At 35.6% G+C, this 54725-nt stretch carries 43 protein-coding genes and 1 pseudogene; 33 read left to right on the forward strand and 11 right to left on the reverse strand.

Going from position 1 to position 54725, the window contains the following annotated elements:
- The 21 genes from CCAND38_RS07350 to CCAND38_RS07450 form a co-directional block, all read left to right on the forward strand.
- Nucleotides 1-987 (forward strand): FtsW/RodA/SpoVE family cell cycle protein (locus tag CCAND38_RS07350; RefSeq protein WP_042344611.1); only part of this gene is annotated, 987 nt, incomplete at its 5' end.
- Nucleotides 988-1103: 116 nt separating this feature from the next.
- Entirely contained in the window at nucleotides 1104-1535 is a 432-nt protein-coding gene (locus CCAND38_RS07355) for a hypothetical protein (protein ID WP_042344613.1), read from the forward strand.
- Between the two features lie 12 nt (nucleotides 1536-1547).
- On the forward strand, nucleotides 1548-2774 hold the full coding sequence (locus tag CCAND38_RS07360; protein ID WP_042344614.1) for a hypothetical protein: 1227 nt from the start codon (nucleotides 1548-1550) through the stop codon (nucleotides 2772-2774).
- Between the two features lie 322 nt (nucleotides 2775-3096).
- Nucleotides 3097-3921 (forward strand): RHS repeat protein, encoded by an 825-nt coding sequence (locus CCAND38_RS07365; protein WP_042344616.1) that lies wholly within the window; start codon nucleotides 3097-3099, stop codon nucleotides 3919-3921.
- A 158-nt stretch (nucleotides 3922-4079) separates the two neighbouring features.
- Complete coding sequence (locus tag CCAND38_RS07370) at nucleotides 4080-4856, forward strand: hypothetical protein (protein WP_042344618.1); 777 nt, start codon at nucleotides 4080-4082, stop codon at nucleotides 4854-4856.
- Between the two features lie 88 nt (nucleotides 4857-4944).
- Nucleotides 4945-5895 carry a hypothetical protein gene (locus CCAND38_RS07375; protein WP_156129783.1) on the forward strand — a complete coding sequence of 317 codons (951 nt, stop codon included), beginning with the start codon at nucleotides 4945-4947 and terminating at the stop codon, nucleotides 5893-5895.
- 75 nt (nucleotides 5896-5970) lie between these two features.
- On the forward strand, nucleotides 5971-6393 hold the full coding sequence (locus CCAND38_RS07380; protein ID WP_042344622.1) for an SMI1/KNR4 family protein: 423 nt from the start codon (nucleotides 5971-5973) through the stop codon (nucleotides 6391-6393).
- Nucleotides 6394-6478: 85 nt separating this feature from the next.
- Nucleotides 6479-6937, forward strand: a complete 459-nt coding sequence (locus CCAND38_RS07385; protein ID WP_042344624.1) for a hypothetical protein — start codon at nucleotides 6479-6481, stop codon at nucleotides 6935-6937.
- Nucleotides 6938-6996: 59 nt separating this feature from the next.
- A complete protein-coding gene (locus tag CCAND38_RS07390; protein ID WP_042344625.1) occupies nucleotides 6997-7464 on the forward strand; it encodes a hypothetical protein in 468 nt (155 codons plus the stop codon).
- Between the two features lie 29 nt (nucleotides 7465-7493).
- Nucleotides 7494-7796, forward strand: coding sequence for a YwmA family protein (locus CCAND38_RS07395; protein WP_197066341.1), 303 nt, complete (start codon nucleotides 7494-7496; stop codon nucleotides 7794-7796).
- Entirely contained in the window at nucleotides 7781-7936 is a 156-nt protein-coding gene (locus CCAND38_RS11980; RefSeq protein WP_197066342.1) for a hypothetical protein, read from the forward strand. The genes CCAND38_RS07395 and CCAND38_RS11980 overlap by 16 nt, the downstream gene beginning before the upstream one ends.
- A 186-nt stretch (nucleotides 7937-8122) precedes the next feature.
- Nucleotides 8123-8653: a hypothetical protein gene (locus CCAND38_RS07405; RefSeq protein ID WP_231550012.1), complete on the forward strand. Its 531-nt coding sequence runs from the start codon at nucleotides 8123-8125 to the stop codon at nucleotides 8651-8653.
- A gap of 41 nt (nucleotides 8654-8694) precedes the next feature.
- A complete protein-coding gene (locus CCAND38_RS07410; protein WP_042344627.1) occupies nucleotides 8695-9306 on the forward strand; it encodes a hypothetical protein in 612 nt (203 codons plus the stop codon).
- 129 nt (nucleotides 9307-9435) lie between these two features.
- Nucleotides 9436-10233: a hypothetical protein gene (locus CCAND38_RS07415; RefSeq protein ID WP_082023448.1), complete on the forward strand. Its 798-nt coding sequence runs from the start codon at nucleotides 9436-9438 to the stop codon at nucleotides 10231-10233.
- Between the two features lie 52 nt (nucleotides 10234-10285).
- The gene (locus CCAND38_RS07420) at nucleotides 10286-11089 is read left to right on the forward strand and encodes a hypothetical protein (RefSeq protein ID WP_042344629.1); all 804 of its coding nucleotides are present in this window, start codon (nucleotides 10286-10288) and stop codon (nucleotides 11087-11089) included.
- A gap of 110 nt (nucleotides 11090-11199) precedes the next feature.
- Complete coding sequence (locus CCAND38_RS07425) at nucleotides 11200-14160, forward strand: leucine--tRNA ligase (protein WP_042344631.1); 2961 nt, start codon at nucleotides 11200-11202, stop codon at nucleotides 14158-14160.
- 35 nt (nucleotides 14161-14195) lie between these two features.
- Nucleotides 14196-15410, forward strand: coding sequence for a hypothetical protein (locus CCAND38_RS07430; protein ID WP_042344632.1), 1215 nt, complete (start codon nucleotides 14196-14198; stop codon nucleotides 15408-15410).
- Between the two features lie 384 nt (nucleotides 15411-15794).
- Nucleotides 15795-18710, forward strand: coding sequence for a restriction endonuclease (locus CCAND38_RS07435; RefSeq protein WP_042344658.1), 2916 nt, complete (start codon nucleotides 15795-15797; stop codon nucleotides 18708-18710).
- A 42-nt stretch (nucleotides 18711-18752) separates the two neighbouring features.
- Nucleotides 18753-19751 carry a virulence RhuM family protein gene (locus CCAND38_RS07440; RefSeq protein WP_042344633.1) on the forward strand — a complete coding sequence of 333 codons (999 nt, stop codon included), beginning with the start codon at nucleotides 18753-18755 and terminating at the stop codon, nucleotides 19749-19751.
- A 35-nt stretch (nucleotides 19752-19786) separates the two neighbouring features.
- Nucleotides 19787-20089 (forward strand): hypothetical protein, encoded by a 303-nt coding sequence (locus CCAND38_RS07445; RefSeq protein WP_042344634.1) that lies wholly within the window; start codon nucleotides 19787-19789, stop codon nucleotides 20087-20089.
- Nucleotides 20079-21968: a site-specific DNA-methyltransferase gene (locus CCAND38_RS07450; protein WP_042344635.1), complete on the forward strand. Its 1890-nt coding sequence runs from the start codon at nucleotides 20079-20081 to the stop codon at nucleotides 21966-21968. The genes CCAND38_RS07445 and CCAND38_RS07450 overlap by 11 nt, the downstream gene beginning before the upstream one ends.
- 68 nt (nucleotides 21969-22036) lie before the next feature.
- On the opposite strand, the gene CCAND38_RS07455 is transcribed toward CCAND38_RS07450, so the two are convergent.
- The 5 genes from CCAND38_RS07455 to CCAND38_RS07475 form a co-directional block, all read right to left on the reverse strand.
- Entirely contained in the window at nucleotides 22037-23017 is a 981-nt protein-coding gene (locus tag CCAND38_RS07455) for a UDP-glucuronic acid decarboxylase family protein (protein WP_042344636.1), read from the reverse strand.
- Nucleotides 23018-23458: 441 nt separating this feature from the next.
- Nucleotides 23459-24154, reverse strand: a complete 696-nt coding sequence (locus CCAND38_RS07460; protein ID WP_042344638.1) for a uroporphyrinogen-III synthase — start codon at nucleotides 24152-24154, stop codon at nucleotides 23459-23461.
- A gap of 128 nt (nucleotides 24155-24282) precedes the next feature.
- Entirely contained in the window at nucleotides 24283-25416 is a 1134-nt protein-coding gene (folK, locus tag CCAND38_RS07465) for a 2-amino-4-hydroxy-6-hydroxymethyldihydropteridine diphosphokinase (protein WP_042344640.1), read from the reverse strand.
- A gap of 180 nt (nucleotides 25417-25596) precedes the next feature.
- Nucleotides 25597-26277 carry a YiaD family glycine zipper/OmpA-like lipoprotein gene (locus CCAND38_RS07470; RefSeq protein WP_042005741.1) on the reverse strand — a complete coding sequence of 227 codons (681 nt, stop codon included), beginning with the start codon at nucleotides 26275-26277 and terminating at the stop codon, nucleotides 25597-25599.
- Between the two features lie 30 nt (nucleotides 26278-26307).
- Nucleotides 26308-26781, reverse strand: coding sequence for a lipocalin family protein (locus tag CCAND38_RS07475; protein WP_042344641.1), 474 nt, complete (start codon nucleotides 26779-26781; stop codon nucleotides 26308-26310).
- Nucleotides 26782-26971: 190 nt separating this feature from the next.
- Between CCAND38_RS07475 and CCAND38_RS07480 the strand changes: the two genes are divergently transcribed.
- Entirely contained in the window at nucleotides 26972-28456 is a 1485-nt protein-coding gene (locus CCAND38_RS07480; protein ID WP_042344642.1) for a cellulose synthase family protein, read from the forward strand.
- A gap of 106 nt (nucleotides 28457-28562) precedes the next feature.
- Here CCAND38_RS07480 and CCAND38_RS07485 read toward each other — a convergent pair whose 3' ends face one another.
- Together CCAND38_RS07485 and CCAND38_RS07490 are read right to left on the reverse strand one after the other, a co-directional pair.
- Entirely contained in the window at nucleotides 28563-29249 is a 687-nt protein-coding gene (locus CCAND38_RS07485; RefSeq protein WP_042344643.1) for a transporter, read from the reverse strand.
- 155 nt (nucleotides 29250-29404) lie between these two features.
- A complete protein-coding gene (locus CCAND38_RS07490; RefSeq protein ID WP_042344645.1) occupies nucleotides 29405-29776 on the reverse strand; it encodes a hypothetical protein in 372 nt (123 codons plus the stop codon).
- Nucleotides 29777-30157: 381 nt separating this feature from the next.
- On the opposite strand from CCAND38_RS07490, the gene CCAND38_RS07495 reads away from it, so the two are divergent.
- The 9 genes and pseudogenes from CCAND38_RS07495 (at nucleotide 30158) to CCAND38_RS07535 (ending at nucleotide 44842) form a co-directional block, all read left to right on the forward strand.
- Nucleotides 30158-32842: a TonB-dependent receptor gene (locus tag CCAND38_RS07495; RefSeq protein WP_042344646.1), complete on the forward strand. Its 2685-nt coding sequence runs from the start codon at nucleotides 30158-30160 to the stop codon at nucleotides 32840-32842.
- 107 nt (nucleotides 32843-32949) lie between these two features.
- On the forward strand, nucleotides 32950-34125 hold the full coding sequence (locus CCAND38_RS07500) for a beta-helix domain-containing protein (protein ID WP_042344647.1): 1176 nt from the start codon (nucleotides 32950-32952) through the stop codon (nucleotides 34123-34125).
- Between the two features lie 360 nt (nucleotides 34126-34485).
- Nucleotides 34486-37743 carry a type I restriction-modification system endonuclease gene (gene hsdR, locus CCAND38_RS07505; protein ID WP_042344648.1) on the forward strand — a complete coding sequence of 1086 codons (3258 nt, stop codon included), beginning with the start codon at nucleotides 34486-34488 and terminating at the stop codon, nucleotides 37741-37743.
- Between the two features lie 99 nt (nucleotides 37744-37842).
- Nucleotides 37843-41007, forward strand: a complete 3165-nt coding sequence (locus tag CCAND38_RS07510; RefSeq protein WP_042344650.1) for a P-loop NTPase fold protein — start codon at nucleotides 37843-37845, stop codon at nucleotides 41005-41007.
- A gap of 75 nt (nucleotides 41008-41082) precedes the next feature.
- The gene (locus tag CCAND38_RS07515) at nucleotides 41083-42498 is read left to right on the forward strand and encodes a class I SAM-dependent DNA methyltransferase (protein ID WP_042344651.1); all 1416 of its coding nucleotides are present in this window, start codon (nucleotides 41083-41085) and stop codon (nucleotides 42496-42498) included.
- Nucleotides 42499-42504: 6 nt separating this feature from the next.
- The gene (locus tag CCAND38_RS07520) at nucleotides 42505-43014 is read left to right on the forward strand and encodes a DUF1016 N-terminal domain-containing protein (RefSeq protein ID WP_231550013.1); all 510 of its coding nucleotides are present in this window, start codon (nucleotides 42505-42507) and stop codon (nucleotides 43012-43014) included.
- A 92-nt stretch (nucleotides 43015-43106) separates the two neighbouring features.
- A pseudogene (gene rhuM / locus CCAND38_RS07525) lies at nucleotides 43107-43790 on the forward strand (RhuM family protein); the annotation flags it as partial.
- A 144-nt stretch (nucleotides 43791-43934) separates the two neighbouring features.
- A complete protein-coding gene (locus CCAND38_RS07530) occupies nucleotides 43935-44144 on the forward strand; it encodes a hypothetical protein (protein WP_042005447.1) in 210 nt (69 codons plus the stop codon).
- 266 nt (nucleotides 44145-44410) lie between these two features.
- On the forward strand, nucleotides 44411-44842 hold the full coding sequence (locus CCAND38_RS07535) for a hypothetical protein (RefSeq protein ID WP_042005449.1): 432 nt from the start codon (nucleotides 44411-44413) through the stop codon (nucleotides 44840-44842).
- Nucleotides 44843-44910: 68 nt separating this feature from the next.
- Here CCAND38_RS07535 and CCAND38_RS07540 read toward each other — a convergent pair whose 3' ends face one another.
- Both CCAND38_RS07540 and CCAND38_RS07545 read right to left on the reverse strand, forming a co-directional pair.
- On the reverse strand, nucleotides 44911-46224 hold the full coding sequence (locus tag CCAND38_RS07540) for a serine hydrolase domain-containing protein (RefSeq protein ID WP_052458188.1): 1314 nt from the start codon (nucleotides 46222-46224) through the stop codon (nucleotides 44911-44913).
- 161 nt (nucleotides 46225-46385) lie between these two features.
- A complete protein-coding gene (locus tag CCAND38_RS07545) occupies nucleotides 46386-48557 on the reverse strand; it encodes a TonB-dependent receptor (protein WP_052458189.1) in 2172 nt (723 codons plus the stop codon).
- A gap of 369 nt (nucleotides 48558-48926) precedes the next feature.
- Here CCAND38_RS07545 and CCAND38_RS07550 point away from each other — a divergent pair, with 369 nt between their 5' ends.
- Together CCAND38_RS07550 and CCAND38_RS07555 are read left to right on the forward strand one after the other, a co-directional pair.
- Nucleotides 48927-49421, forward strand: a complete 495-nt coding sequence (locus CCAND38_RS07550) for an RNA polymerase sigma factor (RefSeq protein ID WP_042344653.1) — start codon at nucleotides 48927-48929, stop codon at nucleotides 49419-49421.
- 24 nt (nucleotides 49422-49445) lie between these two features.
- Nucleotides 49446-50240 carry a hypothetical protein gene (locus tag CCAND38_RS07555; RefSeq protein ID WP_042344655.1) on the forward strand — a complete coding sequence of 265 codons (795 nt, stop codon included), beginning with the start codon at nucleotides 49446-49448 and terminating at the stop codon, nucleotides 50238-50240.
- A 24-nt stretch (nucleotides 50241-50264) separates the two neighbouring features.
- Here CCAND38_RS07555 and CCAND38_RS07560 read toward each other — a convergent pair whose 3' ends face one another.
- Together CCAND38_RS07560 and CCAND38_RS07565 are read right to left on the reverse strand one after the other, a co-directional pair.
- Nucleotides 50265-51695, reverse strand: coding sequence for an arylsulfatase (locus CCAND38_RS07560; protein ID WP_042344662.1), 1431 nt, complete (start codon nucleotides 51693-51695; stop codon nucleotides 50265-50267).
- Nucleotides 51696-51929: 234 nt separating this feature from the next.
- Nucleotides 51930-54524, reverse strand: a complete 2595-nt coding sequence (locus tag CCAND38_RS07565) for a DNA gyrase/topoisomerase IV subunit A (RefSeq protein WP_042344656.1) — start codon at nucleotides 54522-54524, stop codon at nucleotides 51930-51932.
- Between the last annotated feature and the right edge of the window lie 201 nt (nucleotides 54525-54725).

Consider the following 54725-nt stretch of genomic DNA (forward strand, 5'->3'; position numbering starts at 1 on the left):
CCAGCCATATTTTTGGTTTTTGCGGCTGTGAAAGGAACAGTCATTGCGGGAGCTAATGCGAGTCGTTGGATTGAGGTTCCATTCGTGGGAGTATCGTTTCAGCCTTCAACCTTTGCTTTCGTTATGATTATGATTTATGTGGCTTCATATTTGGCAGAAAATTTCGAGAAAAAACCTACATTTTCAGATAGTTTTTGGCCCTTATGGATGCCTGTTGGTGTTACTATAATACTCATTGTTCCATCAAATCTTTCCACTTCGCTGTTGGTTGCTTTTTCTGTGATTATACTTACTTTCATCGGGAAACTTCCTATGCGAAATATTTTAAATTTTCTATCAATTTGTGCCGTAGGTGTTGTTATGTTTTACATAACAGCAAAAGCTTTTCCAGAACTGCTTCCGAGCCGAGCCTCCACATGGATCAGTCGTATTGACTCATTTACCGATAGCAATGAAAATAGTAGTGGAAGATTTCAAATTGAACGAGCCAAAATGGCAATTGCTAAAGGAGGTTTTTTAGGCGAAGGAGCAGGAAAGAGTACCATGAAAAACTTTTTACCACAGAGTTCATCCGATTTTATTTATGCAATCATTACGGAAGAATATGGCTCTTTCGGAGCTTTGATAGTGTTGTTGCTCTATATGTTACTACTATTCCGAATTATGGTGATTTCCATGAACGCACGGACGGTTTTTGGTCAGTTGTTAGTTTTGGGGATGGGATTACCCATTATTTTTCAGGCGTTTATTAATATGGGTGTTGCCGTTGAAATATTCCCTGTTACGGGGCAAAATCTTCCTCTTATCAGTAGCGGGGGTACTTCAATTTGGATGACTTGTCTTGCCTTAGGGTTAATTCTTTCCGTGAGTACATCAAAACGCAATAAGGAAGACAATCTTGAAAAAGATAAAAACATTGAAGATGTAGAAGAAGAATTAGCTGAGGGCATCATCAAAGGAATTCATAAAGGAAATGCTGAAAAGTAGTTTTTTTAGGATACAAATAAAAATTTTTTTCTCCATTTGTCTTCCAAACCTCTATGGATAGAGTAATGTTTTATTAAAAAATTACAAGATTAAATAACAAACAAAACCAATTGATAATGAAAAAAATAGCAAAAATCGTAACATTTTTACTCTCTTTACAAGGGTTTTCACAAACCATCATTTCGCAAACGTATTACGAAGGCACTATCGGAACGGACTTGAAAGTAGGGCTTTACCTCGCCATTAAAGAAACCGGATGTCCAAACACCTATGCCGAAGCCTATTACAAATACGAAAAATCCAACGAACGCATTTTGTTAGAGCCTTTTATGGACCACAAAGAAGAAAGATTTACTTTCGTAGAATTCGGAAATACAGGCATTTTGTTGCTCCATCGCAAAGGCGAAACCTTGGAAGGACTTTGGATAGCCCCTGACGGAAAAAAACAACTCCAAGTAACGCTTAAAGCCCTACCGCAATCTCAAAAAAGTTACGAGCGTATGGAAGAGCATTTGGAACAACTCAATTACGAAGCACACGATTGTTAATCAACTGAATTTATGAAAAATATATTATTTCTATTGCTGTTATTACTTTGTTCTTGCGATTTTTCTTCAAAGAAAAAACAAGAAAACAAAGAGGGCGTTTCAAATGATGAAATGTATGAAAATGAGGCATCTAACAATGATTCAATAACAGAGGTAACGTATATCAAATCATTTTTTAATGAAGATTTACCCCTTGAAATTCATCAAATAAGCGAAAAGGAATTTCATACCGCTCAATCCAAAGCTCCAAAAAGCGATTCAATCCCTAAAATTACAAACTTTGCTCAGGCAGAAAAACATTTGAAAGACATTGTAACATTTAGAAAAGATAGGGATTGGACACACTTTCCGCAGGAAATCCGTTTTCGTAACGGAACCAAGCTCGACACCATTTATGATTTGTTGAACGAAATTGGTTTTGCCGCTTATTTTCCTACCGAAGACATCTTGCTTTTCGAGGGAGGGCATAGCTCTGATGTAAGTTTTAATCTCTCCAATGGCAAACAAACTGAGGAGGTCGGCAACCCTGATTATGTAATAGCTTCACCCAATAATAAAGTTCGACTCAATGGTTTCTACGGAGGGCAAGAATGCGTATTTTATTTTATTCAGCACTACAAAGATGGTCAGTGGCAAAAAACCATTAACTTGGACCATATTTTTGAAAAAATTACGACCAAAATGCTTTGTAATCTCAGTGCTTTTTGGGCAGATGACACTACCTTGTATCTTGCACATCCCAATTATGATGAGCAAGGAACAATGGAATTTATCCATTACAAAATCATTCTAAAACCTACCGTTTCTGATGTAACGTGGTCTGATTTTCCGACCGTTTCTTTTCCTAAAAAAGAACAAACCAACGCCGATAATTACGATTTGTTACCCGCATTAAGTGCTAATCAAGCCCGATTATTACTTTCAGGATTGTTCCCTGATGCGGAAAATTTTAAACGCGTTTATAGCGTACCTTTCTCGGACGATTTTACTTCGGTAGCCGTGGCTTTTCAGCAGGGAGAACATGAATTTTCAACGATACTTTTTAATTTGGATAAAAATAATCAAATTATTGATTATCTTTTGATTGCTTATGATGAAATTGCCGAAAGTGCTGTATTTACGGAATCCGTTTTAAATAAAGATTCTATTGTTGTGAGAAAAGAATTTTACGAAAATGTGATAACTTTTACCTATGAAATCAGTCCGAAAGGGGAGTTTGTTTTGAAAAAAATAGAATAAATGATACGCAAAAAACGTATGATCATATGAAAGAGCATTAAAATAACTCAATTATGAAACATATAGCTAATCCTCTTTAAATTGTCGTTCTTTTCAAGAGTGAGTTTATGACCTTGGAGACGAAGCGTTAAAAAAATCAATGAATGGAGCGTGGAAAATATCCATTGTTTGAGCGAAGCGAGTTTGGAGATTTTCAGTGAAATTCATCTGATTTTTAGCGAAGTATCCAAAGTCTTGAATTTTTGGTTCTTTTGTTTCAAGACAAAAGAACAGAAAAAAAGACAAATTATATAGAGTTAGCTATACAATAAAACACCTCACAATGAAAAAAATAATCACATTCGCACTAATTTTCCTAAACGGAATGCTCTTGGCACAGCAATACAGACCGCTCTCCGAACAGAAAAACGGACTGATACTCTCAAAATTAGATTGGCAAAACGACCTACAATCCGAAAACCTCAAAGGAAAAATAAAATCAATCGAAACTTATTTTTACAACGAAGGTTCGCTTTCTCCGCAGGGTAAAGAATTTATGAAGCAGGAAAAACGATTTTTTGAATTGTTTCACTACAACCCACACGGAAACCTCACTGAACACCATCCCCCACACGATTCTATTCCCGTCGTTTGGAAGTATAACCCAAACCATCAGCCGATTGCGGTGAGCAGTCGTTGGGCAAATATTCAATATTTTTATGAAAACGGACTACTTGTGGGAGCTGTTTTAAAGACAGAAAATACCGTTACCGAAAGTAAAATTACCCTTAACGAAAAGGGAAACGTCATAAAACAAACGCTTTCCCGAAAAAAAATATCAGTAGGAGAGCATAATTTGGAATATGATGAAAACGGTTATCTTTCTAAATTTCAGGAAGTAAGTCCGCTCGGAATTTTGGATATTCTCTATACTAACGATTCACTCGGAAGGGTTTTAAAGGAAACGATACTTGAAAACGATGCTGTTGTAAAAACAAAAACGATGCAATACAACCCCAATGGCGATTTGATACAAGAAATAGACGGAGCATATACCAAAACATTTTCGTATGAGTATGATAATCAAGGTAATTGGATGCTTCGATATGAATACATCAACAACAAACGAACGGGCATCACCGAAAGAGTCATTACCTATTATGAATAACGCCTTTTTGGAAACCTTCAACGGAAGCGGTTACATTGTTAAACGGGAGCGTACCTGTTACTAAATAGGTGCGCTCCCGTTAATCAATAGATACGTATCGGTTAAGGCAATTGGGCGGAAGCATTAAAACAACATCAACTTTTTAATATAAAAAAACAATGAACAAAAAACTAAAAATTCAGCATTTACTGAAATTATTTGTCGCTTTGGCGATGTATTCTTGTAGTAACGGACAAACGCCAACTGCGTACCACATCGGAAAAATTCCTCAATTGGAACGATTTGAAACGCTGACTAAAAACGAAATCCGTTTGGATTCTTTGAAAGACAAGCACCAAAAAGAAGAACTACAAATGATGCTTGACGGCAAGGCCTTTATAGCGGAAGCACCCCAAGAGTTTGTTCAAAAAATGATTGAAAAACATAAAATTACCGCTCTCCGATATAAAGACAACCGCAGCAGATATTTTGTCAAAACTTTGGCAAAGGGCAAGGAGTATCCCTTTTTAAGCACGGAAGAGGAGCCTTTCACTACCGATTGTACGTGCGTGTTGGATAATGATACCATCAAAATACGAATGGGAATTTGGGTTTTCGGAGGTTTTCAGTTTAATATCAATCTGAGTAAGAACGATTTCCAAACCCTTTATTGGGAAGATACACACGAGCGAAACACTTATAAACAAACTCTTTCCGATACGCTAACGGACAATATCACTCTTGAAATGCAACAGCAAAAACTCATTTTGGCAAAAAGACCTACTTTTACCCTCGGAGAGGAATTGTTGGGGCATCTTACCTTCAAAACGAATGAATTTTATCAACAGACAGAAGAAATTGATGCGGAAAACAGCCAAGATATGCTAAAAGTCGCTAAGGCGGGAGAGCTTTATTTCCGTTGCCAAGTACGGCAAAAAACAGAGGACGACAAATAATGGTATTGTTGGGGCTTATCGGAATCAGTTACAAACAAATGGACGATGTGGTTGCAGGAAATTAGTAAAAAGTTAAAAAAATACAATGATGAATATTATAAAAGAAATAGAGATAAACAATTACCCTAAGGATAACACCCCCGTTATCAATGTGTTTGATAATGGTACGAGTTTTTTGTTGTTTGAAGAATTTCCTATGGATGAAGAGGAAAATTATTTTTCGGAAGAGGAAAGTGACAATTTTGAGCAGATTTTATCCGAACTTATTGGCGTTAAAGTTGCTCAAGAAGACAGAGGGTGTTTTGTTTTAATGACCAATGACCTGCAAAAAATACAACAGGTAAAAGATTATTTAGAGGGGAAAAAGGTTGTTAAGAACAAAGTACGGAAGAATATGAGAGCAAGAGAAATAAACACAATTATTCAAGAGCAAACCGAAGCGTTTTTTAAACAAGAAGGGTTTAAATATGTAAAAAAAGATATGGCGTATGTAAAAAAGACCGATGCTTATCGCATTGAATACGGTTTTACTTATCTTGAATATCACCCTGAATATATGTATGATATTGTACTTTTTGTACAGCTTACAGAAGTAGAAAAAATATTCGGTAAAATAGATGGATTTGGGATTTTAGGACATACCTTCGTTTTTCCATTATCTTATTTTTTAAATATAGAATATTGGATAAATAATAATCCTATATGGCGTATCAGAGCAGAAGAAGACATTCCAGCTTTTAGCGAGGCACTCATAGATGCTTATAAACAATATGTAAAAGATTTTATCCCCTTTATTACCCAATCCCAAAATATGCTCAATTTTTTATTAGAGCAGATAGCTACAGGGGCAAGGTATGCTAACAATGAAAATGTTTTTATAAGGGTTTTAATTTTAATGAAACTTTTAAATTATCCAATAGAAGAGATACAAAAAAGATTAGCAGAATTTAAGTCTAAATTGATTAAGTATGATGAAGATTTAAAAAAAATATATTATAAACAAATGGACAATGTGGTTGCGGGAAATTGGTATGAATGACAGTATTTTTAAAGACAACGCATACTCCCCATACGATATGGTGCATTGGCAAGGGTAAATTAAAATAAAAACATTATGGAATTTTCACAAACAGAACAAAAGCTCACCTTGGCGGATATGGATGATTTTGAAAGAAAAATCGGGCTAAAACTTCCGCAAGATTTTAAAGAACACTATCTAAAATTCAACGGAGGCTATCCTTCTTTTGAATATGTAAAAGGGCTGAGAAATATTTTTACGATAAATGGTTTTGATTCAATTAAATATGGAGCACTCCCCATAGAAAAACTGATAGACGACTTTCAAGAAAGTGGCGTGGATTTTAATAATAAAATTCCTTTTGCAAATGATAATGGCGATAATATCTTCTTAATTTCATTAGATGATTCAGATTATGGTAAGATTTATATCATTGAAGCTGAATTTTTGGAAAATAAAAATTATATTTTAGTTTCCGAATCTTTTACAGATTTTCTAAATTCTTTTTTTAATGAGTGATTTTTTTTGCATAATATCATCAAGAAAAAGTTTATAACTTTGACATCGCCGACAACATCGGTTCAAAAATAAATTAGCTATAAAAATGGAAAAATTCACCGTGAAAGAATTAGAAAATAAGTTTGAAAACTTTATTTTCAACATAGATGATTACTTGGAAAGTATTCAGAATAAAGCAAAATCGCAAGATTTAGACTTTGATTTGAGTATCAAAAGTGTAGATTTGATAGAAAAATATATCGTAAATAACGATATTACTATCGAAAACGATGATTATAACGATTTGTCGGCATATTTAGGAGAAGTTGTCAGAAAAAAAATTAAAAATGCACAATGGAAATGCAACTTAGACAAAGAAAATAATTCTATTTATTATGGTTTTCCTGTGATAGAAGGACACTCAACGGAAGGGATATTGCTGTCTCCTTTTCATCTGATAAAAGCATTTATTTTATGCAAGAAAGAAAGACTATTATTGGGAGCTATTGAAAACCAAATAAATCCTGAATTGATAGATTGGTCTGATTTCCCAACCGAAAAATAGATTAACCGAATACTTCACAGTTTATTATCTAAATATAAAATAGTCAGTCAGTTATAAAGATGAGACAAAGATTAAATAAAAAAATAGAGCAAGAAAAATTACAACAATTTATTTTTGAAATAGATGATATTCTTGAAAAGTTTATAGATGAATTAAATCAAGAGGGATATGATTTGGATTATACTCTTGAAAGCCTTTCTACTTTAGAGAAGTTTATTCTTAATAAAGACATAACCAACCAAGATGAGCATATAAACATCAGGACAAATTGTTGGATATATTTGGGAGAGACTTTTAGGCATATTGCCCAAAAAGGAATTTGGGAAGTAAGTATGAATGATGATAACACAATGAACTATGGCTTATATGTAATTGCACATTACAATGAAGAAGAAACGGAGTTTGTTCCTATAAGGTATATCAAAGCGTTTATAATCAAAAAAGAACAAGGTTTTTTAAATTCTGTTATTAAAAATCATATCAATCCTGATGTTATTGATTTAGACAATTTCCCAACCGAAAAATAGCTTAACCCAATATGTAAAAAGGAAATATTATGAGCTATACACAAGATAATTTCCAAGATTGGATTTTTTATATTGATGATAAAATGGACGATTTTACCCAAAATTTCGCCCAACAACATCATCTTACATTGGATTATAGTATCCAATCTTTGGATGATTTGGAACAATGGATATTTACCAACTTTGAGAATAATACGCTGTTGATAGAAAATGCAAAGCTATTAGATTTATTAACGATATATATCGGAGAAACATTTAGAAAACATATCGGCGGAAAATGGGTTATGGATACCGAAAATAAAAAAACGCTTACTATATGTTGCCTGTTTTAACAGATAAAAAATATAAAGTAGAAAAATATGTTGCTCCTTCAACATTTGCTACCGCTTGTATTTCCAGAAAAAAAGGAAATTATATCAGCACGATTTTAAAAAATAATATGGCAGATATGGGAATTACAATTGAGGAGTGATTTTTTAATGAGTAAATATTTTTTTAGAACAATGAAACCAAGTCAATATCAAATTAATTTATTTAAAAAATTGTCCCCAATACTTGGGACGCAGCCAAAAGTAGAGCTTTATGGTGACGAAACAGGGAATTTTTCTATAAGGATACTCTCTTGTCCTGACCCTGTCGATAAAAAAGTACTATTTTTGTGCTCTTCTTTGGCTGGCTGGGCTTGGTGATTCTGTTCGGTAAAATGGGCTTGGAGCTGTCTGCCGAACGCGTATTATTGGGCGTTATCGCTCTGATGATTGGCGTGGGGTGGGCTTGGCTGAGCCTAAAAGGAAGAATGCCCTTCCAAGAGGGCGAAACTCTGTCCAGTCCGCCGCCCCCTGCAAGAAATCTTATAGAAAAACTGATGCGAGGGCTGTTTTTGCTGGTCGGAATCGTGGTTTATGTGGCTGTGGCAATGATGCCCGATGCGATGGCATCTTCTTTTTTGCGTATCTTTTCTTTTGAACGCGTAGGCGATACGCTGGGAATGTTGGCTTTATTGGGAATGCTTTTGGTGGCTGGCGTGTTTTATCTGATTGCCGCCATAAAAAACAAACTCCTGCCCCATAAAAAATCCCTAGAAGAAAGCCCTTATGCCCATTGGTATCTAATGGCTATGTTCAACTGGGTGATGTTTTTCGTGATTATTGCCCTTGCGATGCTTGGGATTGAGATAACTATGAAATAGCGACATCAACAATTTTTAAACCATAAAAAAACGAAACAACAATGAACACACCCCCTAACACACCGACCCCAAACAAACGCAAGGGAATCTTGCAGTTGCTTTTAGCAATGCTAGCTATGTTTGTGTTTTTTTTCACTTGGCTGGGCTTGGTGATTCTGTTCGCCAAAATGGACTTGGAGCTGTCTGCCGAACGCCTGTTTTTGGGCGTTATCGCTTTGGCAATTGGCGGAGCGTGGGTTTGGCTGAGCCTAAAAGGAAGAATGCCCCTCCAAGAGGGCGAAACCTTGCTCAGTCCGCCGCCCCCTGCAAGAAATCCCATAGAAAAACTAATGCGAGGGCTGTTTTTTCTGGTCGGAATCGCGGTTTATGTGGCTGTGGCAATGCTACCCGATGCAATAGTGTCTTCTTTTTTGCGTATCTTTTCTTTTGGACGCGTAGGCGATACACTGGGAATGTTGGCTTTATTGGGAATGCTTTTGGTGGCTGGCGTGGTTTATCGGATTTCTGCCATAAAAAACAAACTTTCGCCCCATAAAAAATCCGAAGAATACAACCCTTATGCTCATTGGTATGTAACGACTATGCTCAACTGGGTGCTATTTTTCGTGGTCATTGTCCTTGGAATGTATATGATTGAGAGATTGGTGAAATAGCGATAAAATAGCCGTATCGGTCATTTTAATTCAAAAATTCATACCTTTACCCAAAAATTAGGCTAAAAAACGCTAAAAAAGCCCCAATTAAAACCATTAATACGAATGTAATTACAAATAGATAAAAATATGAGAATCATTAAAAGTTTAATCCCATTATTTATAGTTGCCCTTATGATGTATAGTTGCTCATCTCCCAAGCTCGGAAAAGACCGTTTGGATTTGGAAAAATTCGACTTGAATTTCGATGTTGATGCTTTTTATGCCGATGAAATTAAGAAAGGCAAAGAAAATATGAAAGAATTGGAGAAACTCGAGCAAAAAAGAGAAAAGGAAGGGTTTTCTGAAAAGGTAAGAAAAGAATTGGTCAAAAAGGCTTGGAAACTTCTCAATTTTAAGAGTATTCGAAAAGATACGATTTTTAACGCCCAATTTTACGAGGACGAACGAAGTCCGATAGCGTATCGATATGATATGTGGGGCTGGAATTCTGCTGACAGTTTGGCGAATTATCATAAGATGCACTTTCATAAAATAAATATGGCAACAAGCCTTGAAGGTGATTTTATGGCGTTAGTCGCCCAAAGCCAAGGCGAAGGTACGGAAGATTTTGAAGCCTTACTCCGTTATTTGGAGCAAAAACACGGTAAGGTAACGGTAAAAGAAAAAAACTTCTTCCGAAATTTTCCTATTTATTATTGGGAGTTGGATGACCGCCTATTGGCAATGATTTCTAAACAACAAAAACAGGCAAATCTAATACTGAAATTAAGTAAAGAAGCTACTGAAAACAATCCAACGACAGATACCATTAGATTTAATACAACCCATTTGTTTATACTCAATAACCAATACAAACACGATAGTATCATTAGTAATTTTCGCTCTGGCGATTGGATAGATTTTAATGCAGTTCTCAAAAAGTGATTTTCTGTATTTTAATAATGTAATTGTTTGATTTTTAAATATTTATAAAAGTATGAAAGCCATTAAAAGTTTAATCCCATTATTTACAGTTGCCCTTATGTTGCATAGTTGTTCGTCTCCCAAGCTCGGAAAAAATCGATTGGATTTGGAAAAATTCGATCTAAATTTTGATGTAGCCGCTTTTTATACCGATGAAATCGAAAAAGCTCAAAAAAATATGAAAGAATCCGATAAAATTTTGGAAAAAAGAAACAAAGAAAATCTTTCCGAAAAGGAAAGAGAAAAATTGACTGAGAAAATTTGGGAACTTTTGCGTTTTCACGTCATTCAAATAGACACCGTTTTTAAAGGTGAATTTACGAAAGAAAAAACTCCGATGGCGTATCGATACGATATGCGAAGTTGGAGTACTCGTGATAGTTTAGCCTATTTTCAGAAAATGCACTTTTGCAAAATCAATATGGCAACGAATCTTAAAGGCGATTTTATGGCGTTGGTTACTGAAAGCGAAAGCAAAGGTACCGACGATTTTAAAGCCTTACTTGATTATTTAGAACAAAAACACGGTAAACCAATGGTAAAAGAAAACAGTTTTTACAACGGTTCATTTACCTATCATTGGGAGCTGGACGACCGTCTGTTGGCAATTTTCTCTCGTTACGATAACAAAGAAAGCACCCTAAAATTGGGCATCGAAGTTACCGAAGATGGCGTAAAAGCAGACACTACCAAACAGCCTACCCACGTAACGCGTTTGTTTATACTCAAAAATCAATACAAGCAAGATAGTATTTTAAGGCGTTTTACTCGTGGCGATTGGATTTCTTTTAACGACATACTTAGCGATGACAGATAAATTTTCTGGAGATACGTTTGTTAAACATAAAAATATTACTTTTGCATTTTAATCAGATTATTAACCATTTAATAAAATTCCCTTTCTTTTGAAGAGGGTTGCGGAGAGAAATGAACTATAACCATAAAGACATCGAAGCCAAATGGCAAAAATATTGGTCAGAAAACCAAACTTTTAAGACAGAAAACCATTCAGAAAAACCGAAATTTTATGTATTAGATATGTTCCCGTATCCATCGGGAGCGGGGTTGCACGTAGGGCATCCGCTTGGGTATATAGCATCAGATATTTTCGCACGATACAAACGCCACAAAGGCTTTAATGTGTTGCATCCGCAAGGGTACGATTCGTTTGGGTTACCTGCCGAGCAATACGCTATACAAACAGGGCAACACCCCGAAAAAACCACTCGTGAAAACATCGCTCGTTATCGCGAACAGCTTGATAAAATTGGCTTTTCGTTCGATTGGAGTAGAGAAGTAAGGACTTCAAATGCTGATTATTACAAATGGACACAATGGATTTTTATTCAATTGTTTCATTCGTGGTATAACAACACTACCAATAAAGCGGAAGATATCCAAACACTTGTCCAGCATTTTGAGAAATCCGGAACGGAAAACCTAAATGTGGCTCAGACCGAAGAGCTTCATTTTACCGCTGAGCAATGGAAAAATTACAGCGAAGAAGAAAAACAAAACATTTTACTGAATTATCGTTTGGCGTTTCGTGCCGAAACTACCGTTAATTGGTGTCCGGCTTTGGGAACGGTTTTGGCGAACGATGAGGTGGTAAATGGCGTTTCGGAACGAGGCGGATATCCTGTTTTTCAAAAGAAAATGACGCAATGGAGTATGCGTATTACCGCTTATTCCGAGCGATTGTTGCAAGGCTTAGAAACGGTGGATTGGAGTGAATCTGTAAAAGAAAGCCAACGCAATTGGATAGGAAAATCAAAAGGGGCGTCAATCAAGTTTAAAGTTCTAAGTTCAAAGTCCCAAGACGTTGAACCTGAAACTTCAAACGTTGAACATATTACCGTTTTTACAACAAGACCCGACACCATTTTCGGCGTAACTTATCTTACTTTGGCTCCTGAACACGAATTGGTTTTACAAATCACAACCGAAGCACAAAAACAAGCCGTTTTGGATTATATCGAAGCAACTTCTAAGCGTTCGGAAAGAGATAGAATGGCGGATACCAAAACTATTTCGGGAGTGTTTACGGGAGCGTATGCCGAGCATCCGGTTACTAAACGACCTGTTCCTATTTGGATAGGCGACTATGTGTTAGCAGGTTACGGAACGGGAGCTGTAATGGCGGTTCCTGCGGGAGATGAACGTGATTATGCCTTTGCAAAACATTTTGCGGGTGCGGAAGGAATGCCTGAAATCATCAATATTTTTGATAAAGATATTTCGCAAGGGGCTTACACGGAAAAAGGTGGTTTCAAATTGCAAAATTCGGATTTTCTTAACGGAATGGATTACGAAGAAGCTACCGAAAAAATTATCTCCGAATTAGAAAAATTAGGTGTAGGAAAATCAAAGGTAAATTATCGTCAGCGTGATGCTATTTTCTCGCGTCAGCGGTATTGGGGTGAACCTGTGCCTGTTTATTATAAAAACGGAATGCCCTATACTTTGCCACTTTCTGCCTTGCCGTTGGAACTTCCTGAAGTAGAAAAATACCTCCCAACCGAAGATGGCGACCCTCCATTAGGGAACGCAAAAGAATATGCTTGGCATGAGGCTGAACAAAAAATAGTAAGTGCCGATTTGATTGATAATCAATCGGTTTTCCCTTTGGAACTTTCCACGATGCCGGGTTGGGCGGGGTCGTCTTGGTATTGGCTTCGTTATATGGACGCACACAACGAAAAGGAATTTGCCTCGCAAGAGAGCCTAAATTATTGGCAAAATGTAGATTTGTACATCGGTGGAAGCGAACACGCCACAGGGCATTTGTTGTATTCTCGTTTTTGGAATAAATTCCTCAAAGACAGAGGGTTTATACAAGCCGAAGAGCCCTTCCAAAAAATGATAAATCAAGGAATGATTTTAGGGACGAGTGCCTTTGTATACCGATTGGAAGGTACAAATACTTTCGTTTCCAAAGGGCAAATTGGCGACAAAAAAGTACAACAAATTCACGCCGATGTTTCACTTGTAAATGCTTCATCGGAATTGGATATTGAAGGGTTTAAACAATGGCGACCTGATTTTGCGGATGCGGAATTTATTTTGGAGAATGGAATCCCCCTAACCCCCGAAGGGGGAACTAAGGGCGGAAATGCTACAAATAGTTCGCCATCAACAGGCTCAAAAGCTCCCTCTCCTTCGGAGAGGGCGGGGGGAGAGGCTTATATCGTTGGTCACGAGGTCGAAAAAATGTCAAAATCCAAATACAATGTAGTGAATCCTGATGATATTTGTGAGCAATACGGAGCCGATACATTGCGTTTGTATGAAATGTTTTTAGGTCCGTTGGAACAGGCAAAACCTTGGAATACCGCAGGAATTACGGGAGTTTCAGGCTTCTTGAAAAAATTCTACAATCTTTATTTTGATGGCGATGCGGTTTTTATTTCTGACCAAGAACCGACCAAAGAAGAATACAAAATCTTGCATACGCTCATCAAAAAAGTGGAGTACGACATTGAGAATTTCTCGTTCAATACTTCGGTGTCGGCATTTATGATTGCGGTAAACGAATTGCAAAAAATCAAATGCAACAAACGAGCGATTTTAGAACCAATGGCAGTGCTGATTTCGCCGTATGCACCGCACATTGCCGAAGAACTTTGGGAAGTTTTAGGTCATAATGAAAGCATTAGCCGAGTGCCGTTCCCTACTTTTGAAGAAAAATATTTGGTGGAAAGCACCAAAGAATATCCGGTGTCGTTCAACGGAAAAGTGCGTTTCAAAATCGAATTGCCTTTGGATATGCCCAACGAAGAAGTGGAAAAAATCATCTTGGCAGACGAACGCACCCAAGCCCAACTTGGTGGCAACCCTCCGAAGAAAATCATCGTGGTGAAAGGGAAAATCGTGAATGTGGTGGTGTAGTTACAAAAATTAAATATATCAATCAATCAACCGTTATGGAAATAAAAAAAAGAAGATTAGACAAAGTAAATATTCCCGAAGAAGATTTAGGGATAAGTGTTGCAGAATTAATGCAACTTCTAAATACAGATATTAAAGAAGAATTGTTAAAAGAGCTAGAAATTGAGGATATAAAAGATGATTTTATTCCCATTAAAGGAGCAAAAACACTTTTTAATTCTCAATTAGCTATACAAAATAAGTTTGTAAAACTAGATTTGTTAAGTGGTTTACATGATATATCTGTTTATGACGGAAAGGAATTTAGTGTGAATTTTAAAAATATCGCTAACCTTTCCGATTTACCCAATGTAAGTAGCAAAAGTATTGTTGCATATCCTATATACTCTGCTCAGAGAGATTTTTTTAGTAATCTTTTTAATATGGAAAAATATGCTAAGACACTTATAGAGAATGGTAACAAAAACATAATTGAAAAGAATTTTGAACTTTTAAGACAAGAGTGCGATATTCGTAAAAAGTATAGAATTCTATACAACAAATCGGATAAAAAATATTATTTGAGAGCTATTATATCAAAAGATCGTTACTATGATTACAATAATTCTGTTGTTGTGGTACTAGGTCTTCTCACTCTGTATCGTGAAATGAAAAATAGTAATTCAAATTATTCTTTAATGCGATGTGAATATAATGAGTCTTATATAAGAATGTTTTTTGATACGTCAAAGACAAAAAATATAGATGAATCTGTTTTTGTGAAAAATATTGTTGAAATATCAAATGATGAATTAAAAAGAGAATCGTTTAAATTTCACGCAAGATGCACAATTAATTATTCTCGTGAAGAAAATAGTGGGGAGATTTTTATTTCTTCTAAAGATATAAAATCTAAAGTATTTTCAATTAATCATAGCCAAAGTCCGAAGAATGCAATACCTGTGTTGGCTCAAATAAATAACTTGGGAGGGATTCATAGGCAGTTTTATGATGATGTTCTAACGATAAATAAAATTCAAAATACGGAGCAAATAAAGTTTTTGGTTAGAAGGAAAATAGAGAATGCTAGGAATGAGGATGTAAAAAAATATCAGTCAGAGATTTTAAATGAATTGATAAAAACGACTACTAAAAATATAGTTGACTTATTGGAGTTATTTAATAAAATTCAAATTTTAACAAGTCAAGATATTGAAGCAGGTGAATACTTAAGATATGTATTTTATGAAGCCTTAATTGATAGAAAGTGATAAACTTTTTATTTGATCTACAGCCTTTATATTACAAAGTAGCTAAAATCATCGACGATATGAACGAGGTAGTCAAAGCCCGAGGCAAGAAAAAATAATTTCATATAATCAACCGTTCATTTGACCTGTTTTTGCCTTTTGAGAGGCAGAAAAGTTTTAAACCACACAGAAATATAGAATAAAATCTATGTATCTATGTGGTTTAGCTATAAATAGTACCCAAAATAATATTTAACGTGTTTAACTTTTTCCGCTCATAATTTTCTTCTTTACATCATAATTTTGCAAATACATCTTTTCCGTTGTAAATTTGTCGAGGTTGAAAAGATAAGCACTTTGTCAAAGTTCGAAACCTTGACAAAGTATAAAAAATATGATAGTGAAATGAAACTAAAACAATTTCAATACGAAACGCAATCTTATCAGGAAGATTGTATCCGTAATATTGTGCAGATTTTTGAAAATTTGCACGAGCAAGATTCTTTTGAAAAAACACTTACCGAACACAAAAACAAAAATCAATACTCTTTTTCTGTACAAAATGCCAAAAACATCGATATACTGATGGAAACAGGTACAGGAAAAACCTTTACTTTCATCAAAACGATTTTTGAACTGAATCGAAATTTTGGTTACCAAAAATTCATTATTCTCATTCCCACGGTGCCCATTCGCGAGGGAACGAAAACCAATTTGGAAGATACCAAAGCCTATTTCAAAGGGTTGTATGCCAATGAAAAGGAAAAAGAAATAGAAGTGTTTACTTACGAGGGCGGAAACATTTCGGCGGTCAATAATTTTATTCATTCACAACATTTGTCGGTGTTGATAATGACGCCAAGTTCCTTTTCGAGCAAGGATAATATTTTGAACAGACCTTTGGAACGCGAAATCAATAATTTATTCACTTACCAAAACCCAATCCAAACGCCCAAAACCTATTTGGAGTGTCTCAAACAGCTCAATCCGATTGTGATAATGGACGAACCCCACCGATTTGACGGCGATGCATTTAAAAAGTATTTCGAAGGGTTTAATAATTATTACTTGCGTTTTGGGGCGACTTTTCCACGAAAAAAAGACAGCGTACAGCTCTCCAATGTGGCGTATATGTTGGATAGTATTTCGTCTTTTCGCCAAAATTTGGTAAAGAAAATCGTGGTCTATACCCAAGATATTGTAGAGCGTATAGATACACTTGTGGGGATTGAAAAAAAAGGTTCCAAAAACATCGCTTTGATTGACACACTTAGCAATGGAACCATTGTGCGAAGAGAAGTAGGCGTGGGCGGAACATTTAATGAGGTAACTATCAAGAAAATCAACAAAGACAATATCGTATTGGAAAATGATACTATTGAAAAAGTAGATTATTCCCTTACAGATGAGTCGCTCCGTGCGATGATTTCAAAAACTATCGAGATTCATTTTCAAAAAGAACAGATGCTTTTTGAGCAGGGTATCAAAGCCCTGTCCTTGTTTTTTATCGAAAGTGATACCCGCTTGTTTCGTGGCGATAATCCGAAAATTAAAATCATTTTTGAAGAAGAATTTAAAAAGAAATATGACGAGGTTATCGCTACCCTTGATGCCAATTCAGCCTACTATCACTATCTGAAAAACAGCTTTGATACGGACGGAAATTTGCAAGTGCATAAAGGGTATTTTTCGGGCGACAAAGGAAATACCGACCAAAAAGTAAAAGCAGGGGTAGATGAAATCTTGCGAGACAAGAAAAAACTTTTGTCCTTTGAGAGCCCTACGCGTTTTATTTTCTCCATTTGGGCGTTACAAGAGGGGTGGGACAATCCCAATGTATTTACCATTTGCAAACTCTCTAACCAAGGAAGCGAAATCTCTAAACTGCAACAGATAGGACGTGGGTTGCGTATCTGTGTGGACCAAAATCTGCAACGAAAAACTTTTAAAAATCTCAATAACAATCAAGAGGAATTTTGGAAAATTAACAATTTAGATGTTGTCGTATCGAGCAAAGAACAAGGATTTGTAGAAGGTATTCAAAAAGAAATTTTAAGTAATTCGTTTCTTGTTTCTGAAAATTTTACCGAAAAAGAAATCATTCATATTTTAAAAGAAAAAACCACTTTTGATGATGATACTATTGATTTTTTGATCAATGATGTTTTGCGAGGCGAAAAATTGATTGTGCGTAAAGCGATTATTGATGGAGAACGCATCTTCGAAAAAGCCGATAATTTTGTTACGCTACTCAAAGAGCAAAATCTTCCTGCCGAGCAAGAAAAAGCCCTGTTACATGTGTTTGTCTCACCTAAGGAGCTGAATACTTTTATAGATAATGGCAACAATAAATCAGGAGATAAGAAAAAAATATTCATCAAGCAAAACCATTTGCAGGAGTTCAAAACCCTTTGGAATACCATCAGCCAAAATGCCTTTTATGTATTGGATACATTGGACGAAAAAAGACAACAGCAACTCATTGAAAATATCAAGACCGATATAGAAAATTTGCAAATCCATCAAGTCTTGTTACAAACCAAAAGAGAAATTCTCAATGTAGATAAAATAGACCGAAAAGATGCCATTACTACCGAAGTAGTGGGAGTGCAACAGCGTAAAAATCAAGTGGATATTTTGAGAATGGTACAATGGATAGCCAATAAAACCAAAACGCCACTTGCCTTTGTAGTACAGATTTTTAATGCGTTGAACGAGGTGTTTAAAACCCAAACCATAGCCAATAATCCTGCACAAGTGCAAAAGGAAATCGTAAAAATCATAGAAGACAATCTCATCAATACTATAAAAGCCCATATCCGATACGACGGCATCAGCGGGAAAGCCCTTGCCAATGTATTTCAAACGGAAAATGACAAAACCTATCTCAAAGAAGGGAGTGTAGGCAAATTCCAAAAGGATATTGATACAGATTTTGCCCTCAAAGAAAAATGGATTTTTGAGGAAGTCATCGAGTACGATAGCGATTTTGAATTGGAAGTGATAGAAAAAGACCCCAATATTTCGGAAATAGCCATTTTTGGGAAGTTGCCAAAACTCAAAATCAAAACTCCTTTGGGCGAGTACAACCCTGATTTTTGCTACGCCATTAAAGGCGAGCAAGGCAATAAAGTGTTTTTGGTGGTAGAAGCAAAAGGCTATGAAACCTCTGGCGATATTTCTAAAAAGGAAAAAGCTAAAATCGATTTTGCTAAAAAATATTTTGAGAAACTCAATGAATATTACAAAAAACAAAATATAAAAATCTCCTTTAAAGAACGAATAAAAGGACAGCAATTATCGGCGTTAGTAAAAGGGTAAGTTTTGGCACTTTGTCAAAGTCTGAAAAATAGTAAAAAGAAAATGGAAAATCAAAATAAACAAATCATCATCTACCAAACCACCGAAGATAACCAACTGAAAGTCCGTTTGGAAGACGAGAATATTTGGCTCACACAACAACAATTAGTAGAGCTTTACCAAACAAGTAAATCGAATGTAAGTGAGCATATTAGCCATATCTTTGAGGAGGGAGAATTGCAGGAAAATTCAGTTGTTCGGAAATTCCGAACAACTGCCACCGATGGCAAAACCTACAATGTAACACATTACAACCTTGATATGATTATCTCCTTGGGTTATCGCATCAAATCGCACATTGCTACCAAATTCCGTATTTGGGCTACAGAGCGTCTCAAAGAATACATCGTAAAAGGCTTTACCCTCAATGACGAACGCCTGAAAAACCTCGGCGGTGGCAACCATTGGAAAGAACTTTTAGATAGAATCCGCGATATTCGTTCGTCCGAAAAAGTAATGTATCGGCAAGTACTGGACTTGTACGCCACTGCTACCGATTACGACCCCAAGAGCAAAGTGAGTCAAGATTTTTTCAAAATCGTGCAGAACAAACTCCACTACGCTGCACACGGCAATACGGCAAGCGAGGTGATTTATTATCGTGTAGATAGCGACAAACCCTTTGCTGGGCTAACGAATTTCAAAGGCTCACAACCCACACAAGCCGAAGCAATGATTGCTAAAAATTACCTCAAAGAGCAAGAACTCAAAGTACTCAACAATTTGGTAGCGGCGTATTTTGATTTGGCAGAGCTCAACGCCATCGAAGAGCGAGAAATGAAAATGGCAGATTATGCACGAGAGCTAGACAATATCCTCTCCTCCACAGGGCGAAAAGTACTGACCGATGCAGGAAAAATCTCCACCGAAAAAGCCAAAGAAAAAGCCCTCACCGAATACCGAAAATACAACGCCAAAACCTTATCAAGCGTAGAGGAAAGCTATCTAGAAACCCTCCATCAATTGGAAAAACAAGCCAAAAAAGAAAGCAGGAAGAAATGAACGACAAACAAACATAAACCAATACCCCTTTGAAAATGGAAAAGAATAAAATTATACAATACAAATCATTATTTGATGAAGTTGTACATTTCATTGAAAATGAAGTCAAAGAAAAAATAGAAGTGTGGTATGCTCGTGAGCTACAATCGGTGTTAGGATATGCACGATGGGAAAATTTTTTGGTTGCTATACACAGAGCAATAGACTCGTGCAAAACACAGAATATCAATGTGGATGACCATTTTCGTGACCTCACGAAAATGGTCTCTTTGGGAAGTGGCTCACAGAAGAATAATCATTTTTGTTCAAAACAAAAAACAAATCAAAATGAACGATAAACAAAGATTCATACAACAGGGATTTTCTGTATTAGACACAGAAAACAAGGAAAATAAATTGATAGATTTTATAAAAGAACACTATCCACAGGTACTGAAAGACGGCGAACTCAATCTTGCCGAACTCAAAAGCGTTTTAGGCTTACCCATTGATGAAAAAGTAAACGGCTATGGACTGAACTTTGTAGGGCGTGGCGTGGCTCGTGCCAAATACGCACAAGAAACCCAAAAAGAATTATTGCTGAACCGAACACTAAGCAAGGACATTGACACTACCCAAAATATGGTACTCAAAGGCGATAATCTCGACAGCCTAAAACTGCTAAAACCCCATTATAGCGGTAAGATAAAGTGCATCTATATAGACCCGCCCTACAACACCAGTAGCGATGAGTTTGTATATCCTGATAAGTTTGACCGCGAAGAAGCCGAAGTATTGGGCATAGCCGATAACCTCTCCGAAGAGGATTTTGACCGAATGGAATTTTCTTTCAAAACCAAAAAAAGCCACAACGGATGGCTTGCCTTTATGTACCCACGCCTTCTATTGGCAAGGGATTTACTCGCAAAAGACGGCGTTATATTTATCTCTATTGATGATAACGAACAAGCCAACCTCAAACTCCTTTGTGATGAAATCTTTGGAGAAGAAAATTTTGTGGCGGATTTTATTCGTAAAACAAAGTCCACAACAAATGACGCAAAAACTGGCGTAAATTATCAACACGAATTTTTACTATGTTATGCTAAAAATATCGAAAAAATAGACCGTCTGAAGGGAGGTCTTAAAGATACTACAAAATATACCAATCCAGACAATGACCCTAATGGCAGGTGGGCTGTTACTGACCCATCAGCCAAGTCTGGGAACTTTCAAAATGGTTATTTCCCAGTAATTAACCCTTATACAGGTAAGGAAGATTATCCACCAAAAGGAATGTTTTGGAGGTTTTCTAAAAACACGATTCAAAAACACATAGATGAAGGACGTATCTGTTTTAAAAAAGAACATAAACCCGATGAAAGAGGATTTATCTATAAAAGATATTTAAAGGACCTTAAAACTTTGGATAGTACATTGGATAGTTTGAACTTTACAGATAACAAGTATATGAACCAAGTAGCCACCAAAGAATTAAAAGAAATGGAATTGGTAGAGTATTTTTCTTATCCAAAGGGAGTTAAATTTGTATACGATATTATAAGTTCTTGTACCCAAGACAATGATATCATTCTTGATTTTTTCGCAGGTTCAGGCACCACGGGACACGCCGTAATGGCACTTAATGCCGAAGATGGGGGCAATCGCAAGTTTATCCTTTGTCAGATAGACGAGCCTATCGCCGAGGGTAAGCCTGCCTATCAGTTTTGTATAGACAACGACCTACCGCCTGTAATATCCAGCATCACCATCGAGCGTTTGAGGAGAGTATCCTCCCTAAATCCCTCCGAAGGAGGGACTTCTAATAAAGGAAAAGCTCCCTCTCTTTCGGAGAGGGTGGGGGGAGAGGAATTGGGCGAGGACTACGGTTTTAAAGTCTTTGACCATACCAACGCCCCAAAACTCACCCAAGACAAAAACGGACAAATTGTGTTGCCCACCCTACACAACGATGCCCTTTCGCGTATCTATACAATGATTTTCAAAGTAGGTTTAGACGAGCCAAGCCAAGTGCCACAGGAGGTTTTAAAGGATTGTATATACAAAATCGGTCATTATTATTACATTACCAACAGTCAACGCTTTAGTGAAGATTATTTTGCTAACGTCATTAAAGATATTTCCAAAAATAACGGTAAAATCTTTGTAGATGGGTGGACGACAAGTCTCAACGCTACGCTACAATACTACAAAGAAGAAATACAAATTGTATTTTAGTGTAGAGATGAGACACGTCTCTTTTTTACCAACGCCAGAAGGGTTGAATTTTTTATGATTAGTGGAGGTTATAAATAATCTTCAAAATTTCGATGTTCCTTTTTAAGAAGTTCTTCTTTAGGTAATGATTTGAAGTAGTTATACGTCCGTAGCATCCCTTCTTTTCGGCTTATACGAGGTTCCCATCCCAGAATTTCCCGTGCTTTGCTAATATCGGGTTGTCGTTGTAGAGGATCATTTTCTGGTAGAGGTAGATAAGTGATTTTCTGTTGAGTTTGAGTAATTTCTAAAATTTCCTGAGCGAATTGATTGATAGAAATTTCTTCTGGATTGCCGATGTTTATAGGATAAATATAGTCGCTCATCAGTAATCGAAAAATACCTTCAATTTGGTCACTTACGTAACAGAAAGAACGTGTTTGCTCTCCATTTCCAAAGATGGTAAGATTTTCTCCTCGAAGCACTTGTCCGATAAAGGCAGGTATTACGCGTCCATCATTCAGTCGCATACGTTCCCCATACGTGTTGAAAATCCGCGCGATACGTGTTTCCAATCCGTAAGAACGATGGTATGCCATAGTGATGGATTCCATGAAACGTTTGGCTTCGTCATATACTCCACGAGGCCCAATAGTGCTTACATTTCCGTAGTATTCCTCCGATTGCGGATGCACCAAGGGGTCTCCATAAACTTCAGAGGTCGAAGCTATTAGGATACGAGCTTTTTTATTTTTGGCCAATTCCAATAAATTGTATGTGCCGATAGAACCTACTTTGAGCGTGTGTATAGGTATTTTGAGATAATCAATTGGACTTGCAGGAGAGGCAAAATGTAGGATATAATCTAAATTTCCCGGAACGTGTACAAATTTGGTTACGTCGTGATGTTGAAATTCGAAGTTAGGGTCAGGTAACAGATGCTCTATGTTTTTGATGTCTCCGGTGATTAAATTATCCATAGCGATGACATAAAAACCCTCTGTAAGGAAACGTTCGCATAGATGCGAACCTAAAAAACCTGCTCCGCCCGTGATAAGTACTTTTTTCATTGCTTTATTTTTTCACGAAGGCAAAGATACGGAAAACAAATTATTTTAAATTCACTACACATATAAACTTTCAGCAAACAAAAGAAGGAATGGCGAATCAAAATTCTCAACATGAAAAACTTGTAAGTCATATTCTCAAATTATATTTCTTCAATGAAATATTCTAAAAAATAATCAAAAAAAGGTAATTTGAGACGTTTTTATGAGAATATTTTATTCATTCAATTGTAAAAAATGTTAATTTTACTATAAAATTTGCTATGATATGTGGATTGATAAAAAATAACACTACCTTTGCAACGAAAAATTAAAGTTAATTTAGAATCTCCTTGTAAGAAATTCTTTCTGGAAAAATCTAAAGAGATGATTACAGAAATTTAGATGTTTGAATATGAAAAAATAAACGAAAGATTTCAAACAGGAGATTTTTTTTAAAGTCGTTTAAATAGCTTTGCCATCATTAACTTCTCTATAATCTTTCTCAAAATATACAGTACACGCATCTATAACACAATCAATCGTAGGCTTCTTGGCAACAACTACGTTTTTTGTGTATTTCGATGCCTCATTAGCTGTGGTTGTCCCAATACAAAAGCAAATTTGATCCGAAATGAGGTTTTTCTGCATATAACTTATCACACCTGAGGGACTAAAGAATAGAATAGCTTTGATAGGAATTTCAATTTCACGAGAACAAAAATTTGTGCGATATACTTCGTATTCTTTATGTGTTATATTGTTGTTTTTTAATATATTAGGTAGTACATCTCTACGCAGATTTCCACAGAAAAATGTGATGTTATCTTCAGTGTGATTTTGCAGTATATAGTCTCCTAATTCCGTTGCATATTCTCTATAACAAAGTACTTTCCAACCATTTCTTGTCAATAAATCAGCTGTTTTTTCACCTACACAGATTGTTGTAATTTGCTTCAGAGAGTCAATGTTTCTGTTTCTGAGTATACTCTTCACGGCGTTTTGACTTGTAAAAAGCAAAAGATTTCCTATTCTGTCCAATTGAATATCAATATATTCAGTAGTAATAAAATCCCATTCTACCAACTGATACCCCTTGTTTAATAATCTATTTTGTTGGTCAAGATTTAATTTTTTTGTTGATAAAATAGGTGTAAGCATATAATAATCAGAGTTTTATGTTGTGACTTGAAACGAAAATCACACCGTTCAAAATAGTAATGTAATTTTACCTCCAATTCAATATTTTATCGTCAGAAGGAGTTGCTAAAAGCTGAGGTTTTACGTTTCTATTTTGAAAAATTGCTTATTTTTTGAATTATATAATCGTAATCTTCCTTATTTTTGACAAAATCCAAGCACGTAATGTCAATAATAAGTGTATTTTCCATATTACTTTGTTGAATAAACGATAAATACTCTTCCTGAATACGTTTTAGATAGTCCGCAGATATGTTTTTCTCATAAGATCGTCCTCTTTTTGCGATATTTTCAATCAATCTGTCTGTATTTTGGTATAAATATACGTATAAATCGGGTTTTATAATTTGATTATGCAGTATGTAAAACAATTTTCTGTATAGAATAAATTCATCTTCGGTTAGGGTGACTTTTGAGAAAATTAAAGATTTAAAAATATCGTAGTCAGATACCACAAATTGCTTGAATAGATCCAACTGCATCAATTGTTCAGAAACGGCCTGATACCTTTCCGTAAGAAAGGACATTTCAAGAGTGAACCCATAACGTTTTGGGTTTTCATAAAACTTTGGTAAAAACGGATTGTCGGAAAAGCGTTCTAAAATGAGTTTTGCGTTGAAATCTTCTGCAATTTTGGTTGCTAAGGTTGTCTTTCCTGCTCCAATGTTTCCTTCAATGGCAATATAATTGTAGTTCGCAAAAGGCGAATTGAATCTTGGAGAGATAAGTTTTTCAGTTATTTTTTGGATATCCGAAGTGTCGGATGTCTCATCTTTTAGCGTTGCGATGCTCTTCTGAATTACAGGATGTTTTTTTTCTGAAGCAATTTCTGCTAACGGAAACAAAACAAATTTACGATTTGGAAGCTGTGGGTGTGGAATAGTCAATTCGTTCGTATTCAATGTGATGTCATCGAAAAGTAATATATCCAGATCGATGCATCGCGATTGATACCCCTTTTTTAAGCTCGACCGAACTCTTCCGAGCTGTCTCTCAATATTCAAAAGTTCTGTCAAAACCTCGGTAGGTGTCAACCAAGTTTTTAACAATAAGCATACATTGAAAAACGCTTCACCTTCAAAACCCCATGAAGGCGTTTCATAAATTGATGAAATATTCCTTACGCTTCCTATTTTTTCATTTATAGCGTTTACAGCATCTTGCAGAAATCTTTTCCTGTCGCCAATATTACTTCCTAATGATATGTAAACCTCGTGCATCATACGAGGGCAAAGTTACGAAATTTGACCGTAACATAAATTTAAACGAGGATGTTTTTTATTCGGTTGGAACTGTACTTGTAAATCTCTTCTCTTGATTGTATGTAAGGTTGTAAAAAAGAAACTGTTCGAAAATTTTCGAACAGTTTCCCTCTTTAATTTTACGTTTAAAAATATTTAGAATTATTGTCCTGCTTCTTTTTGAGCTTGTTCCTTCATTTTTTCGTTTGGAACAATTACCACATTCACACGTCTGTTTTTAGCACGACCTTCAGCAGTAGAGTTGTCATGTGTCGGTTGTTCTTCTCCAAACCATTTTGTAGTGAAACGATCTGATTTTAAACCTTGTTTAATGAAGTAATCTGTCACAGATTTTGCTCTTCTTTCGGATAATTTCATGTTATAAGTATCACTTCCTGAGCTATCTGTGTGTCCGATAATAATTACATTAGTCTCAACATACTCTTTAAGTACATCGACTAACTTGTTCAATGTTTCTTGTGAAGCCACATTCACATCCGATTTGTTAGTATCGAAATAAACACCACTGTTTTCATCAAACGTTACGATGATTCCATCATCAACACGTTTTACTTCAGCTCCAGGAATTTCTTCTTCAATCTTTTTAGCTTGTTTATCCATCTGGTTTCCGATAACAGCTCCTGCTGCACCACCAACCACCGTTCCGATAACGGCTCCGATTTCACTGCTACCTCCTTTGACATTATTTCCTAAGATAGCTCCCAATAAAGCTCCTCCGGCTGCTCCTACTACTGCTGCACGTTGTGTTTTGTTCGAGTTATTGTAGGCATCACACCCCATTAACATAGTTGCAGAAAGCAACACGATTCCTATTTTTTTCATCTGTTTAAAAGTCTATTTTAAGTTTTTTAGCTATTTTACAAAGTTCATCGAAATAACAAAAGGCTTACCATCAACGCGTAAGGTTTGTTCCCAAGTCATTTTATCGTCAGAAAGATATGCCAAGTGCATACGAATCCCCTGATTCGTTTCCGACTGATATTTTTCATTGGTTGGTTTCAGTAAAAAATCGTAATAGCCTGATGACTTATCAATTTCTTGTATTGTGAAAACGAAGTTACGTTGTCCCGTTGAACAATCTCCATTCTCAATCGAATATGTTCCACGATTGTTGTTCGGAACGAATTTCCATTTACTTCCCTCGAAACATTCTTTGGAAGTGTCGTTCAACAAAGTGATGTCATATTTTCCTGTTTGGTTGTAGGTTACGGATTCCAATATCCACTCCCCTTTAATTGTTTTATTTGCGACTCTTGATTCCTTGGGTTTGTTCCCTCCACAAGCAACCAAAAGCATGGCAAACAATAGAAATGTAAATTTCTTCATCTTCTTTTTAGTGTTATATTATTACTGCAAAAGTAAGCATTGTTTTTTAGTTCGTGGAATAATTAACGAAAAATTAACTGATTACGAAATTAATTTCTCATTTTCCTCCAAAAAAAATATGGAAAAAAACGGAGCATAAGACAAAATACATATCTTTGCAAAATATTTCTTATTAACATTTGAGTACCCTATGGAGTTGATTATCAATTACACCCTTGTTGCGATTTACGCAGTGGCATTAATACTGATTTTTTTGTATAGCCTCTCAATGCTTAATCTGTTATTCAACTATCTGAAACACAGAAAACAAAATGATGAGTCTCCCAAATTCAATCTGCTCGATCCTAAGGAAATACCGTATGTAACGATTCAGTTACCTCTGTACAATGAAAAATATGTAGTAAAACGGTTGTTGGAAAATATCGCCCAATTGGAGTACCCAAAAAATAAATTGGAAATACAGGTGCTGGATGATTCTACGGATGAGTCTGTGATTGAAACAGCTACTATTGTGGAAGACCTTCAAAAAACAGGGTTAGATATTCAGCATATTCGCCGAGCCAATCGCCAAGGCTTTAAAGCAGGAGCTTTGAAAGAAGGAACGGCTATAGCGAAAGGAGATTTCATTGCTATTTTTGATGCGGATTTTATGCCACAGCCCGATTGGCTAAAAAAAACAGTCATTTACTTCAAGGATCCTGAAATAGGCGTAGTTCAAACTCGTTGGGGGCATCTAAACCGAAACTACTCCATCCTAACTAGGATTCAAGCCTTGGCCTTAGATGTTCATTTTACATTGGAACAAGTAGGTCGAAGCTCAAAAGGACATTTCATAAACTTCAACGGAACGGCGGGTATTTGGAGGAAGGAATGTATTTATGATGCGGGAAATTGGGAAGGCGACACCCTAACCGAAGACTTAGACCTCAGCTATCGCGCACAACTTAAAAATTGGAAATTCAAATATTTAGAAGATGTTGAAACTCCTGCTGAGTTGCCTGTGGTTATTTCAGCAGCTCGTTCGCAACAGTTCCGTTGGAACAAAGGAGGAGCTGAAAATTTCAGAAAATCGATGATGCGAGTGCTGTCTTCAAAAAATATTGGTTGGAAAACCAAATTCCATGGAGTGATGCATTTGCTTAATAGCTCAATGTTTCTGTGGGTATTCATCGTTTCGATACTCAGCATTCCCGTACTTTACATCAAAAATACCTATGGGCATTTGGATTGGCTATTTCAAATAACCAGTTTCTTTATTCTAAGTACCATTATTCTTTTTATTTGCTATTGGGTAACCTATAAAAATCTGCAAGGCAAAACCTTCGACGATTTCCTGAGTTATGTCACACTATTTTTTACATTTTTCTCAGTAGCATTAGGATTTTCATTCCACAATACTATTGCTGTTTTGGAAGGGCATACTGGTAAAAAAAGTGAGTTTGTGAGAACTCCTAAGTTTAATATCAGTTCACTGTCCGATAGTTGGAAAAACAACAAATATATCAATACAAAACTGTCTCCAAACATGATTTTTGAATTCATGCTGATGATATATTTCATTTTCGGATTGTACAGTGCTGTTCGATTGAATGATTTCGGGATGTTCCCTTTCCATTGTATGCTAACATTAGGATTCGGTTTTGTTTTTTTCAAGTCGTTGACTTCAAAAGCATAATACATCCTACCTAAGGGTTGTTGCGAACGGAATCACTTTGTGATTTCTGACTTATAGGATCTGTCTTTAGTTTTCTTTCACACAGAGTTTTTTAGGGTTGCCTCAATCAAAAGAGATACGAAAACCCTGTAGTTACAAAAAAGTCCGCTGAAGAACTGAACAAAGCACGTCCAAAAGCAACATCTATCTGAAATTTATGGTTCAACATATATAAAACTCCTGTGTCAATGTTGTGTGAAGGGAGTGTTTCTGCATTGAAAACAGCAAAATATTCTACAAAAAGATATACTTCTTTCAAAGGAGCATATCCTACTTGGAATGTGGTGGTTAGGTTCTGAAACTTTTCTGCTGTCCCGATATTGTATGCCAGTAAAAATTGTTCTGATAAGGTGTTTTCAAAGGCTAAACATACATCGGGTTTAAAGGTTTTGTCTCTGAAATCATATCCTCCATATCCAACCAAGGTGATTGATGGAATCCATTCATTTTCAGATAATAGATGTTGTTTTACGCTTACAAAAAGATTGTCAACTTGCCACTTTTCACTCTTTATTTTTGAAATATCCGTGGAAAAACGTACTTCTGTTCCTTGCCATAAACCATAGCGTAGCATCAAATTATCTGCAAAAGAATTCTCTGCGAACGTAAATCCGTTCTCAAACTGTAATTTCTTGGGAGATAGTGTATAGACCCCTTCACTCTGGTCTGGTCGATCGGTATTGATTTCGTCCAAATCTTGTGCTAAAATAGGTATACTACTGATAATTAGTATAATAAAAAATAATTGTTTCATTCTTATATGGAATTTATTATTTTGAGGCGTGGAGTGAAAGTAGTAACGGGGTAAAGTTAGTATTTAAAAATCAAGTAAACAAAAATCCAGAATTTTTGGGGTGAAAATATTCTATTGTGCTGATTAAATGCTATTACCCTTTATGCAGAAACTTATTATTTTACCAATTTGAAACTGATGATGTTGAAGATAGTACCTCCGTTGACGATGCTGTGATCAATTTTCTTACATGAAGGTGTGACAGATTCATAACCCGAAGGTAATTCACAACAGATTTTGTACACATAGGTGTCATTTTGGATTGTATAGTTAAACTCTCCTTTATGATTGGTACGAATCGTCTCATAGTTCGAATATTTCGTCGCAGCGTAATGTCCTATCTTCCCACGTAAAATTTGAATCTTGACATTTGATATTCCTTCTCCATATTCGTTCGACACCTTTCCTGATACGTATATTCGTAAATCTTGTTCTTTACTGCTACAGCCTAAAATGGCACAACAGATTGCTAATAAAAAGAATCTCATATTTTTAATAATCTTTTTTTAAATAAAAATGCGTTGATAAAGTATTATCAAGTTCTCAGTTCAATTGTAAACTTAATCGTAACTGATTTTTTTTGAATCAGTTTTTAAGTTTTTACCTCATAAACATTCCTTACTTTTGGCAAAGAAAACAAAAAACAAGATAGAAACAAAGTGAAAATTAATTTTTGTTATCATTTGCGCATAGAATAAACGATAAAACTACTTCATTTTAAACAAGGACAACAACTACGTTTTTCCTTAACATTTCCTTAAACTTTTGATTACTTGTCAGTAATAATTTCGTGATGTTTTTATAATATACTCATTACGTTCATTTTACATTTACACTGTAGTTTTGCCACAGAAAAAAATGATAATAGTATGAACAAAATTTTATGCGTTTTTTCCATGTTTTTGGTTACTATGCTTAGTGCTCAAACCAAAACAGGAGTGGCAGGAGTAGTGACCGATCAAGAAATGGACGGAGAGCCATTGTCATTTGCCAGTGTGATTGTTAAGGGTACAAGTAGAGGAACAACTACTGACCTTCATGGAAAGTTTGATTTGAATTTAGAGGCCGGGGATTATACGCTATTGGTAAGTTTTATGGGGTATGAAGAAAAAGAAATTCCGGTGAAGGTAGAGACAGGAAAGAGACTACAAATCGAAGTCGGTTTAAACTCTGCAGGAGTTGGTTTGGAAGAGGTCGTAGTACAATGGAATGTTAATAGAGAGGCGGAAAGCGTACTTTTGGTTGAGCAGAAAAATGCTGTTTTGATGAAACAAGCTATTGGAGCTCAAGAACTTTCCAGAAAGGGAGTTAGTGATGCGGAAGGTGCGGTTACAAAAATATCGGGAATTTCAAAGCAAGAAGGAGTAAAAAGTGTATTTGTCAGAGGCTTAGGAGATAGATACAACGCGACCACTTTAAATGGATTCCCAATTCCTTCGGAAGATCCTGAATATAAGAATATTTCATTGGATTTCTTTACTACGGATATTATCCAAAGTATTGGTATAGACAAAGTTTTTGGAGTGGGAACCTTATCAGACGTAGGAGGTGCTACCATAAACATAACGTCAAAAGAATTGGTAAATGACAGCGAATTGAAAATGGATCTTTCCCTTGGGATGAACACTCAGGTTATGAGGTCAGATACTTTTCTTGAACAACAAGGAATCAATTCATTAGGATTTTCTAACAGAAAAAAACCTTCTACAAACTTGAATGTATATGAATTTGCAAATAGTTTAGATCCTTCGCAATCTAAATTCCTGATAAATACAGGTATTGGATTTTCAGGTGGAAAAAAAATGATGCTTGGACACCATCCGCTGTCAATTTATGGAGTGTTTTCACACAGCAGTGACTATTCCTTTACGGAAGAAATCATACGAAATACAACCACCGAAGGAACTATTTTCCTTGATCAAAAAGGTAAAAAATATTCAAAGAAAATCAATCAATTAGGGCTTTTAAATGCTAATTATACGATAGATAATCTTCAGTTAAGATATAATCTTATGTTGGTTCATGCTAATAATCAGTATGTTGGGATTTATGAAGGCAAAAATTCAGAGCGATACCAAGATGCGTACGATGATACCTATTTGGGTTATTTAGTCCGACAACAAAATAATGATAATATGTTGATAACAAATCAATTACTATCTGACTGGAAACTGAATGAAAAATCGGTTATCAATCTCGGAATTGCGCATAATTCTCTAAAAGGATTGGAGCCCGACAGACGGATAAATAATTTTTCAAAAATTTCTAATTCAAACCATTACAAACTTACAGGTAGCACAGGGCGACAACAACGGTATTTCATTGAATTGAAAGAAAATGATTTGAATACAAAGTTAGAATATACTTATAGATTTAATTCACAAGAAAAGGTCTCTAATTGGAAAATTGGATATAATGGACGATTCTTAACAACTGATTTCGAAGCGATTGAGTACGATTTGTCATCACAACAATTATTAAATATTAATTCTTATAAATTAGATCAATTATATAATCAAGCGAACTTAAATGCAGGTTTATTCCAATTGGATAGAAATTTTGACCGATATGATGTAAGTAAATTTATCCATTCGTTTTATAGCGAGTTTACCTATCAGATTGATCCAAAATTTGTCCTAAATGCAGGATTGAAAGGAGAAAATGTGGATATGAAAGTGAGTTATAACGTAAACCGCGGAGGCACTAAAGGGGATACTGAAATAACTAAATTATATATTCTTCCTGCGTTGAACTTGAAATATGACATACACTCAAAACATGCACTACGTTTTGGGGTTAGCAAAACATACACGATGCCACAGTCGAAAGAAATCTCCCCCTATGTGTATATCGATGTTAGTTTTAAAAGTCAAGGAAATAAAGACTTAAAACCTTCGGACAATTACAATGTGGATTTGAAATGGGATTATTATATCAATGGAAATGAATTGTTCTCGTTATCAGGGTTTTATAAATATGTTGTTAGTCCTATTGCTCGGGTTGAAGAAGGAGGCTCAGGAGGCTATTTGACTTATAGAAATATTAGTGACTACGCTACTTTCGCAGGAATAGAACTTGAACTAAGGAAGAATTTGTTTCAAACTGAAAGCGAACTCTCTAACCAAAAGTGGTCTTTTGGATGGAATGCTTCATTGATTTTCACCGAGTTAAACATAAATGTTGCTAATACACAAGCTCGTAAAACTCAATTGGAAGGAGCAGCTCCTTTTATTACAAATGCTGATCTGACATACAGTTTGCAGAAGAATAATAAGAACTTTACCGCTTCAATGGTATTCAATTATTTTAGTGATAGAATCTATACCATTGGAACCTTACAGTACAAAGATATTATCGAAAAGGGAGTACCTACAATGGATTTTGTTGCTTCTTTAGACCTTACAGAACGACTTTCATTGAAATTAAAAGCCAAGAACATATTCAATTCAAAAAGAGAACTAAGTAGAAAAGCCACCAATAATGATGGAAATATCATCCTAAATACATACCAACGCGGTGTTGACTTTAATCTTGGGTTATCATACAAATTTTAACCATATACTGATGGGGAAGTAAATTTCTTCAGATAATAAACGAGGTATTTATGCCAAATAAAAACATTTTAAACATCATAAAAATAGTATAATTAATAAACATAACAATGAAAACAAAAACTTTCAAAATTGGAACTTTAATTGCCTTAACAGGTTTAACACTAATTTCGTGTAACAAGAGTGATAAAGAGGTGGAAACACCTTTTGAAAACACGTATTTAAAAGGTGAAGTAACTCAAAACCGCACGTTAGATGCTTCCAAAACTTATATTTTGGATGGATCACTGATTGTTAAAGATGGAGCGGTGCTTAATATTCCTGCTGGAACGGTCATCAAAGCAAATAAGGGGTTTGATAAATATATCTTAGTATTGCAGGGTGGAAAATTGAACATACAAGGAACCGCCGAAAACCCTGTGAAAATGACCGCGAATGCTCCGCAAGGAACTGCCAAAGCGGGGTATTGGGGAGGGTTGATAATCAATGGAAAAGCAAGGCTTTCTGGCGATTGGACTGCAGGTGTTCCTCAGGGAAGCACTGAAATTGATAGCAGTATTCCTTACGGTGGAACGATGGATAATGACAATTCAGGAACGATTCAGTATCTGATTTTGGAATATACAGGAGCTCGTTCAAACGCTGATGTAGAACATAATGGATTGACACTTAACGGAGTAGGTTCAGGGACAACTGTTGAAAATGTATATGTCTATGAATGTGCCGATGACGGAATAGAATTTTTCGGAGGTTCGGTGAGTGTTAAAAACCTACTTTGTGTCAATACGGACGATGACATGTTTGACATGACTCAAGGTTGGAATGGAACTTTAGAGAATTGTTACGGTTTGTGGCAAGGGGATTTTTCGAGTTCAGAGTCGGATCCTCGTGGCGTAGAGGCCGATGGAAATTTGGATGGAGCAAACCCAACGCATACACATCAGTCTGATTTTACAATTAAAAACATGACTATCGACCTCAAAATCGCTAAAAGTACAGATGTAGCTAAAGTAATGCAAGATGTCATCAAAGTACGTCGTGGAGCAAAAGCTACGATTGATAATGTGCTTGTTAAAGGAACAGGGCAGGTAATCGACCTTGTCGATTTGAAAGACGGAAAAGGGGGCGGTGTTGCTACGGTTTCATTCACAAACTCTTTAACAACAGCTATTTCAGGAAAGGAATCTAATATGGATGCAGATAACATCAATTCTCAAATCACAATTAAAGACTCAAACAAAGGTTGTTCAACATCTATTTTTGGTTGGACAAGATATAACTTTTAAGGTTGCTTCAAGTTAATTTTCCTTCATAAGCGTGAACAACAATCCCACACGGATTGTTGTTCTTTTTATAATTCTAATTGATAGTTAGTTATACTGCTTGCTTTTGAGTTACTATAAAACGTATCTCTTAAAATTTGAAATATAGAAAGCAATTAATAACCCGATTGTTTTTGTTAAATTTATTTGTTTTGGGGTGTATTTCAGAAAGATTTTTATAGTTAGAAAAGTAGCTTTCATATCGACAAAAAATTATATTTCTCAAAAGGATTTTATTCAAATAATTTGTATTTTTGTGGCTTTACTTCCGATAAATTTACATTATGGGAAGTTCTTCTGAATTAACCGCTCAAAAACAAAACTATGACCTCTAACTTTATATTTCTACGAGAAGACCATAATTTACTATACAATATCGCCTATTTATCTGAAAAAAATCTCTATTCCGACCCCAATACTTGTATGTTCAAACTTCGGCAATTTAGCGAGGTGATGGTCAATGAAATTTTTCAAATCGAACATATTCCGATTCCCACAGAACATAATCAGGCTTCTAAAATCAATACGCTCAAAAAAGAAGGCATTATAGAGCCTATCATTGTCGATCTTTTTCATCAACTTCGACTCAAAGGAAATGATGCTGTACATTCGGTGTACGCCTCGCAAAAATCTGCCGAAACCTTGCATAGAATGGCTTACCAATTGGCTCGTTGGTTTGCTTTGGCTTATGGCGAGGGTACCAAAGGGCATTCGGAATTTGTATTACCTGAAAAACATAGCATCTCCGTAGAGGATTTGAAAGCGGAAAAAGAAGCCCAAGAAAAACAGATTGAGACCCTTCAAAATCAATTGTTTGAACTTCAAAAACAGAAAGAATATTTAGAGGAAAGCCAATCCAAAGAATTTTTATCGGCACAAAAAGAACGCGTGAAAAAATCGCAAAAGTACGCAGGACAGCTCAGCCTTTCCGAAGCGGAAACACGAAAAATCATTGACGCTCAACTTAATGAAGCGGGTTGGCAAGCCGATTCTATTCACCTTAAATATTCCCAAGGCACTCGCCCCGAAAAAGGAAAAAATATTGCCATTGCCGAATTTCCCACCGATAAAGGCAACGCTGATTATGCTCTATTTGTAGGTTTGAAATTAGTCGGAATTGTAGAGGCCAAACCCGAACACAAAGATATTTCCGCCATCATCGCCAATCAGTGTAAGGATTACGCAACACACATCAAATCAGAACATTCTGAATACATTATTTCTCAATGGGGAGCTTATCAAGTGCCTTTTGTCTTTGCTACCAATGGCAGAAAATATTTAAAGCAGTTGGAGACCAAATCGGGTATTTGGTTTTTGGACACACGCCGAAATGATAACATTCCTAAGGCATTACAAAGTTGGAAAAGTCCGCAAGGCTTATTGGAAGATTTGGAAAAAGACATCGAAAAAGCGAACCAAAAACTCGCCGAAACGCCTTACGAATTATTGAGAGACAAAGACGGACTCAACTTGCGTGAGTACCAAATAAAAGCCATAGAAACCACTGAAAGAGAATTACTTAAAGGCAAATCATCAATTTTGCTTTCAATGGCAACAGGCACAGGAAAAACCCGTACCCTTTTGGCGATGATATATCGTTTTTTAAAAACCCAACGCTTCAAACGCATTTTGTTTCTAGTGGATAGAACCTCGCTCGGCGAACAAGCACACGATGTATTCAAAGAAGTTCGATTGGAAGATTTGCAAACCTTAGCAAATATCTACAATATCAAAGGATTGGAAGATAAAACTATCGAGCGAGAAACCAAAATTCACTTGAGTACGGTGCAGGCGATGGTCAAACGGATTTTGTACAACGAAGGCGAATATACCCCGTCGGTTTCCGATTATGATTTGATTATCATCGACGAAGCCCACCGAGGCTATACCCTTGATAAAGAGATGGCAGATGATGAATTGGAGTTCCGCAATCAGGACGATTTTATCAGCAAATACCGAAGCGTGATTGATTATTTCGATGCCGTGAAAATTGCCGTTACTGCCACTCCTGCCCTCCATACCACCGAAATTTTCGGAAAGCCGGTATTTGAATACTCGTATCGTGAGGCGGTATTAGACGGATTTTTAGTGGATTATAATCTTCCGCATCAAATCATTACACAATTGCGAAAAGAAGGCATTCATTACCAAAAAGGAGATACCATTCAAATTTTTGACCCTGAAAAAAATGAAATTACCGATTTTTCAGAAATTGAAGACGAACTGAATTTTGACATTGAACAATTTAATAAAAAAGTTATTGTAGAAGATTTTAACCGAGTGGTACTTACCGAAATCGCTCAAGAACTTGATCCTGAAGGACAAGGAAAAACGCTGATTTTTGCCGTAGATGACCAACACGCCGACCTCATCGTAAAAATTCTGAAAGAAATTTATGCCGAACAAGGCATTGATAATGATGCGGTAAAGAAAATCACGGGAAGTATAGGCGATAAGAAACGCGTTTTGGAAGCCATCAAGCAATTCAAGAACGAAAGATATCCGAACATTGCCGTTACGGTGGATTTACTCACCACAGGAATTGATGTACCTGAAATTACCTCGTTGGTGTTTTTACGCCGTGTGAAATCAAGGATCTTATTTGAACAAATGTTAGGAAGAGCCACACGCCTTTGTCCGAAAATTAATAAAGAAAATTTTGAAATTTACGACCCTGTGGGCGTTTTTGAAAGCATTGTAGATTTTACAAAAATGACGCCCGTAGCTGCCAATCCGTCTGCCTCTTTTGAGGATATTATCAGCGGAATTGATCACAGCGACGAGGCTTCTTCGGTGAAAAAATATGTAAATCAGCTCATTGGAAGATTGCAAAGACGAGCTAAAAACATCACAAAACAAGACGAAGATTATTTTCTTAATTTACAGAAAACAACACCACAAGAGTTTATCCGAGAATTGAAAGAACAACCCATTGGTGAGGTAAAAACCTTTATACAAAACCACAGAAAAGCGATTGAATTCTTGTTTCATTCCAAATCAAAATCAAATCATTACAAAATCATCAGCGATAAAACCGACCAAGTTGCCGAACGCTACCAAGGTTATGGCGGAGCGGAACAACGCCCCGAGGATTACATCGAAGCCTTCAGAGCTTTTATCACAGAAAATCAAAACCGAATAGCCGCTCTCAACATCCTCTGCACCCGACCTAAGGAACTGACACGCAACGAACTGAAAAGCCTCCGATTGGAAATGGAACAGGCGGGCTATTCCATCAGGGAAATCAACCACGCTTGGAACAAAGCCAAAAATGTGGACATCACCACGGATATTATCGGCATCGTTCGTACTTTGGCGTTGGGCAGTGCTTTGGTGGATTATGCCGTTCGCTTGGAAAATGCGTTTAAGAAGCTCAAAATCCATCGTCAATTCACAAAAATTGAAGAAAAATGGCTCGACCGCATCGAAAAATATCTCGTCAAAGAACAATTCATCGACCACGAAAGTTTTAACACGGGAGCATTCAAAAACGAAGGTGGCTACGAAAAAATAAACAAAGCCTTTAAAAATCAATTAGATGAAATTGTAGATGAGTTGAAGGAGTATCTTTTTGTGGGGTGAGTTTTTTAAAGGTTAATTGTTAATGATTAATGGGTTCATAAATATTATATAGAAAAAAAGATTTATAAATTTGTGGGAAATAAAATTAAGGAGTAAACTATGACCAAAAATAATACTAGTTATATCTTCATAAAAAATCAACCTTTGGGTGAGGATTTATTTGAAAACAAGTCGCAAGATAAAATAGCATCTATTATTAGTGAGAAAATTATCAACGAACCCGATTTTAAAATCATTGGTATCGATGGTGAATGGGGGTCGGGTAAAAGTAATTTGGTAAAACTTATAGAAAAGAAACTTGAAAACAATCACAAGTTTTTTGTATATGATGTGTGGGGACACCAAGAAGATGAGCAACGAAAGTCTATTTTAGTAGAATTAACTGAATTTATAAAATCTGAAAAAGATTTAGTTAATAAAAAAAATAGTTGGGAAAACAAGTTGAAATTCCTACTTGCTAAATCAAAAGAAACTAAGACCATTAATCAACCTTATTTAAGTGTTGGATTTATATTTAGTTTACTGTCTATTGTTTACATTCCCACTGTAAATGTTTTCAAGGATTCAATGGCTGATTTTTTTGAAATAGAATCTTGGTTTTGGAAACTTTTATTAGTTGCTTTTCCAATATTCATTGTTATAGGGATATACTTTTGGAATGTAATCCAAAATTGGTTTAGTAGAAAGGGATTTTGGAAGTCTTTTAAATTATCTGCACAAGAAACATTTCAAGTTTACACCAATAAACAAAAAGAAGAGACTAAAATAGAAACCATATCTGAAAATGAGCCATCGGTAAGAGAGTTTCAAAATTGGATGCAAGATATTAATGACGATTTAAAAAAGCCGATTGTTATTGTTTTTGATAATTTTGATAGATTACCAAAAAAGCATATACTTAGTATTTGGTCATCTATACATATATTTTTTGCTGAGAAAAGTTATTCTAATATAAAAGTTATTATTCCTTTTGATAGAGAGCATATTCAAAATGCTTTTAAAGACCTTAACAACGACAAAGATAAAAGTTTTGGAGAAGATTATGTCAATAAAACTTTTGATATAGTTTTCAGGGTTACTAAACCGATTATGTCCGATTGGAAAAAATTCTTTGAAGAACAATGGAAAAAAGCATTCATCAAATATGATGAAACAGAAATGAAATTGGTAGTTCAAGTATATGAATTTCTGAACCGAAGAATTACACCTCGTGAAATTATTTCATTTATCAATGAGTTACTTACCATAAAACTTTTAGATGAAAATTATAAAGAAAGATACATTGGTATTTTCATTCTTAGAAAAAATGAAATATTAGCTAATCCTTTAAAAGCAGTTTCAGATTACAAAGAAATATTGGGTGGACTCTACCATATTTATTTAAGTGATAAAGAGTATCCCAAACAACTTACAGCTATCATTTACCATATTGAAGTAGATAAAGCTTTGGAGCTTATTTATACACAAGAATTGAGAGATTCAATGCTCAAAAATAATGTTCAAAAATTTAATGAGATTTGCAAAGCAGATTTTATTGACTCCATTTTTTATTCTACAATATTAAATATCAATTCTTTTGAAAATCCAATTTTGGCATTAAGCTCATTAGATGAAAATTCAAAAGTTTCTTTTCAAAACATAAAACAAACTTGGAACACATTCTATAACGGAGTTCTTGAATTAGGTATGCGTATGGGAACTTTAATCATTAACGATTGGCAAATTACTTTGATTAAAAATATTGATAATGATAAATATCTTTCACATCTATTAAAAGACTATTCTAGCTTAATAAACGATACAAATATTGAAGAGTATATTGATTTGATAGATGAATTGATTAATCATTTTACCGAAGAAAGAGTTTTGAGGAATTTAAAACAGAACAAAACTTCAGAGGCTAATTATGTAAAATTGATAGAACATAAAGGTGAAAATCACCAAAAATATAAACTTTCTGTAGATTATAAAACATTAGATAAATATCTCTCTAAGCTAGATATTAAGGATATTCTAAAATTGGAAAGAATGAAATACTTAACTAAAGATTACGATTTTAAAGAATATAGAGAAAAACTTAAAACAGAACTCAAAAATTTCAGTAATCAGAATAATATTCAATTAGCAAATGATACTTTAATAAGAATAAAAGAAATTTCTCAAAAAGAAGTTTTAAAGAATTTGTTAGACGATAGTAGAATAGGTTCACTATATGCTAATAATCAAAATTCAGAATTGCCGATTATAAATGAGTTAATAGCAATGAGAATTGCAAGGGGAAGTGGCTTTAGCTCTTCATATGGTAATTATTTTAATGATATCCTAAGTCAGGAAAATGAAAAACGGGCAGAACAAATTGCGAATACCATCTTAAATTATATTACCTATGGAGATTTGTTACTGATGTCTAATTATTTTAGAAGTTATCCATTATTTAGGCAGATTATTTTAAAAATGTTTAGAAAATCTGATTTAGGTAAATCTGCTAATATTATTACACTGATAAATAAATATTCAGAAATAAAAACAAGTTTAAACATAGATGATGACTCACTTCTGAATGAATTGAATAAATGGAATGTTGATAAAGATAAACTTGATATAAATAAGTTAGACGATCAGTTTTTAAGTGATTGCTTTGAAAATGAGAAATTAAGAATATCTAAAGTTGTTGCATCTGTTTTCAATGAGGATTTTTCTAAATTAGATAAAAACGGTTATGAAGCTGTCTTTGACAACAATGGAAATAATGTACATTTTAGATTTTTCCAATATTTAGAATCTACAAGTCTTACTCAACAATCTTTGGATGTTTTCGAAACTAAATTTATTGAATTGTTGGAGCAAGGTAACAATATTGATGAGCAATGGTGGAGTATATTAGAAATCTATGACACTAACAATTCTTCTATTTCCGTTGTGAATCTGTTCAAAAATATTTTAGATAAGATATTAAACGCAAAAATTAAGCTGTCGTTGGAGTTAGCAAATAAGTTGTTACCCTATTTCTTCAAGTATGATTTATTGATAGGTCGAAATGATATTTTTAGGTTAGTTATCAAAAATGATTTTCTTTTAAATACAGAATTCGTTAAATCATTAAATGAAAACTCTGAAAAGCTAAGAGAACTATATAAAGTAGCTTCAAAAGATGATAAAGATGGATTTAGAAATTGGTTAAACGAGCAAAGAGATAATAATACTGATATAGAAAATCTAGCTAAATCTCTTGATATTAGAAGAACAAAAGGAAAAGAAAATTAAAAACACATCAAAAAGCTCTTTTAGAAACAAACATTAACAAACAATATTCAACAATTAATAATTAACAATCACCCCGTGAACAACCAAGAAATCGTATCGAAGCTGTGGGCTTTATGTAATGTATTAAGAGATGATGGCATCACCTATCATCAGTATGTAACGGAACTGACTTATATTCTGTTCCTAAAAATGGCAAAGGAAACCGATACCGAAAAGGAAATTCCTGAGCAGTACCGTTGGGACAAACTCGTAAAACAAGACGGCATCCCCCTGAAAAAGTTTTACAAAGAACTCTTGGAGCATTTGGGCGAGGAATGCACAGGACGCATACGCGAAATTTATGGCGGTGCAAAATCAAACATCGAGGAACCTAAAAATCTTGAAAAAATCATCAAAACCATTGACGAACTCGATTGGTATTCGGCTAAAGAAGAGGGCTTGGGCAACTTGTACGAAGGACTTTTAGAGAAAAACGCCAACGAAAAGAAATCGGGAGCGGGGCAATATTTTACCCCTCGGGTGCTGATTGATGTCATTACCGAGCTGATTAATCCGAAAGCGGGTGAGCGATGCAACGACCCTGCCTGCGGAACTTTCGGATTTATGATTGCCGCCGACCGACATATTAAAAAGCAAACCGATGACCTTTTCGATTTGTCCGAAGAAGAGCAAAATTTTCAAATCAATGAAGCCTTTACAGGGGGCGAACTCGTACACGAAACGCACCGCTTGGCACTGATGAATGCGATGCTCCACGACATCAAGGGCGATATAAAATTGGGTGATACGCTTTCTTCCGAAGGTAAAAAAATGACAGGTTTTGATGTGGTACTGACCAATCCGCCCTTTGGTACAAAGAAAGGTGGCGAAAGAGCTACTCGCGACGATTTAACCTTTCCAACTTCTAACAAACAGCTCAACTTCTTGCAACATATCTACCGAAGTTTGAATGTGAATGGTCGTGCAGGTGTCGTATTGCCCGATAATGTTTTGTTTGTAGACAACGACGGCGAAAAAATCCGTAAAGACCTGATGGATAAGTGCAATTTGCACACCATTTTGCGTCTTCCGACAGGGATTTTCTATGCTCAAGGCGTGAAAACCAATGTGCTATTTTTTACTAAAGGTAAAACCGAAAAAAACAATACCAAAGAAGTTTGGATTTACGACCTGCGAAGCAATATGCCGAATTTTGGGAAAACCAATCCTTTGAAATACGAACATTTTCAGGAGTTTATCGAATGCTATTGCGAAGACGATTTCAGCAAGCGAAAAGAAACCTATTCGGCTGAAAATCCGCAAGGACGATGGCGAAAATACACCATAGAAGAAATCATCGCACGCGATAAAACTAGTTTGGATATCGCGTGGCTCAAACAAGGCGAAGAAACCGAAGACATTCCCCTTGATGAACTACTTGAAAATATCGAAGAAAAAGCTACCAATATTATGTCGGCAGTAGAAAAACTCAAATCAATTATCAATGGTTAATTATAAATGAGTGTAACTATTATGAGTAAAGAACTGACAAATACTACGGAATATCGAGAGATACTGAGCCAAGCCATTAGCCAAATTCACATCACACGCACCATTATTGCTCAGCAGGTAAATAGTGCAGCCAATTCGGTGTATTGGAATTTGGGAAAAATCTTATCGGAAAGACAATTAGCAGAAGGCTATGGCAGTGCCGTAGTGAAACAACTCTCAGTTGATTTAAAAAACGAATTTCCTGATATGGGATTTTCGCCACGAAACTTATGGAATATGAAACGCTTCTATGAGCGTTATTATCAAGCAGATGAAAAACTGCAACGCTGCGTTGCAGTTTTACCTTGGAGGCATAATTTACTGCTTTTAAGTAAGGTAGAATCATTAGAAGCTGTGGCATTTTACGCTAATGAAGTGATTGCAAAAGGATGGTCGAGAGACTTGTTGCTCAATGCTATAAAAATGGACACCTATACACATACAACAAAACAATTACCTACCAACAATTTTGCTTAATTACTTCAATTGTAAAAACAAGTAAAAATAATTTTCAATGGTTAATGATTAATTAATAATTGATAATTAACCATTAATAATTAAAAAAAGTTATGGAACAACAAAATATCATCATTTACAAGACCCAAGACGGCAAGGCTAAATTAGCACTTTATGCCCGAGATGGTTCGGTGTGGATGAATCAAAGTCAAATTGCAGAACTTTTTGACACCTCTAAGCAAACAATAAGTTATCATATACTTAACATATTGGAAGAAAATGAATTAAATGAAAATTCAGTTGTCAAAAATTATTTGACAACTGCTTCTGACGGAAAAAATTATGAGGTAACTTTTTATAGTTTAGATATGATTTTAGCTATCGGCTTTCGAGTGCGAAGCAAACGCGGTACGCAGTTCCGACAATGGGCAAACCGAAACCTCAAAGAATATTTAATAAAAGGTTTTGTGATGGATGATGACCGACTGAAAAATCCCGATGGACGCCCCGATTATTTTGATGAATTATTGGCTCGTATTCGCGATATTCGTGCCTCTGAAAAACGATTTTACCAAAAAGTGCGTGATTTGTTTAAACTCAGCAACGATTATGACGAAACGGATAAATCTACGCAAATGTTTTTTGCCGAAACCCAAAACAAGCTCCTTTATGCCGTAACACACCAAACCGCAGCCGAAATTGTGGTAAGCCGTGCCAATACCGAAAAACCCAATATGGGGCTTACCTCTTGGAAAGGAAGTGTCGTGCGAAAAGGAGATATTTTCACGGCGAAAAACAGCCGATGCTGAGCAAGCCGATTTGGAAGACCTCAAACAAATAGAACTATTGGAAAAACAAGTAAAAAACAACAAATAATTTATTAATGGTTAATTATAAATGATGAATTAACCATTTACAATTAATAATTAACAAGTAAAAAAGTGAACACCCAACAGCTCAGACAAAAAATACTCGACCTTGCCATTCGTGGGCAACTTGTACCGCAAGACGGAAAAGATGAACCAGCATCGGTATTATTGGAAAAAATCCGTGCAGAAAAACAACAACTCATCGAACAGAAAAAAATAAAAAAAGATAAAAAATCATCTTATATAACTTCTGAAAAATCCCCATATCCTAAGAGATTCTGATGTATTATGAAAATTTAAAGTTTTCAATCATAGTCTTTTATTTAGAGTTTTAAAAGTAGTTAGTTCACGATTTAGTAAACTAACTTTGTTTGTATCTGCCATATTACGTTACATATTAATTTTCAATATTTTTTAAAAGATAAAGTAAATGTCTTATTATGAGTAAATTATATTTTTATGTTTACTTTTTTGATTTAATTCTTACTTGAAAAAAACATCAATTCACAATTAATTCCTATCTTTGCTCAAACTAAATATTCATCAATATGTATTCAACGTTCCTTCAGGTTCATTCCCTTTTTGCGTATGTTGTTTTAGCAACAGTTTTGATAGCAACTATCAATGCAGCAATAGGTTTTTTTGTTAAACGTGAGTATGGCTCTAAAGATTTGAGAATAGGGCTTTTTGCGTTGATTTTTTCACATCTTCAGTTGCTTTTAGGATTAATTCTGTACGTAGTAACTCCTTTAATCGAAAATTGGAAAGCTGGTGGCGTTATGAAAAATTCGTACATACGCCAACTATTATTGGAGCACCCGATGATGGTTATCATTGGAGTTGTGTTTATTACCATTGGGTGGTCATTACACAAAAAACAGAAAACAAGCAATCGAGCTTTTGGTAAAATAGCTCTTTTCTATGCGTTAGGGCTTGTCTGCTTTTTGTCAAGAATTCCTTGGAGTAAGTGGTTAGCTTAGCATAAATAATTCACGAAAGATCAAGAAAAAACTATCTGAAAAAGAGTGATTTTTCAGATAGTTTTTCTTTATTCCTTATGGAAAACGGTTGTCGTGCCTCTTTGTTTTATTATAAATTGATATTCGTTGGGGACGAATTCTATTTCGATATTGGCAGGTTGAAAAGTAAATATATCTTTTGTTTTTTCAGTTAGCGGAAAAGCTAATTGTCCTGTAGCTTGAGCCATTAACTGTCCGTCTTTCTTGAATATGGTTATTTTCAGAGGTGTCTCGGCAGAGGTATAAACTCCTTCATAGCCTACTTCTATGTTTTTATCTGATATTTTTTTTGTGAAATCGGGAATTTTAAAATCTTTGCCGAAAACAGCACTAAGTGCCGCTATATCAATGTCATTAGCAGTCATAGTTATTCCGTTTAAAACTCTCGCATAAGCTATCTTTGTTTCGGGGAAATATATCATAACAGACACGAATTTATCGATACCTCCCGAATGTCCATATCCTGTATGCTCATAAAACGGATAGGTAAATAATCCTAATCCAAAGCCTCTTTCTATAGTTTGCATCTGTTTCAGGCTTTCTTTTGAGAGTAATTTTCCGTCAAATAGAGAATCGGCAAATGTTATCAAATCAGTGGGAGTAGAAATCAAAGCTCCTGCTCCTGAAACAAATGATAGGTGTGTTTCAGGTTCTTTAACCCATTCTTTTACGAATTGATACGACGTAGCTTCACCGTCATTAGTTTTAGCTTCGCCGCCCAAGTATGTGTTTTTCAACTTCAATGGTTTTACAATTTGTGACTCAATGATTAATGCCAATGGTTTTTTGTAGATCTCTTCTAAAATATAACTCAATAATACGTAGTTAGAGTTGCTATATTCCGTTCTACTGCCTGGTGTAAAAGCAGGTTCAAACAAAGCAATTCTTTCTAACATATGCTCTTTTGTCTGTTGTGTGGTATGCCAATTGAAATAATCTTCAGCAGATGTGAAATTGAAAATACCGCTTTGATGTGAAAGTAATTGTCGGATGGTTATGATATTTGCGTTAGGTATGTTCGGAAAGAAGTCAGACAAACGTTGCTCTATAGCTAATTTCTTATTTTCAATAGCTTTAAGAACTAATACGGAAGTGAATGTTTTAGTGATAGATCCAACTCGATAACGCGTATCGTTCGTTGCTTTCTGTTGTGTGTTGACATTAGCAAGACCTATGGATCTTTCGTAAATAATTTTACTATTTTTAGAAATAGCAAAACTTCCCATTGCCTTGTTATGTTGCTCCAAAGTTGTTAGGTAAGTATCCAACTTTTGTTTGTTGAATTGCTGTGCTACTGTGATTTGGCAAACAAATAGCAGAAAAATCTTTAATGGTGTTTTCATTTCCTTTTGAATTTTATTCCGTTAGTATTTAAATATGAAATTTGTTACAAAAATTGGATGATTATAAATGTAGTTTATTTACAACTAATGTTTCACTAAAAATTCGGCTCTGTTTCATTTTTGAAACAAAGCCGAAAATTATTATAAAAATACAAATATATTTAGAATGAAACCGTTACTCCAGCCAAGAAATTTCTTTCGGCTTGTGGATAAAAACCTGTAGCTTCAATGGTTTTGATAACTCCAACCGTAGTCCAATCATCATCGTAAGTGTAATAATATCCATTAGAAATATATTCCTCATTGAGGATATTATTAACCAATAAGCTAAAGGTTACAGATTTTGCCCATTTTTTCATTGGAATTTGGTAATTTATGCTGAGGTCATTGATCAAATAAGAATTTAATTTTGATTTGTCAGCATCCGTGTTACTCATAAATTGTTCTCCAACGTATTTGCTGAATAAGCTTAATTGTAGTCCTTCCAAAGGGTTGAATGTTAATCCATTTCCAGCCACTATGTTTGGCGAATATGAAATATTCGTATTTCCCAAATTCACTAACTTTCCGTCAAAGTTGGTGTAAAAATCAATATTTTTGTTTTGGCTAAGCGTTACTGACGGTTGAATTTGCCATTTTCCGAGTTTTACAACCGCGTCAATTTCTACGCCCAATCGATAGCTTTTTCCACTATTTTCACGCACTGGAGCTCCTACATCGTTCAAAGCTCCTGTTAGTACCAATTGGTCTTGATATTGCATGTAGTATCCATTGATATTCAATGCTATATTTTCAGATTTGAATCGCCATCCTCCTTCAAAATCGTTTAGTTTTTCTGGGCGTGGATTGCCGTTTTCGTAGTCGTCACGATTCGGTTCGCGTTGAGCTTTCGCATACGAAATGTATAGTTGATTTTGAGTGTTTAATGAATATGTTACGCCTGCCTTCGGATTGAAAAAATCAAACGAGTCATTTACCAAACCTGTATCCTCACTGTTAGCTTTGTAATTTACGTTTCTAAGTTGCAAATCTCCAAAGAAAATCCATTTACCAATAGAGTAAGTCGCTTTTAAAAAATTGTTTGCCTCTGTTTTAATAGCATCATCACGGTAGTATTCCTGCTTGAAATTATATTCTGCAGGTTTTCTAACCCATAGAATCTCTCCAAAGTGATCGCCTACGTAACGATTGGCACTACTTCCGAAGGTAAAATCTAAATTTTTATTTTTGTAGTTCAATGAAAACACTGCTCCGTAAAAATCGTTATCCAAATATTTTCTGCGAATTAAATCTGATTTTGAAGATGTTACGCCTCCTGACTCAATTGGCTTGATGCCATGTTTGGATAGTTTTTGGTCTTTTTTATAGTTTTCATAATATCCGAAACCTTTGGTGTAGTGCAACGCAAAATTAGTGTTCCACATATTACTCCAACGTTGATTCCAATGCAGCTGAGCGTGATCCTGTTTGTAGTTGTCGGTTTCGTTGTCATAGAAAACAGTGTTTCCGTTGTTGTCCTTATGTTTCCCTGAAGGATTGTAACGGCGACCGTATTTTTTCATTTCCTCTTCATCAACGCCATTCCACGCCTGATAGGTTTTTTCGTTTCCACCAAATACCAATCCTTTGATAAGAGTTCCTTGATCAACAAAGGCTCCTTGTAAGAAGTAAGAATTTAATTTTGAGGAAGCACGATCAATATATCCATCAGAATATAATTTTGACAAACGTCCTGAAAGTTCAAAGGTGTTATTCATCAACCCTGTAGAGAATTTCGCTGTGTGCTTTTGAGTGTTGTAGCTTCCGTAAGAAGTTGATAGTAAAGCGTTTGATTCATAAGAAGATGCGTCTGTAAGCATATTCAAACTTGCTCCAAACGCTCCTGAACCGTTGGTGGACGTGCCAACTCCACGTTGTAATTGAATGTTTTCTACGCTGGATGCAAAATCTGGCATATTCACCCAAAACGTGCCGTGTGACTCCGAGTCGTTGTAGGGTATGCCGTTGATAGTTACGTTCACACGTGTAGCGTCACTTCCTCTAACTCGTATTCCAGTGTACCCTACGCCATTACCTGCATCACTGGTAGTTACTACCGAAGGCATAAAATTAAGTAAAATAGGAATGTCTTGTCCTAAATTGCGTTTAGCTAACTCTTTTTTGTTGATAGAAGAAAATGCAATAGGCGTTTTTCTGTCAGCCCGGACAGCAGAAACTAAAACCTCATCCAATTGGATTACATCCTGATTGATAGAATCTTTTTCAGACTCAATTGTTTGAGCATAAGCCGAAGTAATAAGGCTCATCGCTCCCATAAAAAATAATTTTTTCATCAGTAAAATGAAATTTTTACAAAATAAAAGAGGTAATTATTTTATGGAATGAATAAAAAAAGCTTGTTTCTGCTACCCAAAAAGCAAAAACAAGCCACTTATTATTGACTTCGTTTCCTTAGACTGCATTACCAGCCCAAGTTCTATGGGTATAATCTCAGCCGCAAACGCAGCACCCCTTTGAGATGGTCGCAAAAGTATAAAAAAAAGTTAATATATACAACAGAGGTTGTGATTAGCGTTTGGTCAACAGTATCAGTGATTGGCGTATAGTAGTTAATTCTAATTGCTTTCTTCCAATTAAAAAAAACATTTTCTTTGTAACAAATTTGATTTACCAAATACTAACCAAACAGAAATCAAAAAAAGATGAAGGCATTAGAAAAAGAATTTTTGGAACGGGTGCAGAAGCACAGGAGTGTACTTTTCAAAATTGCCAAGATGTATATGAATGACCCTGACGACCAAAAAGATCTGTTCCAAGAAATTACGTATCAGCTCTGGAAATCCTACCCAACTTTCCAAGAAAAGAGTTCTTTTTCCACGTGGATGTATCGCGTGGCTTTGAATACTGCCATCGTATTTTTGAAATCAGAAAAAAAACGAGGATTTATTTCCAATCACGAAAATTGGGAACAAATCAAAATTGTTGAGGAAGATTCCTCTGAAAAAGAACAACAAATAAAACAATTGTATGAAGCTATACAAAAACTAAATCCAATTGATAAAGCTCTTATTTTCTATTACTTAGAAGATTATTCTGGCAGAGAAATAGCAATGCAACTGGGGATTTCTGAAGGAAATGTCCGTGTGAAACTCAACCGAGCTAAGGCTAAACTTACCGAATTGGTCAATAAATCTTAATTAAATATCTAACACCTTTTAAAAATGAATATTGAAAACATTAAAAACCTTTGGAGCGAAGAAAAAGTAAGTCAAACTCCTGAAATTTCTATTGAAAAACAACAACAATTGCGTACACCTTTGGAGAAAATCCGAGCTAATATGGAAAAAGAATTTTGGTTTTCCGTATTCACATTAGCCGTAGTTGCAGGATTACTCTTCCTCTGTGAAACCTCAGAACAATTGTTCGTTTTTGGCGGATTGTATCTTATTTTAATATTAATTACAGCCTACTATTTCCGTAAGTTTTATTCGCTTTATAAAAGAATCAACACTCAGAGCTTCAGTACGTATCACAATTTATTGAACCTCAGATATGAATTGGTTTTAAACACGGAATTGTACAAATCGTACTACATTTCCTCTATCCCGATAGCTTTCTGTTTTTATTGGGCAATGAGTCCTACATTTTTAAATGGTAATATCCCTCATCTGATGTTGGTAGCTTGTTGTATGGTTGTTTTTGTTATAGCATTGTATATTATTGGAAAAATGTGGCTCAAGGAAATGTACGGAAAATACATTGTTGAAATTTCAGATTTAGTAACCTCAATGAGCGATGAAAATGATGAATTTCAATTCGGTAGAGACTCATTGAATTCCGAAATAAGTTATATTTGGTACACATTGAGCAGGGGGTATTTCGAAAAAAAATTTGGTAAGGCGGGGAAAATAATTAATGGTATCCTTTGGGTATCGCTAATCTTGTTAGCCTTATTTATCGCGAGCTTTTGCGTAGGTTTTATTATTGGTTTTGCAGTAGCCTGGTGGGAAGGATAGTCCCACCAAGCATCTCTCATATAATTATTTTTCCCAAGCAAATGGGAACAATGCTGAGCGTTGGTGAGCTTGTTCCATCATTTTAGCTATTTTTTTTACTATCCTTGGATGATTCTTAGCAATGTTATTTTTCTCTGAAGGGTCTTTTTCAAGATCGTACAGTTCAATAGAACCATTTTTGTCTTTATTCACATTCAAACGAACGCCTTTCCATTTTCCATAACGAACAGCTTGTCGCCCACCAAGTTCGTGAAATTCCCAGTAGAGATATTTATGTTGCTTTTGTTTTTTATCCTTTCCTAATAAGGTCGGCAAAATCGAAACTTCACTTCCAGTTTTAGTATATGGAACCCCCGCAATATCCGCAAAGGTAGGCATCAAATCCCAAAAAGCTCCCACAAAGTTGCTCGTAGTCTGTTGTTTAACTTTCCCTTTCCAATAAACAATAAATGGAGTGCGTATGCCACCTTCATATAAATCACGTTTTAAACCCCGCAAAATACCTGATGATTTGAAAAAATCAGGGTCGGCACCACCTTCAAAATGAGCTCCATTGTCACTGGCAAAAATGATTATTGTGTTATCATCTAAGTTTTTACGTTTCAGTAGTTTACGAACATCTCCCAGATACTTATCCAAGCGAGAAACCATAGCGGCATGTGTAGCATGAGCTTTAGGTTGGCTCATATATCCTCCAATAATTGTTTTCTCACCGTTGTAATCAATTCCTTTGTATGGCTTTTCAGGAAGATGTGAGTAAGACTCTAAGATGCTGTCCTGTGGCACTACGAGTTCGGCATGTGGCAAGGTGTAGGCAAGCATTGCAAAGAAAGGTTTCTCAGAGGATTGTTTTTCTAAGTAGTCTAGTGCCTTTTCATGTATAACATCTTCAGAATAAACGATTTGATTTTCGTAATTTCCATTTTCAGTAAGGTAATAACGTTCGTTGTCCTGCCACAAAAAAGGAGGGAATCGGCGATGGGCTCGAAGCTGGGAATTATATCCGAAAAAAGTATCAAAACCATGTAAGAGAGGGTTTCCTGTTGAGGCTACCGTACCTAATCCCCATTTTCCGAAAATAGCCGTGTTGTAACCCGCTGATTTTAGTATTTTGCCTATGGAACGTGAGTTTTCGGGAATAGGAGCTTGACCATCAATGGGTTCTGAAACTTCTTTGTTTCCACGAATATGTGTTACCCCTGTAGTTTCGCCAGTAATAATTGATGCTCTGGAGGGAGCGCACACAGATGCACCAGCATAGAATTGCGTGAACTTCATACCTTCCTCCGCCAATTTGTTCAGATGTGGCGTTTTGATGATTTGCTGTCCGTAAGGCTCGGTGTCGCCATAGCCTAAATCATCTGCCAAAATGAAGATAATGTTTGGTTTCTTCTCCATTTGTGCCACTGCTGGAATAGCACACAGAAGCAGTAAAAAACTAAAAATTTGTTTCATAAAATTAATTATTAAAATTTCATTCATACGGATTTTTAACTCAGAAGACAATTTAGAAATCACAAAATTATCAACTACATGTTTCGAGAAGTTGTGTTCTTGGCATTTCTAACCGATATTCGATATCTATATATCCTTACGGATGTCATAACTCTTAAGTTAAGTTCAAACCACGAAGGTACGACTTTATGAAGAACATTTCAATATGAAAAGTGAGCATATCAATTAAGTTTATTAGAATTCCAATTCGGTTTGTAGCCCATCCGATTCATCGGATGAGTCAGTGATTTCGTCATCGCCAAGTTCCTCTTCCAAGTTTTCTTCCATTTCGTTCTCCTGGTGTGGAGGGAGTGATTCTATGGTTATTATTTCTTTTACTTTTTCAGTAGAAAGCTGATTACCAAGGGCTTTTATGCCTTTTATAGATATGAATTCTTCCAGATTTACTATTAGATTCTCCTTCTCGGATTTTCCTTTTTCTTTGGCAAAAACTACTTCTGCCATTGGTCTCCAATCCGATGAAACGAACAATAGCTGTGACTTTGGATGTTCTGTAATCACAAGTTCTTCTTTGTTTTCGTTCTCAATGACAAAACGTTTTACGTAATAACGTTCTTTCTCGCCGTCATAATAAATCACAGAAATAGGCTTTTGAGGAATCCACTTTTCCATGATTAAGATATTGTTCTCGAAGTGTAAATTTAAGTCTGGAATTACAGTTTTTACGCTACCGTCTTTCGTGATCAATAACAATCGATCGTCGCCTTTGAATGCACCGAGTAGATTTCCTCTTTCGTCTGTATTTAAGCGTTTTACGATATCGTCAAACCAAATTTTTCGAGGTTTGAGAGTCGAAACGCCTTTTTCTTTAAGTTCAATGCGCTTAATAGCAAATTTTGACACTAAATTACCTTTGACTCCGCGTCCTTTTATAATGGTATCGGCAAAATCCACGTCCCATTTTAATTTACGAATGCTTCCTACTTGGCGTAAATTAATGGTTACTACTTCGGCTTCTCCATTTGGATTAGGGGTGAAATACAGTATTTTTGAGTCTTTATGTTTCGGTATCAGTTCGTATTCTTTGTCGCGGATAATTCCCGTGACGTTAAAGCGTTTGATGTAAGAAAAACCGGTATGTCCGTCCTTATAGATAACGTTGTAGATGGTACGTTTGTCATCTTTTTTAAAAACAGCTGCATGGATGATGTTTTTCTCGATATACGTTTTCTCGCTGACTTTTACCACTTTCATCATTCCACTTTCGGTGAAGACGATCACATCGTCAATATCACTACAATCGCCGATATATTCATCTTTTTTGAGTGATGTACCCACAAAACCTTCTCCTTTATTGACATATAATTTGATGTTCCTCACTACCACTTTTGTAGCCTCGATATTGTCAAACGGACGTATTTCAGTTTTGCGTTCTTTGCCTTTTCCGTAGGTCTCTTTCAAGCGTTTGAAATGATTTATGGCATAATCAATTAGGTTTGCTAAGTGATTTTTTATCTCTTCGATATCGGCTTCAATTTTGAGCAAATTTTCATCTGCCTTGAAAGTGTCGAACTTGGTGATACGAATCATCGGGATTTGCGTTAAGCGCTGCAGATGTTCGTCCGTAATTTCTTTGATAAGCTGTTCTTTGAAAGGCTCAAAGCGATCGCGTAAGTATTGGTAAAGAGTTTCTCTTTCCGAGTACAATTTAAAGTCAATATACATTTCTTCGCGAATAAATATCTTTTCCAAAGTAGAGAAGTGTTGTTTTTCTTCTAATTCGGCCAAGTCGTATTCCAATTCACTTTTGAGCAGCTGTACCGTGTTATCTGTAGATCGCCTTAGTATTTCCGATACGGTCAGAAAAAGAGGCGTATTGTTCTCAATGATACACGCCAGTGGAGCAATTGAAGTTTCACAAGCCGTAAAAGCGTAGAGAGCATCAATGGTTTTATCGGGCGATATTCCTGAAGGTAAATGTATTATAATATCTACATTTTCAGCGGTATTATCTTCTACTTTTTTGATTTTTATTTTTCCTTTTTCATTGGCTTTCAGTATGGATTCGATAAGTGAATCGGTGGTAGTTGAAAACGGGATTTCGGTAATGCGGAGCGTACTTTTATCCACTTGCGATATTTTAGCTCGTACACGAATGCGTCCGCCACGTTGTCCATCGTTGTAGTTGCTTGCATCCATTACTCCTGCCGTAGGAAAATCAGGGTATAACTCAAAGGGTTTTCCTTTCAGATGAGCGATTGATGCGTCGAGCAATTCCACGAAGTTATGAGGTAATATTTTGGTTGATAATCCCACTGCAATCCCTTCTGTGCCTTGAGCCAAGAGTAGCGGAAATTTTACGGGTAGGTGTACGGGTTCTTTCTTGCGTCCGTCATAGCTCATTTGCCACTGCGTTACCTTGGGGCTAAACACCACATCTAAAGCGAATTTCGAGAGTCGAGCCTCAATATAACGGGAGGCTGCTGCACGGTCACCCGTAAGAATGTTTCCCCAGTTTCCTTGCATATCGATGAGTAAATCTTTTTGTCCAATTTGTACAATGGCATCGGAAATACTCGCGTCTCCATGCGGATGATACTGCATCGTATGTCCCACAACGTTAGCAACTTTGTTGTATCTTCCGTCTTCCAATTCTTTGAGAGAGTGCATAATACGTCGTTGAACAGGTTTGAATCCATCTTCAATAACAGGGACGGCACGTTCCAGAATAACGTACGAGGCATAGTCCAAAAACCAGTTTTGGTACATTCCTGTAACTTTAATGATACTCTCGCCTGAGGGTTGCTCTTGTGGTGTGTTCTCTTCCATACGATAAATAGAGTTATGAATAGAAATTCAATGTCCGCAAATATAGAAAATATTTTTCAGTCGAAAGTCTCAACGAGTGATTTTTGTAGTTTCTTTTGTGAGGCTTTTTTTATTCGGTCGTGTTTTAAAAAGTATGATGGTATAAAAAATTGACAATCAGGGAATAAAGTTGTATTTTTGTTGAATGCTAATAACAATTAC

Origin of the sequence: Capnocytophaga canis (assembly GCF_000827555.1) — a bacterium.
Lineage (GTDB): Bacteria > Bacteroidota > Bacteroidia > Flavobacteriales > Flavobacteriaceae > Capnocytophaga > Capnocytophaga canis.

Coding starts and splice junctions, on each gene's coding strand:
- CCAND38_RS07365 (WP_042344616.1), top strand. CDS start 3,097: ATGAAAAAAATAATCACATTCGCACTAATTTTCCTAAACGGAATGCTC.
- CCAND38_RS07565 (WP_042344656.1), bottom strand. CDS start 54,524: ATGGAAGAGAACACACCACAAGAGCAACCCTCAGGCGAGAGTATCATT.
- CCAND38_RS07435 (WP_042344658.1), top strand. CDS start 15,795: ATGAAACTAAAACAATTTCAATACGAAACGCAATCTTATCAGGAAGAT.
- CCAND38_RS07395 (WP_197066341.1), top strand. CDS start 7,494: ATGAGCTATACACAAGATAATTTCCAAGATTGGATTTTTTATATTGAT.
- CCAND38_RS07425 (WP_042344631.1), top strand. CDS start 11,200: ATGAACTATAACCATAAAGACATCGAAGCCAAATGGCAAAAATATTGG.
- CCAND38_RS07560 (WP_042344662.1), bottom strand. CDS start 51,695: ATGAAACAAATTTTTAGTTTTTTACTGCTTCTGTGTGCTATTCCAGCA.
- CCAND38_RS11980 (WP_197066342.1), top strand. CDS start 7,781: ATGTTGCCTGTTTTAACAGATAAAAAATATAAAGTAGAAAAATATGTT.
- CCAND38_RS07380 (WP_042344622.1), top strand. CDS start 5,971: ATGGAATTTTCACAAACAGAACAAAAGCTCACCTTGGCGGATATGGAT.
- CCAND38_RS07410 (WP_042344627.1), top strand. CDS start 8,695: ATGAACACACCCCCTAACACACCGACCCCAAACAAACGCAAGGGAATC.
- CCAND38_RS07495 (WP_042344646.1), top strand. CDS start 30,158: ATGAACAAAATTTTATGCGTTTTTTCCATGTTTTTGGTTACTATGCTT.
- CCAND38_RS07355 (WP_042344613.1), top strand. CDS start 1,104: ATGAAAAAAATAGCAAAAATCGTAACATTTTTACTCTCTTTACAAGGG.
- CCAND38_RS07415 (WP_082023448.1), top strand. CDS start 9,436: ATGAGAATCATTAAAAGTTTAATCCCATTATTTATAGTTGCCCTTATG.
- CCAND38_RS07555 (WP_042344655.1), top strand. CDS start 49,446: ATGAATATTGAAAACATTAAAAACCTTTGGAGCGAAGAAAAAGTAAGT.
- CCAND38_RS07550 (WP_042344653.1), top strand. CDS start 48,927: ATGAAGGCATTAGAAAAAGAATTTTTGGAACGGGTGCAGAAGCACAGG.
- CCAND38_RS07440 (WP_042344633.1), top strand. CDS start 18,753: ATGGAAAATCAAAATAAACAAATCATCATCTACCAAACCACCGAAGAT.
- CCAND38_RS07535 (WP_042005449.1), top strand. CDS start 44,411: ATGTATTCAACGTTCCTTCAGGTTCATTCCCTTTTTGCGTATGTTGTT.
- folK (WP_042344640.1), bottom strand. CDS start 25,416: ATGATGCACGAGGTTTACATATCATTAGGAAGTAATATTGGCGACAGG.
- CCAND38_RS07430 (WP_042344632.1), top strand. CDS start 14,196: ATGGAAATAAAAAAAAGAAGATTAGACAAAGTAAATATTCCCGAAGAA.
- hsdR (WP_042344648.1), top strand. CDS start 34,486: ATGACCTCTAACTTTATATTTCTACGAGAAGACCATAATTTACTATAC.
- CCAND38_RS07370 (WP_042344618.1), top strand. CDS start 4,080: ATGAACAAAAAACTAAAAATTCAGCATTTACTGAAATTATTTGTCGCT.
- CCAND38_RS07500 (WP_042344647.1), top strand. CDS start 32,950: ATGAAAACAAAAACTTTCAAAATTGGAACTTTAATTGCCTTAACAGGT.
- CCAND38_RS07485 (WP_042344643.1), bottom strand. CDS start 29,249: ATGAAACAATTATTTTTTATTATACTAATTATCAGTAGTATACCTATT.
- CCAND38_RS07385 (WP_042344624.1), top strand. CDS start 6,479: ATGGAAAAATTCACCGTGAAAGAATTAGAAAATAAGTTTGAAAACTTT.
- CCAND38_RS07450 (WP_042344635.1), top strand. CDS start 20,079: ATGAACGATAAACAAAGATTCATACAACAGGGATTTTCTGTATTAGAC.
- CCAND38_RS07460 (WP_042344638.1), bottom strand. CDS start 24,154: ATGCTTACACCTATTTTATCAACAAAAAAATTAAATCTTGACCAACAA.
- CCAND38_RS07520 (WP_231550013.1), top strand. CDS start 42,505: ATGAGTGTAACTATTATGAGTAAAGAACTGACAAATACTACGGAATAT.
- CCAND38_RS07360 (WP_042344614.1), top strand. CDS start 1,548: ATGAAAAATATATTATTTCTATTGCTGTTATTACTTTGTTCTTGCGAT.
- CCAND38_RS07475 (WP_042344641.1), bottom strand. CDS start 26,781: ATGAAGAAATTTACATTTCTATTGTTTGCCATGCTTTTGGTTGCTTGT.
- CCAND38_RS07480 (WP_042344642.1), top strand. CDS start 26,972: ATGGAGTTGATTATCAATTACACCCTTGTTGCGATTTACGCAGTGGCA.
- CCAND38_RS07445 (WP_042344634.1), top strand. CDS start 19,787: ATGGAAAAGAATAAAATTATACAATACAAATCATTATTTGATGAAGTT.
- CCAND38_RS07470 (WP_042005741.1), bottom strand. CDS start 26,277: ATGAAAAAAATAGGAATCGTGTTGCTTTCTGCAACTATGTTAATGGGG.
- CCAND38_RS07420 (WP_042344629.1), top strand. CDS start 10,286: ATGAAAGCCATTAAAAGTTTAATCCCATTATTTACAGTTGCCCTTATG.
- CCAND38_RS07545 (WP_052458189.1), bottom strand. CDS start 48,557: ATGAAAAAATTATTTTTTATGGGAGCGATGAGCCTTATTACTTCGGCT.
- CCAND38_RS07540 (WP_052458188.1), bottom strand. CDS start 46,224: ATGAAAACACCATTAAAGATTTTTCTGCTATTTGTTTGCCAAATCACA.
- CCAND38_RS07490 (WP_042344645.1), bottom strand. CDS start 29,776: ATGAGATTCTTTTTATTAGCAATCTGTTGTGCCATTTTAGGCTGTAGC.
- CCAND38_RS07455 (WP_042344636.1), bottom strand. CDS start 23,017: ATGAAAAAAGTACTTATCACGGGCGGAGCAGGTTTTTTAGGTTCGCAT.
- CCAND38_RS07510 (WP_042344650.1), top strand. CDS start 37,843: ATGACCAAAAATAATACTAGTTATATCTTCATAAAAAATCAACCTTTG.
- CCAND38_RS07375 (WP_156129783.1), top strand. CDS start 4,945: ATGAATATTATAAAAGAAATAGAGATAAACAATTACCCTAAGGATAAC.
- CCAND38_RS07390 (WP_042344625.1), top strand. CDS start 6,997: ATGAGACAAAGATTAAATAAAAAAATAGAGCAAGAAAAATTACAACAA.